At 44.3% G+C, this 51,436-nt stretch carries 50 protein-coding genes and 1 tRNA gene (1 of these 51 only partly in view); 38 read left to right on the plus strand and 13 right to left on the minus strand.

Annotation, left to right across the window (positions count from 1 at the left end):
• Together PR799_RS07105 and PR799_RS07110 are read right to left on the minus strand one after the other, a co-directional pair.
• Window positions 1–279, minus strand: partial view of an FAD/NAD(P)-binding protein gene (locus PR799_RS07105; protein ID WP_272521578.1) — the beginning only. It extends 1,182 nt beyond the left edge of the window; 279 of the gene's 1,461 nt are visible here — the first part of the coding sequence; it begins with the start codon at window positions 277–279; its stop codon lies off the left edge, out of view.
• Window positions 280–283: 4 nt separating this feature from the next.
• Complete coding sequence (locus PR799_RS07110; RefSeq protein ID WP_154628936.1) at window positions 284–1,417, minus strand: CMD domain-containing protein; 1,134 nt, start codon at window positions 1,415–1,417, stop codon at window positions 284–286.
• Window positions 1,418–1,648: 231 nt separating this feature from the next.
• Here PR799_RS07110 and PR799_RS07115 point away from each other — a divergent pair, with 231 nt between their 5' ends.
• Entirely contained in the window at window positions 1,649–2,491 is an 843-nt protein-coding gene (locus PR799_RS07115; RefSeq protein WP_154602930.1) for a MetQ/NlpA family ABC transporter substrate-binding protein, read from the plus strand.
• A gap of 158 nt (window positions 2,492–2,649) precedes the next feature.
• Window positions 2,650–3,387: a cyclase family protein gene (locus PR799_RS07120; protein ID WP_272521579.1), complete on the plus strand. Its 738-nt coding sequence runs from the start codon at window positions 2,650–2,652 to the stop codon at window positions 3,385–3,387.
• Window positions 3,388–3,436: 49 nt separating this feature from the next.
• Here PR799_RS07120 and PR799_RS07125 read toward each other — a convergent pair whose 3' ends face one another.
• Window positions 3,437–4,672 carry an SLC13 family permease gene (locus PR799_RS07125; RefSeq protein WP_272521581.1) on the minus strand — a complete coding sequence of 412 codons (1,236 nt, stop codon included), beginning with the start codon at window positions 4,670–4,672 and terminating at the stop codon, window positions 3,437–3,439.
• Between the two features lie 195 nt (window positions 4,673–4,867).
• Here PR799_RS07125 and PR799_RS07130 point away from each other — a divergent pair, with 195 nt between their 5' ends.
• The gene (locus tag PR799_RS07130; protein WP_272521583.1) at window positions 4,868–5,284 is read left to right on the plus strand and encodes a GNAT family N-acetyltransferase; all 417 of its coding nucleotides are present in this window, start codon (window positions 4,868–4,870) and stop codon (window positions 5,282–5,284) included.
• A 26-nt stretch (window positions 5,285–5,310) separates the two neighbouring features.
• Here the strand turns inward: PR799_RS07130 and PR799_RS07135 are convergent, their stop codons facing one another.
• Window positions 5,311–5,682, minus strand: a complete 372-nt coding sequence (locus PR799_RS07135; RefSeq protein ID WP_272521584.1) for a hypothetical protein — start codon at window positions 5,680–5,682, stop codon at window positions 5,311–5,313.
• Window positions 5,683–5,785: 103 nt separating this feature from the next.
• Window positions 5,786–5,857 (minus strand) — tRNA-Arg (locus PR799_RS07140).
• A 392-nt stretch (window positions 5,858–6,249) separates the two neighbouring features.
• Here PR799_RS07140 and mlaA point away from each other — a divergent pair.
• The gene (mlaA, locus tag PR799_RS07145) at window positions 6,250–6,999 is read left to right on the plus strand and encodes a phospholipid-binding lipoprotein MlaA (protein ID WP_154629018.1); all 750 of its coding nucleotides are present in this window, start codon (window positions 6,250–6,252) and stop codon (window positions 6,997–6,999) included.
• A gap of 512 nt (window positions 7,000–7,511) precedes the next feature.
• On the opposite strand, the gene fadL is transcribed toward mlaA, so the two are convergent.
• Window positions 7,512–8,816 carry a long-chain fatty acid transporter FadL gene (gene fadL / locus PR799_RS07150; RefSeq protein WP_272521585.1) on the minus strand — a complete coding sequence of 435 codons (1,305 nt, stop codon included), beginning with the start codon at window positions 8,814–8,816 and terminating at the stop codon, window positions 7,512–7,514.
• A gap of 352 nt (window positions 8,817–9,168) precedes the next feature.
• On the opposite strand from fadL, the gene PR799_RS07155 reads away from it, so the two are divergent.
• From PR799_RS07155 to sixA, 4 genes are all read left to right on the plus strand, one after another.
• On the plus strand, window positions 9,169–9,465 hold the full coding sequence (locus PR799_RS07155; RefSeq protein ID WP_006660227.1) for a YfcZ/YiiS family protein: 297 nt from the start codon (window positions 9,169–9,171) through the stop codon (window positions 9,463–9,465).
• Between the two features lie 264 nt (window positions 9,466–9,729).
• Window positions 9,730–11,049, plus strand: a complete 1,320-nt coding sequence (gene fadI, locus PR799_RS07160) for an acetyl-CoA C-acyltransferase FadI (protein WP_272521586.1) — start codon at window positions 9,730–9,732, stop codon at window positions 11,047–11,049.
• Window positions 11,049–13,262 carry a fatty acid oxidation complex subunit alpha FadJ gene (gene fadJ / locus PR799_RS07165; RefSeq protein WP_272521587.1) on the plus strand — a complete coding sequence of 738 codons (2,214 nt, stop codon included), beginning with the start codon at window positions 11,049–11,051 and terminating at the stop codon, window positions 13,260–13,262. The genes fadI and fadJ overlap by 1 nt, the downstream gene beginning before the upstream one ends.
• Window positions 13,263–13,492: 230 nt before the next feature.
• Window positions 13,493–13,978 (plus strand): phosphohistidine phosphatase SixA, encoded by a 486-nt coding sequence (sixA, locus tag PR799_RS07170; protein ID WP_154628927.1) that lies wholly within the window; start codon window positions 13,493–13,495, stop codon window positions 13,976–13,978.
• Between the two features lie 42 nt (window positions 13,979–14,020).
• Here sixA and smrB read toward each other — a convergent pair whose 3' ends face one another.
• Entirely contained in the window at window positions 14,021–14,566 is a 546-nt protein-coding gene (smrB, locus tag PR799_RS07175) for an endonuclease SmrB (protein ID WP_036949350.1), read from the minus strand.
• 294 nt (window positions 14,567–14,860) lie between these two features.
• On the opposite strand from smrB, the gene hutI reads away from it, so the two are divergent.
• From hutI to PR799_RS07230, 11 genes are all read left to right on the plus strand, one after another.
• A complete protein-coding gene (hutI, locus tag PR799_RS07180; protein ID WP_272521589.1) occupies window positions 14,861–16,096 on the plus strand; it encodes an imidazolonepropionase in 1,236 nt (411 codons plus the stop codon).
• Window positions 16,097–16,268: 172 nt separating this feature from the next.
• Window positions 16,269–17,000 (plus strand): histidine utilization repressor, encoded by a 732-nt coding sequence (gene hutC / locus PR799_RS07185; RefSeq protein WP_272521591.1) that lies wholly within the window; start codon window positions 16,269–16,271, stop codon window positions 16,998–17,000.
• Between the two features lie 327 nt (window positions 17,001–17,327).
• A complete protein-coding gene (gene hutU / locus PR799_RS07190) occupies window positions 17,328–19,007 on the plus strand; it encodes a urocanate hydratase (protein WP_272521592.1) in 1,680 nt (559 codons plus the stop codon).
• A gap of 12 nt (window positions 19,008–19,019) precedes the next feature.
• A complete protein-coding gene (hutH, locus tag PR799_RS07195; protein WP_154628923.1) occupies window positions 19,020–20,552 on the plus strand; it encodes a histidine ammonia-lyase in 1,533 nt (510 codons plus the stop codon).
• Between the two features lie 100 nt (window positions 20,553–20,652).
• Window positions 20,653–22,041, plus strand: coding sequence for an amino acid permease (locus PR799_RS07200; protein ID WP_154628922.1), 1,389 nt, complete (start codon window positions 20,653–20,655; stop codon window positions 22,039–22,041).
• Between the two features lie 193 nt (window positions 22,042–22,234).
• Complete coding sequence (gene prmB, locus PR799_RS07205; RefSeq protein WP_154628921.1) at window positions 22,235–23,167, plus strand: 50S ribosomal protein L3 N(5)-glutamine methyltransferase; 933 nt, start codon at window positions 22,235–22,237, stop codon at window positions 23,165–23,167.
• 116 nt (window positions 23,168–23,283) lie between these two features.
• On the plus strand, window positions 23,284–24,372 hold the full coding sequence (gene aroC, locus PR799_RS07210; protein WP_108478568.1) for a chorismate synthase: 1,089 nt from the start codon (window positions 23,284–23,286) through the stop codon (window positions 24,370–24,372).
• A 176-nt stretch (window positions 24,373–24,548) separates the two neighbouring features.
• Window positions 24,549–25,352: a TSUP family transporter gene (locus PR799_RS07215; protein WP_272521593.1), complete on the plus strand. Its 804-nt coding sequence runs from the start codon at window positions 24,549–24,551 to the stop codon at window positions 25,350–25,352.
• 17 nt (window positions 25,353–25,369) lie between these two features.
• Window positions 25,370–25,918, plus strand: a complete 549-nt coding sequence (locus PR799_RS07220) for an elongation factor P hydroxylase (protein ID WP_154602907.1) — start codon at window positions 25,370–25,372, stop codon at window positions 25,916–25,918.
• A 30-nt stretch (window positions 25,919–25,948) separates the two neighbouring features.
• Window positions 25,949–26,221 carry a YfcL family protein gene (locus tag PR799_RS07225; RefSeq protein ID WP_154628919.1) on the plus strand — a complete coding sequence of 91 codons (273 nt, stop codon included), beginning with the start codon at window positions 25,949–25,951 and terminating at the stop codon, window positions 26,219–26,221.
• 22 nt (window positions 26,222–26,243) lie between these two features.
• Entirely contained in the window at window positions 26,244–26,777 is a 534-nt protein-coding gene (locus PR799_RS07230) for a GNAT family N-acetyltransferase (RefSeq protein ID WP_154628918.1), read from the plus strand.
• A gap of 65 nt (window positions 26,778–26,842) precedes the next feature.
• On the opposite strand, the gene mnmC is transcribed toward PR799_RS07230, so the two are convergent.
• The gene (mnmC, locus tag PR799_RS07235) at window positions 26,843–28,873 is read right to left on the minus strand and encodes a bifunctional tRNA (5-methylaminomethyl-2-thiouridine)(34)-methyltransferase MnmD/FAD-dependent 5-carboxymethylaminomethyl-2-thiouridine(34) oxidoreductase MnmC (protein WP_272521594.1); all 2,031 of its coding nucleotides are present in this window, start codon (window positions 28,871–28,873) and stop codon (window positions 26,843–26,845) included.
• 201 nt (window positions 28,874–29,074) lie between these two features.
• Between mnmC and fabB the strand changes: the two genes are divergently transcribed.
• The 3 genes from fabB (at window position 29,075) to PR799_RS07250 (ending at window position 31,201) form a co-directional block, all read left to right on the plus strand.
• Window positions 29,075–30,286, plus strand: coding sequence for a beta-ketoacyl-ACP synthase I (gene fabB / locus PR799_RS07240; RefSeq protein ID WP_154602903.1), 1,212 nt, complete (start codon window positions 29,075–29,077; stop codon window positions 30,284–30,286).
• Window positions 30,287–30,447: 161 nt separating this feature from the next.
• Window positions 30,448–30,624, plus strand: coding sequence for a hypothetical protein (locus PR799_RS07245; protein WP_154628916.1), 177 nt, complete (start codon window positions 30,448–30,450; stop codon window positions 30,622–30,624).
• Window positions 30,625–30,874: 250 nt separating this feature from the next.
• Window positions 30,875–31,201, plus strand: a complete 327-nt coding sequence (locus PR799_RS07250) for a hypothetical protein (protein ID WP_154628915.1) — start codon at window positions 30,875–30,877, stop codon at window positions 31,199–31,201.
• Between the two features lie 66 nt (window positions 31,202–31,267).
• Here PR799_RS07250 and PR799_RS07255 read toward each other — a convergent pair whose 3' ends face one another.
• From PR799_RS07255 to PR799_RS07265, 3 genes are read right to left on the minus strand one after another with little or no spacing between them, the layout of a single operon-like run.
• The gene (locus PR799_RS07255; RefSeq protein ID WP_154628914.1) at window positions 31,268–32,776 is read right to left on the minus strand and encodes a tripartite tricarboxylate transporter permease; all 1,509 of its coding nucleotides are present in this window, start codon (window positions 32,774–32,776) and stop codon (window positions 31,268–31,270) included.
• A gap of 10 nt (window positions 32,777–32,786) precedes the next feature.
• Complete coding sequence (locus tag PR799_RS07260; protein ID WP_272521596.1) at window positions 32,787–33,218, minus strand: tripartite tricarboxylate transporter TctB family protein; 432 nt, start codon at window positions 33,216–33,218, stop codon at window positions 32,787–32,789.
• Window positions 33,219–33,228: 10 nt separating this feature from the next.
• Window positions 33,229–34,203, minus strand: coding sequence for a Bug family tripartite tricarboxylate transporter substrate binding protein (locus PR799_RS07265; RefSeq protein WP_272521597.1), 975 nt, complete (start codon window positions 34,201–34,203; stop codon window positions 33,229–33,231).
• Between the two features lie 342 nt (window positions 34,204–34,545).
• Between PR799_RS07265 and tctD the strand changes: the two genes are divergently transcribed.
• The 5 genes from tctD (at window position 34,546) to PR799_RS07290 (ending at window position 38,458) form a co-directional block, all read left to right on the plus strand.
• Entirely contained in the window at window positions 34,546–35,214 is a 669-nt protein-coding gene (tctD, locus tag PR799_RS07270) for a transcriptional regulator TctD (protein ID WP_154628911.1), read from the plus strand.
• Window positions 35,211–36,647 (plus strand): sensor histidine kinase, encoded by a 1,437-nt coding sequence (locus PR799_RS07275; RefSeq protein WP_272521598.1) that lies wholly within the window; start codon window positions 35,211–35,213, stop codon window positions 36,645–36,647. The genes tctD and PR799_RS07275 overlap by 4 nt, the downstream gene beginning before the upstream one ends.
• Window positions 36,648–36,786: 139 nt before the next feature.
• Window positions 36,787–37,128 (plus strand): helix-turn-helix transcriptional regulator, encoded by a 342-nt coding sequence (locus tag PR799_RS07280; protein ID WP_272521599.1) that lies wholly within the window; start codon window positions 36,787–36,789, stop codon window positions 37,126–37,128.
• Complete coding sequence (locus PR799_RS07285) at window positions 37,118–37,306, plus strand: hypothetical protein (RefSeq protein WP_272521600.1); 189 nt, start codon at window positions 37,118–37,120, stop codon at window positions 37,304–37,306. The genes PR799_RS07280 and PR799_RS07285 overlap by 11 nt, the downstream gene beginning before the upstream one ends.
• A 9-nt stretch (window positions 37,307–37,315) precedes the next feature.
• Window positions 37,316–38,458 (plus strand): type II toxin-antitoxin system HipA family toxin, encoded by a 1,143-nt coding sequence (locus PR799_RS07290; protein WP_272521601.1) that lies wholly within the window; start codon window positions 37,316–37,318, stop codon window positions 38,456–38,458.
• 158 nt (window positions 38,459–38,616) lie between these two features.
• On the opposite strand, the gene PR799_RS07295 is transcribed toward PR799_RS07290, so the two are convergent.
• Window positions 38,617–39,537 (minus strand): DMT family transporter, encoded by a 921-nt coding sequence (locus PR799_RS07295; RefSeq protein WP_272521602.1) that lies wholly within the window; start codon window positions 39,535–39,537, stop codon window positions 38,617–38,619.
• A gap of 98 nt (window positions 39,538–39,635) precedes the next feature.
• On the opposite strand from PR799_RS07295, the gene PR799_RS07300 reads away from it, so the two are divergent.
• Entirely contained in the window at window positions 39,636–40,433 is a 798-nt protein-coding gene (locus PR799_RS07300; protein WP_154628905.1) for an AraC family transcriptional regulator, read from the plus strand.
• 11 nt (window positions 40,434–40,444) lie between these two features.
• Here the strand turns inward: PR799_RS07300 and PR799_RS07305 are convergent, their stop codons facing one another.
• Window positions 40,445–41,305 (minus strand): hypothetical protein, encoded by an 861-nt coding sequence (locus tag PR799_RS07305; RefSeq protein WP_272521603.1) that lies wholly within the window; start codon window positions 41,303–41,305, stop codon window positions 40,445–40,447.
• 266 nt (window positions 41,306–41,571) lie between these two features.
• Between PR799_RS07305 and pdxB the strand changes: the two genes are divergently transcribed.
• From pdxB to PR799_RS07355, 10 genes are all read left to right on the plus strand, one after another.
• Window positions 41,572–42,696 (plus strand): 4-phosphoerythronate dehydrogenase PdxB, encoded by a 1,125-nt coding sequence (gene pdxB / locus PR799_RS07310; protein ID WP_272521604.1) that lies wholly within the window; start codon window positions 41,572–41,574, stop codon window positions 42,694–42,696.
• 72 nt (window positions 42,697–42,768) lie between these two features.
• A complete protein-coding gene (locus tag PR799_RS07315; protein WP_154628903.1) occupies window positions 42,769–43,779 on the plus strand; it encodes an aspartate-semialdehyde dehydrogenase in 1,011 nt (336 codons plus the stop codon).
• On the plus strand, window positions 43,779–44,594 hold the full coding sequence (gene truA / locus PR799_RS07320; protein ID WP_154628902.1) for a tRNA pseudouridine(38-40) synthase TruA: 816 nt from the start codon (window positions 43,779–43,781) through the stop codon (window positions 44,592–44,594). The genes PR799_RS07315 and truA overlap by 1 nt, the downstream gene beginning before the upstream one ends.
• 35 nt (window positions 44,595–44,629) lie before the next feature.
• Entirely contained in the window at window positions 44,630–45,337 is a 708-nt protein-coding gene (locus PR799_RS07325) for a DedA family protein (protein ID WP_154628901.1), read from the plus strand.
• 160 nt (window positions 45,338–45,497) lie between these two features.
• Complete coding sequence (accD, locus tag PR799_RS07330; protein ID WP_154628900.1) at window positions 45,498–46,466, plus strand: acetyl-CoA carboxylase, carboxyltransferase subunit beta; 969 nt, start codon at window positions 45,498–45,500, stop codon at window positions 46,464–46,466.
• Window positions 46,456–47,745 (plus strand): bifunctional tetrahydrofolate synthase/dihydrofolate synthase, encoded by a 1,290-nt coding sequence (gene folC, locus PR799_RS07335; protein WP_272521606.1) that lies wholly within the window; start codon window positions 46,456–46,458, stop codon window positions 47,743–47,745. Before accD ends, folC begins: the two co-directional genes overlap by 11 nt.
• A gap of 5 nt (window positions 47,746–47,750) precedes the next feature.
• Window positions 47,751–48,488 (plus strand): cell division protein DedD, encoded by a 738-nt coding sequence (dedD, locus tag PR799_RS07340; RefSeq protein ID WP_272521607.1) that lies wholly within the window; start codon window positions 47,751–47,753, stop codon window positions 48,486–48,488.
• 177 nt (window positions 48,489–48,665) lie between these two features.
• Window positions 48,666–49,169 (plus strand): colicin V production protein, encoded by a 504-nt coding sequence (gene cvpA / locus PR799_RS07345; RefSeq protein WP_154628898.1) that lies wholly within the window; start codon window positions 48,666–48,668, stop codon window positions 49,167–49,169.
• A gap of 14 nt (window positions 49,170–49,183) precedes the next feature.
• Window positions 49,184–50,701 (plus strand): amidophosphoribosyltransferase, encoded by a 1,518-nt coding sequence (gene purF, locus PR799_RS07350; RefSeq protein ID WP_154602886.1) that lies wholly within the window; start codon window positions 49,184–49,186, stop codon window positions 50,699–50,701.
• A gap of 323 nt (window positions 50,702–51,024) precedes the next feature.
• Window positions 51,025–51,436, plus strand: a 412-nt coding sequence (locus tag PR799_RS07355; protein ID WP_272521608.1) for a UbiX family flavin prenyltransferase, incomplete at its 3' end; no start/stop codon positions are given.

Below are 51,436 nucleotides of genomic sequence, written 5' to 3' on the forward strand. Positions count from 1 at the left end.
CTGTTTAGGTGACCGCAAGGTTTCCATCAAAGCTGGCGTTTGCCAAGGGCCTTCTTTGCCGGAAGGTGCTTGGTCAAAAACGATGGCGTTAATCCCCCGTAATTTCAAGGCAAAAGCCGCAGTAATTCCCGACATGCCCGCACCGATAATGGCAACATTAATCTGTTGTTTATCAAGATCTTCATCTGATAGCGACCATGAACCAATCGGTAAATTAAGATACTGCAAATCCTGATTTATTTGCGCCTCTAGAGCGGCTAATCCAATAACCTCATCCATGGTATTACTCCTTATTTTCAGGGAGTTCAAACGGTTCTCCCAATGTCAGCATTAAGCGATTAGCCCATGAGAAAAAAGCACTGGATTGAATTAAATCGAGTAATTCTAGCTCCGTTAACCCCAATGAACGTAATTGTTCGATTTGTTCAACAGAGGCTTGAATAGGCGTAGCTGAGAGCGAAGCGACAAGAGAAACGGCAGCTAAAAGCCTTGGTTCATAGCCTTCAGCAAGCACGCTTCCGGCGGGCGTTGCTAACAGTTTCTCGACATCAACGAGATGTTCTTTTGCATACTGGCTAGCTTTGCGCGCATGAACTGAGGCGCAATAAATGCAGCCATTCACTTTACTGACCGCAGCGGCGGCAAACTCTCTCTCCCAACGAGGTAATCCGCCAGAGGTATAAAAAATACCACGGTCTATCTGTGTACGTAGCGCTAAAATTTCGCTTTGATGAGCTAACAGAAGGAAATACTCAGAATTTAATTGTCCATGTTTTTTCAGAGTTTGAGTTTCATCGTCGCTTAACGAATTGACATCTCGTGCAGATAACCAAGATTCCCAACCTAATTGCTGTTGTGTAAAAGCGGTTGGTGATGATTGTCCTAATTGCGTTGTCGCTGTGTGACTCCAATTTCCTGCTGTAATTGGAAAGTGCTGAACTGCTTTATTATCTGAATTCGGATTCTGTCCAACTAATAATTCCAATCCAGCAACTAAGCGGGATTGATAAGTCACAAATGTAATTAACTGAGCCAATAAAATAATATCGGACTCGGACCATCCTTGTTGAATAAATTGTTGCGTTAAAGCGTAATCCGCTTGATTTGGATTGCTGGTTAATACTCGAAGATATTTCTCTGCAAGCGCAATCTCAGGTGTTATTTCGACGATGGATTGTGATGATAATAATTCAGCATAATATTTTGCGAGTAATATTGAACCAGTAATTTTTGCCACGGAAAGCGCAAAATAATATTTCACATTTAGAGGCAGTATTTGAGAGGGTACAGAAAAAATGGCCTCAAAAGCGGCTTGAGTATTCTCTGTTGCAACCGGTCTTTCTGCGCGGGTCTTCGCTAATTTTGAGTCTGGTGTCAGGTTAAGAATATTGTTAATTAAATCAAATTTTACTGTCATAAATAACTCACTTTATTTAAGTTTTTTTATCTCCTTCATTACATATCAATCACATCATTATTCGAACTACCATTTTGTTATATGGTTATAACCATTTTGGATTGGTTAATTTTTATATTCATTTCTATTTAAGTTATAACGAACGGATCTAAGACGTTAAATAAATCCTGTTTATACTCCGGTCGATTGGCAATATTAAAAATTGAATGTAATCACTATAGGGAATAGCAAATGTTCAAACAAAAAATAATAAATTTATCTTTAGTGGCAACCGCAATCATTGTATTGGCAGGATGTGGTGATAATAAAGAAAAAGACAGTTCAGATAAAAAGCAAATTACGATTGGCTTCGGTGTCGGGAATTATATTGATCAGGTCGATAAAGGCATTGTGCCTATTTTAGAGAAAAAAGGTTACCAAGTGACGTTACGTCAGTTTTCACAAAATAGGCAAATTAACCCTGCATTTGAGGAAGGGGCAATTGACGCATCAGTAAACCAAAGTCGCGCGTATATGGAAGCGTATAACCAAAAAAATAACATTAATATGGTCGCATTGGCCGATTCACCAAGCGCACCGCAGAGTCTACGTTCTAATAAGCATAAAACGCTGGATGACGTGCAAGATGGCATGATTGTGGCGCTGTCAAATGATCCTGTAAATGCGGAACGTGGTGCTCGAATTTTAGAGCAACTGGGTTGGATTAAAATCAAGCCGAATGTCAGTACGCTCAGCTTTAGCGTCAATGACATTGAACCTGCAAAATATAAGCTCGATATCCGTGAAACAGATGCTGCACAAGGTTTACGTCTATTGGATGATGTGGATTTTGTGGTGGTGAATGGTAACTATGTGGCGAGTGCAGGGCAGCGTATTGCGGATGGTTTAGTTGTTGAAAATTCACCACTTGAGCATCGCGTTGTGGTTTCTGTGCTACAAAAAGATCTCGATACTCAATGGGCTAAAGATTTAAAAGAGGCTTTTGAATCAAAAGAGTATGCGGATTATATTCGCTCTCAGCGTATTTATGATGGTTTTATTGAACCTGCTGCGTGGGCAAATTATTCTAAATAATATTCGAATCTTCGTTGCCAATTTGGTGAAAAAATTGGCAACAGATCGTTTAGAAAGATAGACAAACGCCATAGAGTTGGTTATTACCTATTCAGAATAAATAAAAATAGCAAAATAAAATTGTCTTGATAAAGACCAAAAACAGATAGGGGAAAATGATGGCGAACGAGATTTTAAATGCACTAAAGGTATTAAAATCCAAAAAATGGGTGGATTTAACACACAGCTTTGATAAAGATTCTCCTCATTTCTTTATGTTTGATTCTGCAGAATTTAAAACATTATTTGGCTACTCTGATGGTTTTTTTGCTCAGCAATTTACCTTTCCTGGGCAATACGGTACGCATATTGACGCGCCTTGCCATTTTGTGGAAGGAAAACGTTTTTTACATGAATTGGAACTGCAAGAATTGGTCTTACCGCTGATTGTTATCGACCAATCTGGGCGGGCTGCACAAGATCCTAATTTTGCTTTTTCTCGTGATGATGTTTTAGCCTTTGAGCGCGAGTATGGGCGAATCGAACCCGATAGCTTTGTGGCGCTACGTACAGACTGGCATAAACGTTGGCCTTCCCAGGAAGCGATGGATAATAAAGACGCTGAAGGTAATAACCAAATTCCGGGGTGGGGTATGGATGCGCTCAAGTTTTTATTTGAAGAGCGTGGCATTAAAGCCATTGGGCATGAGACATTTGATACTGATGCAGCAAAAGATTTTCGCCAAAATAATGCGCTATTAGGCGAATATTACGTATTAGAGCAAGATACTTACCAAATAGAGTTGATGGCGAATTTAGATCAATTACCAACTCGTGGCGCCGTGATTTTTAATATTGTCGCTAAACCTAATAATGCGAGTGGGTTTCCTGTTCGCTCATTTGCTATTCTTCCCTGAAAATCTTAAACGCCTTTCTCAGTTAAATAAGCTGAGAAAGGCGTCAGTTTTATAACGCAAACAGAATCCAAGCGGTGGCTAATAACATACAGAGCACCGCGACAATTCCCCCTGATTTAGCAAATTCTGAGAATGTAATTTTCACGCCATAAGCAGCGGCCTGTTCCACCACAATAATGCCCGCCAAACTACCAAATACAAATAAGTTACTGGAAAAGCCGGAGCCAAGCACCAATGCGGCGCCTAATGCATCAGCGTTACCGTCTGGCGTTAAAAAAGGCACCAGCAACATGACGGAGGGGTTATTTCCGACAATAGTACTAAGAACGCCAGTTACTAAAAACAGAATGAAAGGGTTATTGAGTTCAACACCATGGGCGCGTAAATCATTCAACATTTGCTGCGGTAATCCTGTTCCAGCAAATGCCGCGTTGACGACAAATAATCCCATGATTAATAGTAATAAATTCCCATCCACTAACTTAAGCATATCGCTAGACGCAATGGAACGGTTCAGTAATAGGAAACCCGCAGCCGTTAATGCGATTAACTCTTTTGGTATATCACTCACCACAAAAGCCACAATCACGGCGAGTGTGATCACACCAGCTTTAGCCGTTTCCCATATATCGAGTGGTGTTGGAGGAGAGACCGTTTTAGGGGTATTAGTCGGCTCTTTAGCTAAGTACCAGCGGTTGCGATATAACCACACTAATACCAGCCAAGTGAGCGGTAAAGATAATAATGCCGGTATTGCCGAGGATTGTAATAAGCCCACAAAGGAAATATCTAGCCCCTGTGCCGCAATCATATTTTGCGGACTACCAATTAGCGAGCCTGTTGCACCGTTGTTGGCGGCAAAACAGAATCCAAGCAGAAACGGGATGGGATTAAGTCCGCGAGATAGCGTGATGGAGACCAATAACGGCGTCATCGCGACGACAACCACGTCGTTGGTTAAAAGTGCGGAAAGTAATCCGCCAACGGCGATTAGTACGGCAAGCAGCGTAGGCGCACTGACTTTGAGCATCGCCACGCGATCTGCTGTCCAGCTATAAAAGCCCGAAACCACAAACGAAGCCGATACCACCATCAAACCAAATAGCATGCCGATAGTGCGGTAATCAATGGCATCCCAAGCATGAGGTGGCGTGATGCTGTCGATGGCCATCATTGCTAATGCACCGATGACGGCGGCACCCGTTCTATCAACTTTAAAGCCGGGCAGTTTGCCAAATGCCATGGCGATATAGACCAAGACAAAAATAATAATGGTAAGCGTCATATTATTCACATTTTTTCTGAAAGATTAGGGGGATTTTACGGTGAATAAAATTGCAGGCAAGATAAAAAACGTTTAGTTTTTAATTAAGTAAATAGCATCTAACTAAGATATTCGTAATTCGATGTTATTCGAGCAATAAGCGATAATTAATTTGCTGGCTGGAAGTTTCTGCATAATAAATAAAATGAGGTTGTTATGAAAATTACAGTTACACATGAGATTACCCCTGAAGATAAAGAAGAATTATTTACTGGGCTAAGAAGCTACAACCGATCTTTTTTACAAAATAGCTATTTTGGACAACTTGGTGTGTATAGCAAAGATGATAATGGGATCATGCAGGGTGGGCTTTTCGCATCGATTAAAGGTCGATGGTTATGTATTGATTATTTGTGGGTGGATGAGTCAATGCGTAAGAATGGATTAGGTAGCCAATTAATGCATGTCGCAGAAGAAGAGAGTAAGAAACTTGGTTGTCATAATGCATTGGTGGATACCTTTAGTTTCCAAGCTTTGCCATTTTATGAAAAACTGGGTTATGTGAAACAACTGTCACTCCCTAATTTCCCTGAATTAGGCATGCAGCGGCATTATCTTTCTAAAGAGATATAATAATCTTTATATCACCAGTTTATCTTTTAGTTTATGTGAGCAGATGGGCTTGTTGGCAAGGATTGGCTATCTATCCATTGAGATAATATTTGTTTTGCAGTTAATCTTAATGGTGTATTTGTTGTGACAGAGGAATTTAAATATTGCGTAGAATATTCTAACAAATATCCATTCTTAAAAATAAACCAGCGGTCTGTCATTTGAGTTGTGGCTTCTGGTTGTGGTTTATCATGATAAACAAATAGCTGATAACCATCCTGCTTCGTTTGCTCATCCGGCGTTCCTTCTATTTGCATCACTTGGTTTGCTGTCATCCCTGCCATAACCACGGAAGGCGACTTCTCCATCGTACAACCCATCAGAAGAATAGCAATCAATAAGGCAAAAAGTGTTCGCATTGTGGTCAGCCCATCAAATAGGAATATGAGCAAAATAATATAGAGGAAGAAGTAAAAGCGAAATAGGGCGAAGAAAGATTGGGACAGTTCTTGGTGCGGGATTTGTCCCCTGCAGGAATCGAACCTGCAACTAGCCCTTAGGAGGGGCTCGTTATATCCATTTAACTAAGGGGACATTGAGATGTTGATAAATAGCGCTTGGCATTTTACTGTCCACCCTCCATCGAATCAAGCTGTTACACTCAAATTCTCTGCTTTTATCTTTTTTATTCTTTTCTTTGTTGGGTTTTTAAGCATCTGACGGTTGAGTCTAAAATAATTTCAGATAAGTCTATCCCTATGTTAATGCACTAATTAATGACATTTACTGAAGTGACTCGAGCATTTGGGGTAATTCGAATGTATTTCTTATGATAAGTTGATAATTAAATAGGTTATAATTATATCTATATGGCAATTAAACCACTCAAAACGCTTAACAGATTTTTCTATTTGCTTTTATGATAAAGCGATTAGCAATAACGATAAAAACACCATGGCAAGGTGGACTAAAGGATGGAGAGAATGATGAAGTTTCGCATAAGTAGCGTTCTTCTCGCGGGAGTTTTAATGGCCGGATGCGCCAGCGTTGATCCAGAAACGCAGCAGCGTTCAGACCCGTTAGAAGGCTTTAACCGAGCAATGTTTAACTTTAACTATAATGTCTTAGACCCATATGTCTTAAGACCTGTAGCCGTTGCTTGGAATGATTACGTGCCAATGCCTGCTCGAAACGGACTCAGTAACTTTCTCGGCAACCTTGAAGAACCAGCCAGTATGTTAAACAGCTTTTTCCGTGGAGAAGTGGAGCAAGGCTTTAAGCACTTTAACCGCTTCTTCTTGAACTCGGTGTTTGGTATCGGTGGCTTAATTGATGTTGCTGGCATGGCAAACCCTCAGTTAGTCAAAGAAGAACCGAAGCGTTTCGGAAATACGTTAGGCTACTATGATGTGGGTTACGGTCCATATGTGGTTTTACCGGGTTATGGCAGCGCAACATTGCGTGAGCAAGGCGGTAACCTAGCAGATGATCTCTACCCAATGCTGAGTTATTTAACGTTCTGGATGTCAGCGGGTAAATGGGCACTGGAGGGTATAGAAACCCGGGCAAGATTACTTGATTCTGATGGATTGCTGAAAAGCTCTTCCGATCCTTACTTAATGTTCCGCGAAGCTTACTTCCAACGTAATGATTTCTTATCTAAAGGGGGAACGCTGCAACCAGCAGATAACCCAAATGCGGCGGTCATTGAAGGGGAGTTGGATTCGATTGACTAATTGGTTGATCGATTGATTCGGTGGGGTTTATCACTCTCTATGTTTTTTTGGACATCAGAGAGTGATAAATAAACTGCTAGTCATTGTCCTGTTTTCCTCGTTGGATGACTGTGTCAATCACGGCACTGACGACTAACACGCTAACAAAGCTGATAGTAAATAATGTTCCCATAATGCCCTCCTATGTTTTTTCCATGGTTTTCCTCAGATGGTAGCTTAGTGAGCAACTTTACTGCGTCTTCATGTCAAAAAGATGAAGGGCAGCATCGTAGTTAAAAATCGATTTAAAAATGGTTGGGTGGATACTTATGACTGGGATCAGTACATGAATAAGCCGCAGGAATGCTTTTAACAATAAAATAACATCGGGCTATAATTAATATATAAATCTGTACAAAAAAAAGTCAAGAAAAAATTTGGCTTGAGGATGATTTTTCTGCGAAGAGCATAAAAAGAAAGTGAAGCAGAGGAAGATATCAGGGGAGCGAACTCCCCCGATAAGATATAACTGATTAGAAGGTATAGTTAAAGTTAACGCCGTATAACCATGCAGAGCCTTCAGATTTGAAACGAACTTCGGTAGTAGGATCTTTTTCGTTCAATTTTTCATTGATATTAACCTTTTTACCGTACATATAGGCAATACCTAAGTCCACAGAGGCATCTTTGTTAAATGCATAAGTGGTACCTGCGGTTAGCCAGTAACGGTCTTGGTCAGGAATAGAAATTGAACGGTATTTAGATGGCACTGGGCTTTCATCGTAAGCAATACCGGTACGGAATGTCCAGTTATCATCGTAGAAGTAAGTGGTACCTAATGCTAAGCGCCACGCATCATCAAAGTTTTCTGGTTTATGGAATAGCTCTTTGCCATCACTTTTTCTATATGCAGTTAAATCTTTGAAAGTACTCCAACCTGTATAAGAAACACTGTAGTGCACTGCCCATTTCGGATCGACTTTATGGTAACCGGAGAATTCCCAAACATCAGGTAGGTTTAAATCTAAAGTTCCCTTAACAGTTTTACCACCCGTTGGGTTAAGCGCTTGAATTGGTGGTAATGGAAGGTTTGGGATCCCGTTAGAATATTTACCATCTTCAAATTTCACTTTCACTTTTGAACGGTAGGTAAAACTTAAACGGTTATCTTGGTTGATTTCATACAGAAGACCTGCGTTCCAACCATAACCCCAATCATCACCTTTTAATTTAGCGGCATCTGTGCTTGGTGTAATACCTAATGATGGTGGGAATTTTCCTGCACCAATGCCCATGTGACGCGTAATTTCAGCATCGGCATACACGGCATTCGCACCTAAACCAAAACTAAAGTTGTCATTGATGCGATAGGCACCACTTAAATTCAAGTTAACGGTTTTTAAATCTGTTTTACCGCCAACTAAGCCTGCCGCATAATCTTTATGGAAGTCAGTAGAGAGACCAAAGTTAGTGGTCATTGAGGTACCTACAGCCCATTTGTCATTAATTGGGAAGATAAAGTGAGCGTTAGGTACTACGGCATTAGGAGCGATGTTGTTGGCAGTAAATGCATCGCTATCACGCCCTTTGATATCTACGGTTGGGTCAATATAAACCGCACCAATTGACATGGTTGGTCGATCAAATAACATCATTGCAGCTGGGTTGCGGCTGCCTTCACTTGCGTTGTCGCCGACGGCTCCTGCGCCTGAAAATGCACGTCCTAAGGCTGAGGTTGAATATTCATTCAGCAAAAAACCAGCTGCGCTTGCATTGGAAGAGATAACAGCCACTGCGATTGCTAAAGCTGATCGAGCAAATAGGTTTTTCTGGTTCATGACCAAAACCCTCTTGTATGTTTTATTTAAATAAGCGACTTCTATCGCAAGAAGCGCTGAATTGTAGGGTCGCTTGCCGCAATGACAAATCAGACCAGTTCACTGAGTATAGGTCTGACCACTGGGTATGTTGCAAGGTTGTTTTGTTTTTGTGCGATTTTTCTTTTCGAAAATGCGATGTAATTAACAAAATGGCAACATTCGCATGAGCTTAACGAGTAATAAGTGCTCATATAAGGAGCTAGATCAAACTTATGTTGGATTATTAGCAACTAAATTTGATATCACTAGTGTTTGGCACTTTTTCAGCGTTATGATACTGACTTAACAGTTTGTTCATTGGGAGAATAAAATGACTGATGCGATTAAACGTTGTAGCGCGGATGAAACGGCTGCGTGCTGCTGTGTAGATGTGGGTACAGTTCTGGAAAATAAAGATTGCACCGCATCGTATCAGCAAGTTTTCGCCACTCAGCAAGACGCTGAAGCGATGCTGAAAACACTCACAGAAAAAGCCAAATCTGTTGAGTCAGAACCGTGCGAAATTACTCACTCAATCAACCCTGTTGCAGGTGGTGTAGAGTTATCCGCGAACTTTACATTTAGCTGTGAAGCAGAAAGTCTGATTTTTCAATTAGGCTTACGTTAATCAAACGTTTGAATTCCTTTTTAAAGCCCATTAACTCTATTATTTCGCAGATGCGTCATTTTTAGAAGTGAATGGGTTTTTTATTGCTAAAAACTTACCTAATTTCCCCTCTTTATTGCCAATTAATTGTAACTTGTGTGTGAGCTCGCATTTTTTATCGACGCTGATTGATAAATGTGAAGAATATGTTAACAATCGATACAGGTCAGACCTCTCAGTTTAATCACAACAATTCTACTTATTTTTCTTTTAGCAGGAGCGACCATGAATCAACTCTCCCACCATGGCGATAATAAACATGCCACAAAAGAAAGGATTGCCATTGTTAGTGGATTACGTTTGCCTTTTGCTAAACAATCCACAGCCTACCAGAACACGCCAGCGGTAGATTTAGGCAAAACCGTCGTTGCAGAACTACTGCATCGTAGTGATATTGACCCGTCGATTATTGAACAATTGGTTTTCGGGCAAGTGGTTCAAATGCCGGAAGCGCCTAATATTGCCAGAGAAATTGTGTTAGGTACTGGCATGAGTGTCTCGACGGATGCTTACAGTGTTTCTCGCGCCTGTGCTACCAGCTTTCAAGCGATTGTGAATGTGGCGCAAAGCATGATGGTGGGGGATATCTCCGTGGGTGTCGCGGGTGGAGCAGATTCATCCTCCGTGCTGCCTATCGGTGTATCGAAAAAGCTCGCTGCCACGCTATTGGCGTTAAGTAAGGCCAAATCCTTTGGGCAAAAATTATCGCTTATCAGTAAATTACGCCTGAAAGATTTAGCGCCCGTTGCGCCAGGTGTCGCGGAATACTCGACGGGATTACGTATGGGAGATACCGCCGAGCAGATGGCGAAAAGTTACCATATTAGTCGCGAGCAACAAGACGAATTAGCTCATCGCTCTCATTTGCTGGCAGCTAAAGCTTGGAAAAGTGGCGTGCTAGAGCAAGAAGTGATGACCGCGTATATGCCACCTTACAAGCAAGCATTTTCGCAAGATAACAACGTGCGTGAAAATTCCGTGCTCGCTTCCTATGCGAAACTCAGACCTGCGTTTGATAGAAAACACGGTAGCGTGACCGCAGCCAATAGCACACCATTAACTGATGGGGCGGCTGCTGTGTTGATGATGACTGAATCTCGAGCAAAAGCATTGGGTTATACCCCGTTAGGGTACATCAAAAGTTATGCTTTCTCGGCAATCGATGTGTGGGAAGATATGCTACTGGGACCTTCCTACGCCACACCGATTGCATTACAAAGAGCGGGGCTTTCTCTGCAAGATTTGACTTTGATTGATATGCACGAAGCGTTCGCTGCTCAAACACTCTCCAATATTCAAATGTTTGCCAGTCAAAAATTTGCTCAAGAAAAACTTGGCTTGTCGAAAGCGATTGGGGAAATTGATATGGATAAATTTAATGTGCTGGGTGGTTCTATTGCTTATGGTCATCCTTTTGCCGCGACAGGAGCGAGAATGGTGACCCAAACATTGAATGAGCTACGTAGACGCGGAGGCGGATTTGGGTTAACCACAGCGTGTGCGGCGGGTGGGCTTGGTGTAGCAATGATTTTGGAGGCGGAATAATGACGCAACATTCAGCAGTCATCACAGAACCTGCATTCACATTAAAGATAGTAAATGGCAATGTTGGTGTGATTTACATTGATGTTCCTAATGAAAAAGTGAACACCCTAAAGGCGGAGTTTGCACAGCAATTTCATGCCATTTTACAGCAAGCACAATCGACATCAGGTCTGAAAGGCTTGGTGATCACCTCGGGCAAAAAAGACAGTTTTATCGCAGGAGCAGATATTAGCATGATAGCTAACTGCACCAGTAAAGAGCAGGCGAGTGAGCTATCTAAGCAGGGGCACACTCTGTTCGATAAAATTGAAAATTACCCATTACCGATTATTGCGGCTATTCATGGCGCGTGCCTTGGTGGTGGCTTGGAGTTAGCGCTCGCTTGTCATGCGCGCATTTGTTCTGATGACGATAAAACCAAACTGGGTTTACCTGAAGTGCAGTTAGGGTTACTGCCAGGATCCGGCGGAACTCAGCGTTTACCGCGTTTAATTGGGATCCCAAATGCTTTAGATATGATGCTGACAGGACGCCAATTAAAAGGCAAACAAGCGTTAAAAATGCGATTAGTCGATGACGTGGTTCCGGTTTCGATTCTACTGGATACGGCGGTTGAACTGGCGCAGAAAGGGGGCGTAAAACGTAAAGCTCTCCCTTGGCAACAGCGTTTACTCAGTAGCAAGTTATTGCGTAATAAAGTGTTTTCCAGCGCAAAAGAGAAAACATTAAGTAAAACTCAAGGACACTATCCGGCACCAGAAAAAATTATTCAGGTGGTGAAAGCGGGTATGAATAGCGGGCTAAAAACGGGGTTCGCTGAAGAAGCCAAAGCGTTTGGTGAACTGGCGATGACGCCAGAATCTGCCGCATTACGTAGCCTATTTTTTGCCTCTACTGCATTGAAAAATGAAACTGGGGCGGACGCTAAACCGCAAATTATCAAACAAGTGGGTGTGCTTGGTGGTGGGTTGATGGGCGGTGGCATCGCTTATGTGAGTGCGGTATTGGGTAAATATCCAGTACGCATTAAAGATATTTCAGACAAAGGTATCGCTCAAGCTCTGCGTTATAGCTGGGATCTGCTTTCCCAGCGAGTGAGTAAAAGGCGCTTACAGCCTCGGGAGCGGGATGCAATTATGGCTCGGATCTCGGGAACATTGACCTATCAAGGACTAGAGTCAGCGGATATTGTGGTGGAAGCCGTGTTTGAAGATCTGGCTCTGAAACGTAAAATGGTGCAAGAAACCGCAAAAATGTCAGATGGAAAAGCGATTTTTGCCTCAAATACCTCTTCATTACCCATCCATCGAATTGCGGAAGGTAGCCCCCATCCTGAGAAAGTGATTGGGCTGCACTATTTTAGTCCCGTGGATAAAATGCCACTGGTGGAAGTGATCCCTCATCAGCAAACGGATGCCACCACCATTGCAACCACGATTGCCTTTGCTAAGCGCCAAGGTAAAACCGCCATCGTCGTTGGTGATGATGCGGGCTTCTATGTGAACCGTATTCTGGCACCTTATTTGTGTGAAGCGGCGCAATGCCTTGTGGAAGGCGCGGCGATTGACCATATTGATAAGGCGTTAGTGAAATTTGGTTTCCCAGTTGGACCTTTCCATCTACTTGATGAAGTGGGTATCGATGTTGGAACCAAAATTTTACCGATTCTCGTTGAACGCTTTGGCAACCGTTTTAAAGCCCCTGATGCGCTTGACAAAGTGGTCAACGATGACCGTAAAGGGAAGAAAAACGGCCGTGGTTTTTATGTTTACGGGCAGTCAAAAAGTAAGTTAGCTTTCTGGAAAAAATCCACAAAACGTCAAGTTGATCATGGTATTTATTCACTGATTAACATTCACCCCTCAACGTCAACGAGCCAAACAGATATCGCTCAACGCTGTGTTATGTTAATGCTCAATGAAGCTGCTCGCTGTTTAGATGAGAAGATTATTCGTAGTGCGCGAGATGGGGATATTGGTGCGGTATTTGGTATTGGTTTCCCGCCATTCTTCGGGGGGCCTTTCCGTTATATGGATAGCCTTGGTATCAGTAAAACTGTGGAAACGTTGCAACACTTAGCGGAAAAACAGGGTGATAAGTTTGCGCCGTGTGATTTATTGATTGAAATGGCACAGTCTAATCGCACGTTTTATCCGGTGAATGATCATGAAAAAAATGCATCATCGACGGAAGAAAATAACGATATTTATTAAGCGATAATCGCTGTTTAATCAACCTGATGCCACAGTTAAACGCTGTGGTTATCAGGTTTTTTTATGGCTGAATAACCAAAAATGTCAGTAAAAAACAATGTAAATCATTTTATTTGCAACGGGTTTGTTGCAGAATCTCTCCTCACCCAACTGATGGTTATCTTTAACAATAATTATCTTAACAAAAAGACCCGTATTCTCTTGTGGGACTACGGCACAGATGGTGGATTATGCAAGTTTATATTATGCGTCACGGTGATGCGGCGATTCAGGCGGCGAGTGATTCAGCAAGGCCATTAACCCAAAAGGGAAAAGATGATTCGGTACTGATGGCGAAATGGTTACAAGCCCGTCAACCTCAGATTGATACGGTATTAGTGAGCCCCTATTTACGCGCAGAGCAGACATTACAAGTGATGCGTGATGCGTTATCGCTGCCAGCACAAGCGCAAATCATGGAAGGGTTAACCCCTGGAGGAAATGCGGATTGGGTTGCCTCTCAAATTCGAGACTATGCATTTAGTGGTGCCAAAGCAGTTTTAGTGGTTTCGCACCTGCCACTGGTTGGCTATTTGGTCTCGGAGTTATGTCCCCACGAAGCACCGCCAATGTTTACAACATCGACGATTGCATGTGTTGAAGTGGATACTGAGCAGATGAAATGCCACTTAGAATGGATGCTCAGCCCATCGCAGATTTCGTTGACCCAATCTTAAGTTTGAGCATCCTAGGAGATGAAAACTAAACGAAGTGAGTGCTTAACGACGAGCACTCTCAGTCGTTTCAATTAATAATAGCAACGAAGCATTGCCACCCCACTCTTTAGGGGCTTGGTGAAAAGCAACAATATCAGGATGTTGAGCTAACCACAGTGGCGTTTGCTGCTTCAAAATATGCTTACCGTGCCCATGCATGATGCAGGCACAATGGACATTTTCCCGCTTACAGGCCGCAATTAACGCACCAATTTCTTGTTTCGCTTCCATTTGGGTCAACCCATGGAGATCCAGAAATAACTCCGGCACATAGTCTCCACGACGTAATTTTTTCAACTCATACGGGTTGGCATCCGGTCTTAAATAACGAGTAGGACCTTCATTATCGAGCTGTGGTTGAAATTCATCAGAAAAATAAAACGAAGCATCCACTTGTTCTTGCTGAACTTTTTTACTGGATGGTTGAGTGACTTTCGCGCGAATAGGGGCATGCACTATTTGGTCTTGGTGAATTTTCTTAGCACCTTGAATAGCGTCTTTAAAGAGATTGATGTCGCCATCTTCTAAGGCGAATTTATTTTTAGTCATTGTTTATAAATCAATTGTTAATAAATGATGCTTTCTTGGATGTGCAAAACAGAACCCACAAAACGGATCCCACAAAACGGATCCCACAAAACGGATCGTAGTGTAACTCATTTTTCCCATGAACGGTTATCATAGAATATTTTTAGCGCTGCGTAACAAATTTATAACTTTTACGTGAGTAGACATTGACAACAGACCGATAAGTAGTCTAATTGTATATACATATCTATACGTTTATATCTGTACCTTTCATATGTGAAGCCGAATCGGGTTTCTGCTGCCATGGGATGATTTATGTTATTTAAAGCACACGCAAATGATGTGATCTGGCGTAACGGGCGGATCGCCACAATGAATACTGAACTTGGAACGGCATACGGGTTACTGGAAAATTACGATTTAATCATTCGTGGTGAGCAGATCATTGCCATTCACCCAAGTGACCAAGTAGATGCCAACGGTTGCCACATCATTGATGTTGAAGGTCGCTTAATCACACCGGGACTGATTGATTGCCATACCCACTTAGTGTTTGGCGGTAACCGAGCCGCAGAGTGGGAACAGCGCATGAATGGCGTCTCCTATGAAACGATTAGTGCACAAGGTGGCGGGATCAATTCCACCGTTCGCTCCACGCGAGCCATGAGTGAAGCTGAGCTATTTGAGGTGTCGAAACCGCGTTTAGACGCGTTGATCCGTGAAGGTGTCACCACCATTGAAATGAAATCGGGCTATGGTTTAGATCTTGCCAACGAAGAGAAACAACTGTCAGTGGCAAAACGATTATTTGCAGCTTATCCGATAGATGTGTCCTCGACATTACTTTCCGCGCATACGGTTCCACCAGAATATAAAGGTAAAGCAGACGATTACATTGACCTTATTTGCGATGAAATTATGCCGCAGCTATGGAAGAAAGGGCTATTTGATGCGGTGGACGTGTTCTGTGAAAGTGTTGGCTTTTCTCTTAAACAAAGCGAGAAATTATTCTTAGCAGCGAAAAAATTAGGAATTCCAGTAAAAGGGCATGTGGAGCAACTCTCTAATTTAGGGGGAAGCGAGCTGGTGGCGGAGTTTAACGGGCTATCAGTCGACCATATTGAATACTTAGATCTCCAAGGTATTCAGGCCCTCAAACGCAGTGGAACCGTGGCGGTATTATTACCCGGTGCGTTCTATTTTTTACGTGAAACCAAATTACCGCCGATTGAATTATTACGCGAAAACCAAGTGCCCATGGCCATCTCTACAGACTTTAACCCAGGCACCAGCCCATTTGCTTCACTGCGTATGGTGATGAATATGGCGGCGGTATTATTTAGACTAACCCCTGAAGAAATTTGGGCAGGAGTGACTCGTCACGCGGCGAAAGCCCTAGGGCGAGAAAACAGTCTTGGGCAACTACGCGTAGGCTATCAAGCCAACTTTGTGGTCTGGAATGCTAAGGATCCGGTAGAAATGATTTATGAACAGGGCACTAATCCATTAAATCAGCGCGTTTATCAAGGAAAAGTCACCCACAAAAATTAATGGTTTATTTTAGTTAAAATAGAAAAAGCGTTTTTGTTTTTCAGGTTATAATACTATTTGCTCATAAAGTTCTGATTGCTGCCTAAGAATATCATCTCCACTATAGGCAGCAATTATTTTGATTAATTTTCAATGTTGACGACTCACACACATTACTTATTTGGAAATAAACGTGACAGCCGAAAAAAAACCGAAGCTGAAAACTCCTGTTCCATTGTATTTGCAAGTTAAGCAGTCAATTATTGAAAAAATACAATCAGGAGAGTGGCAAGCCAACGATCGTGTGCCTTCAGAAGCCGAGTTGGTAGTGCAGTTTGATTGTAGCCGAATGACGGCGAACCGAGCCTTGCGGGAACTTACCGCTGAAGGATTATTGGTGCGTCTTCAAGGCGTTGGCACCTTTGTTGCCGAGCCTAAAGGGCAATCAGCCTTGTTTGAAATCCACAGCATTGAAGATGAGATCCTCGCCAGAAATCATCAATACAGCTGCAAAATTAACAAGTTAGAACAAGTCAGTGCATCAGTGACACTGGCTAAAGAGTTAAATATTTCCCCAGAAACGCCGGTTTATCATTCCGTGATTGTCCATTTGGAGAATGATATTCCAGTACAAATTGAAGACCGTTTTGTGAATGCGCTGGCAGCACCGGATTATCTGGAACAAGACTTTCTGACCATCACTCCCCATGATTATTTATCCCGTGTTGCGCCTCTGACTCAGGGCGAGCATATTGTTGAAGCGGTAGAAGCGGATGACCGTAGTGCCCGGCTTTTGCAAGTGCATGTGGGCGCATCGTGCCTGCAAATTACCCGACGAACATGGTCACAAAGCCATATCGTGACCAGTACGAAGTTATTGTTTCCCGGTCATCGATATAAACTCAAAGGCAGTTTTTCCTCATAGCGTTTTTTAATTAACGATATTTCATTCCCACACTTATTCTCATCTGAGCGCAGGGTTGTTGGCTGTGCTCATTACCATTCCTGCCAACATTAAATGTAAAATAACTGTGAATTAAATGTGATCTGGTAGGCATATTTAGAATAAAAAAACATCAGTAAAATCAAAGGGTGATTTTTTATCACATTGTTTTTAATAGATAATATTTATCGCTAGAGTCTATTTTAGCCATCGCAATTGTTAAAAAATAAATTGATTGTACATGTATATACAACTATATCTATAAGGAGACGCAATAAGTCAAACACGCATCTAAGTGAGGGTATATTCGTGACAAAGTTAAATAACAAATATCGTAATATTGAAATTCGAGCACCTCGTGGAACGACCTTAACAGCTAAAAGTTGGCTGACAGAAGCGCCACTGCGCATGTTGATGAACAACCTCGACCCTGACGTAGCAGAAAATCCCCATGAACTTGTGGTTTATGGTGGCATTGGCCGCGCAGCCCGTAACTGGCAATGCTATGACCAAATTATTGAATCCCTGAAACAGCTAGATAACGACGAAACCCTACTGGTGCAATCAGGAAAACCTGTCGGTGTATTCAAAACCCACGAAAACGCGCCCCGCGTATTAATCGCTAACTCCAACCTTGTGCCACATTGGGCGAATTGGGAGCATTTCAACGAATTGGATGCTAAAGGCTTAGCTATGTACGGTCAAATGACGGCAGGAAGCTGGATTTACATCGGTAGCCAAGGGATTGTTCAAGGCACCTATGAAACTTTCGTTGAAGCAGGTCGCCAACATTACAATGGTGATCTCACTGGGCGTTGGGTATTAACCGCCGGTCTAGGTGGAATGGGGGGCGCACAGCCGTTAGCAGCAACGTTAGCAGGGGCTTGCTCATTAAATATTGAGTGCCAGCAAAGCCGTATCGATTTCCGCTTAAGAACTCGCTATGTGGATGAACAAGCCACCGATCTGGATGACGCATTAGCGCGCATCAAAAAGTACACCTCAGAAGGTAAAGCCGTTTCTATCGCGCTGTGCGCTAACGCGGCTGAAGTTTTACCTGAAATGGTTCGTCGCGGCATTAAGCCAGACATGGTCACCGACCAAACCAGTGCCCACGACCCGCTCAATGGTTATCTGCCAATTGGCATGAGTTGGGACGAATACCGCGAAAAGAGCGTGAAAGACCCACAAGGCACTGCGCTGGCGGCGAAAAAATCCATGGCAGAACATGTGAAAGCGATGCTGGCTTTCCAAGCCCAAGGCATTCCGACATTCGATTATGGTAACAACATTCGTCAAATGGCTCTGGAAATGGGTGTTGAACATGCGTTTGACTTCCCTGGGTTTGTTCCAGCCTATATTCGCCCACTATTTTGCCGCGGTGTTGGTCCATTCCGTTGGGTGGCGCTATCTGGGGATCCTGAAGATATCTATAAAACGGATGCCAAAGTGAAAGAATTACTGCCAGACGATAAGCATCTGCATCGTTGGCTAGACATGGCGCGTGAACGTATTAGTTTCCAAGGCTTACCGGCACGCATTTGCTGGGTTGGTTTGGGCGATCGCGCCAAATTAGGTTTAGCGTTCAATGAAATGGTCAGAAGTGGCGAAGTTTCTGCACCGATTGTGATTGGTCGTGACCATTTAGATTCAGGCTCGGTAGCGAGTCCAAACCGTGAAACTGAAGCGATGAAAGATGGCTCAGATGCGGTGTCTGATTGGCCGTTACTCAACGCACTATTAAATACGGCGAGCGGCGCAACATGGGTGTCATTGCATCATGGTGGCGGTGTCGGAATGGGCTTCTCCCAACATTCTGGTGTGGTGATTGTCTGTGATGGAACTGATGCGGCGGCGGAACGCATTGCTCGCGTATTGCATAATGATCCAGCGACAGGAGTGATGCGCCACGCGGATGCGGGCTATGACATTGCTATCGAATGCGCCAAAGAGAAAAACTTAAACTTACCTATGCTAAAAACACGTTAAGGAGTGCCATTGATGACTAAATTAACTATCCATCCAGGGAAAATGACACTCGACGAATTACGCGTTGTTTTCCAAAAGCCAGTGACTGTTGCGTTAGATAAACATGCCCACAGTGTTATCGAAAAAAGCGTTGCGACTGTCAATCAAATTATAGCGGAAGATAAAACCGCGTATGGGATCAATACTGGTTTTGGTTTACTTGCTAACACGCGTATTGCCAGCAAAGATTTACAATCTTTACAGCGCTCGATTGTGATGTCCCATGCGGCTGGCGTCGGTGAGCCACTGGACGATGACCTGGTTCGCTTGATTATGGTATTAAAAATCAACAGCCTTGCGCGCGGTTTTTCAGGTATTCGCTTGGAAGTGATTGAAGCACTGATTGCACTGGTTAACGCACAAGTCTATCCGTATATTCCTGCAAAAGGATCAGTGGGCGCATCTGGCGATTTAGCACCGCTAGCGCATATGAGCTTGATTTTGATTGGTGAAGGGCAAGCGCGCTTTGAAGGCCAATGGCTACCTGCGAAAAAAGCGTTAGAAAAAGCGGGCTTGAAACCATTAACGCTGGAAGCTAAAGAAGGCTTAGCACTATTGAACGGGACACAAACCTCGACGGCATTTGCGTTAAAAGGTTTGTTTGCGGCGGAAAATCTGCTGTTATCCGGCATTGTGTGTGGAGCGTTAAGTGTTGAAGCGACATTAGGTTCACGCAAGCCATTTGATGCACGTGTCCAAGAAGTTCGTGGTCAAAAAGGTCAAATCGATGTGGCGGCGTTATTCCGCGATGTCTTATCGCCAACGAGTGAATTGTCCCAATCTCACGTAAATTGCTCGAAAGTTCAAGATCCATACTCACTACGTTGTCAACCTCAAGTGATGGGAGCTTGCTTAACGCAAATTCGCCAAGCGGCGGAAGTGATTTTAATTGAATCCAATGCGGTATCCGATAACCCGCTGGTGTTTACCGATAACGGCGACATTATTTCTGGCGGTAACTTCCATGCGGAGCCAGTTGCCATGGCGTCGGACAATATCGCGCTGGCATTAGCCGAAATTGGGGCATTATCAGAGCGCCGTATTGCGATGTTGATGGACACGCACATGTCCCAATTGCCACCATTCTTAGTTAACAATGGTGGCGTAAACTCTGGCTTTATGATTGCACAGGTGACAGCAGCAGCATTAGCCAGTGAAAACAAAGCATTAGCGCATCCATCTAGCGTGGATAGCTTACCAACATCCGCCAACCAAGAAGACCACGTTTCCATGGCGCCAGCAGCAGGTCGCCGTTTATGGGAAATGGCGAAAAACGTGACGGGCATTTTAGCCATTGAATGGTTATCTGCGTGTCAGGGAATGGATTTTCGCGATGGCTTGAAATCGAGTGAAAAACTGGAAAAAGCCCGTAAAACTCTGCGTGATAAAGTGGCGTATTACGATAAAGACCGTTATTTCGCGCCGGATATCGAGGCGGCTATCTCGCTTATTGATCAACATAAACTTGCCACGTTGTTTGCAGCAAACTCGGTTTTTCATTCATAAAAACCAACAGTTCCTATAAGTAAGTGTTTTAGAAGCAGCCGACTATGTATCGGCTGCGAATTCTCTTCGAAACGACTGATAAAAATACGAAGGACACAACATGCAAAGCACATCACAACTTGCGCGTGGGCTTTCTGCGCGCCACATCCGATTTATGGCCCTCGGTTCAGCAATAGGAACGGGGTTATTCTATGGTTCAGCCAAAGCTATTGAGACTGCCGGCCCGGCCGTTTTACTGGCTTATATTATTGGGGGCGCCGCTGTTTTTATGGTGATGCGCGCGCTCGGTGAAATGGCGGTTCGCAGCCCATTGGCAGGGTCATTCTCCCAATATGCTAGCCATTATTTAGGTCCGCGAGCGGGTTTTTTCACCGGCTGGACATATGTTTTTGAAATGCTAATTGTCTGCTTGGCTGATGTCACGGCATTTGGGGTCTATATGAAATTATGGTTCCCTGATGTGGCTCAGTGGATTTGGGTGCTCAGTATTATCTGCTTTATCGGTGCCATTAACCTGTGTCACGTCAAAACATTCGGCGAAATGGAATTTTGGTTGTCGATAGTTAAAGTGGGAGCGATTGTCGCGATGATCGTCGGTGGTGCAGCCATTATGATGTTTGGCTTCGGTCAAGCCTCTGAACATGCGGTTGGGGTATCAAACTTATTTGACCATGGCGGGTTTATGCCAAATGGGATAGGTGGCGTCATCGCCTCATTTGCAGTAGTGATGTTTGCCTTTGGTGGAATTGAAGTCATCGGGATCACGGCGAGCGAAGCAAAAAATCCGGAAGTGACTATTCCAAAAGCCATTAATGCGGTGCCTGTACGTATCTTACTGTTCTACGTATTAACGCTATTTGTACTGATGTGCATCTACCCGTGGAACCAAATTGGCCAAAATGGCAGCCCGTTTGTGCAGATTTTTGATAGTTTAGGCATTTCAGCTGCGGCGAATATCTTGAACGTGGTGGTGATCACCGCCGCCATTTCTGCCATTAACAGTGACATTTTTGGTGCGGGTCGCATGATGTATGGCATGGCTCATGAAGGGCAGGCGCCTAAATCATTCACTAAGTTAACCAAAAATGGGGTGCCATGGATGACCGTCTTAGTCATGGTGCTGGTGCTGTTTATTGGTGTGGTACTGAACTATGTGATCCCCGAAGATGTGTTCTTAGTGATCGCCTCGATTGCTACATTTGCCACGATTTGGGTCTGGTTAATGATTTTACTGGCGCAATTTGCGATGCGCCGTAAGATGACGCCAGAACAAGTTCAGCAATTGAAATTCCCAGTGCCGATGTGGCCAGTTGCGCCAATCCTAGCGATTGCCTTTATGGTGTTTATTTTTGGTGTGTTAGGCTATTTTGAAAGTACCCGAATTGCGCTGTATGTGGGTATCGGTTGGTTGTTGTTACTCACCATTGCTTATGCGGTATGGGTAAAAAAACCGGAAGAAACCGAGAAAGAAGTCGAAGAATTAGCGTAACGTTTTTAATAGCATGATAGACGCTGCGCCCTTGATGAAAATCCGGGGCGCGGTTATTTTTAGCGCCAAAATGCGCAAACAAGTGCTTATCTGCGTATTTTCTTACATTAATCTGCTGATTTGTCTTTCACTTCGTGGCAAACTTTAGCCATTCAAATTTTCCCTTTTAATCCACAGGCAGGAGAATCCCTTCTTGGAAAAGATCTTCGTTGATGAAGCCGTCGCAGAACTTCATACCATTCAAGACATTTTACGTTGGACCATGAGCCGCTTTAATGCTGCCAATATCTATTATGGTCACGGCACCGATAACCCATGGGATGAAGCTTTACAGTTAGTTTTGCCAAGCCTGTATTTACCGCTGGATTTACCGGATGAGCTACTAACTTCGCGCCTGACTCCAACGGAGCGTCACCGCATTATTGAGCGCGTATTACGCCGTATCAATGACCGCATTCCAGTTGCCTATCTGACCAACAGTTCGTGGTTCTGTGGACATGAATTCTATGTGGATGAGCGCGTGTTGATCCCACGCTCGCCAATTGGTGAGCTGATTAACAACCATTTTGTGGGCTTACTGTCTGATGAACCACAAACTATCCTTGACCTGTGTACGGGAAGTGGCTGCATTGCGATTGCCTGCGCCCATGAATTCCCTGAAGCGGAAGTCGATGCAGTTGATATCTCTACGGATGTCTTGGCTGTGGCTGAGCAAAACATTGCGAATCACGGTTTAGAGCACCGCGTGATCCCAATTCGTTCTGACCTATTCCGTGATATGCCGGACGTTAAATATGACCTGATCGTTACCAATCCACCGTATGTGGATGCAGAAGATATGGACGATTTGCCGCAAGAGTTCCGTGTCGAGCCTGAGCTGGCGTTGGCAGCCGGTAGCGATGGTCTGAAACTGGTTCGCCGCATTCTCGCTAATGCTCCACGCTTCTTAACCGAAGAGGGGATTTTAGTGTGCGAAGTGGGTAACAGTATGGTGCATCTGATTGAGCAATATCCAGATATTCCATTTATCTGGTTAGATTTCGAATTTGGTGGTGATGGTGTGTTTATGTTAACCCGCGAACAGTTGGTTGAACATCACGAGCACTTTGCTCTTTATATTGATTAATATATTAATTAATAAAGAGTTGCGTTACTCGGCATAATCAAATAAAACATAATAATTACGCATAACATCATATTTCTTAACAAGTATAAGAATCGCAAGCAAATAGGAAACAGGGAATGGCTGGAAATTCAATTGGGCAACTGTTTCGTGTGACCACCTTTGGAGAGTCACACGGGCTAGCATTAGGCTGCATCGTTGACGGTGTTCCGCCGGGACTCGCACTGACAGAAGCAGATTTACAAATCGACTTAGATCGCCGTCGTCCGGGCACATCGCGCTATACTACGGCGCGCCGTGAACCCGACCAAGTAAAAATTCTATCGGGAGTTTTCAACGGCGTGACGACAGGCACCAGTATCGGTCTATTAATTGAAAATACCGATCAGCGTTCCCAAGACTATGGTGCGATTAAAGACGTGTTCCGTCCAGGGCACGCCGATTACACGTATGAACAGAAATATGGCCTGCGCGATTATCGCGGTGGCGGGCGTTCATCCGCCCGTGAAACAGCGATGCGTGTTGCTGCGGGTGCGATTGCCAAGAAATACCTGCAAGAGAAATTCGGGATTCAAATTCGCGCATGTTTGACCCAAATGGGCAGCGTAGAGTGTGAAATTAAAGATTGGTCGATTGTCGAAGAAAACCCATTCTTCTGCCCTGATCCGAGCAAATTGGATGCCCTTGATGAGCTGCTACGTGGCTTGAAAAAAGAGGGTGATTCGATCGGTGCGAAAGTCACCGTTGTCGCTGAAAATGTCCCAGCAGGTTTAGGTGAGCCAGTCTTTGACCGCCTAGATGCGGATATCGCCCATGCACTGATGAGCATTAATGCGGTAAAAGGCGTAGAAATTGGCGATGGTTTTGGTGTCGTAAGCTTAAAAGGCAGTGAAAACCGTGATGAAATCACTCGCCACGGTTTTACGTCTAACCACGCCGGTGGAATTTTAGGGGGCATTAGCAGCAGCCAGCCAATTATTGCCCATATCGCCATGAAACCGACTTCCAGTATTACGGTGTCAGGGAAAACCTTGAATCGTGATGGTGAAGAAGTTGAGATGATCACCAAAGGTCGCCATGACCCTTGTGTGGGCATTCGCGCGGTGCCTATCGCGGAAGCGATGATGGCAATTGTGCTGATGGATCACTTCTTGCGTCACCGTGGGCAGTGTGCGGATGTTGTACCCGCCGTGGCACCATTCGAATAAGGCATTGACGTTTTTCAGTGGATATTCTTGCTTGGCAAGGGTATCCACTTTGATTTAAAGGTTAGGATGAAACCTCGATTATAATCCATCCGGGCTGTGATATTGTTTAGCTTTCAATAAGATAATCAATAGATAACAAATCTGCATCGTGATAGTTCACTTATCTGGAATGTAAAATGGATTGGCTTACCGCCGTTGCGCCTGAAGTCTACGCTCTGCTGTTTTTTGTCGCTTTACTTGCCGGTTTTATTGACTCTATCGCAGGGGGCGGTGGTTTACTGACTATTCCTGCGCTGCTTTCTGTGGGGATCACCCCCGTGGAAACCTTGGCGACCAATAAATTACAAGCTATCGGCGGTTCATTCTCCGCCACACTCTATTTTGCACGGCGCAAAGCCATTAATTTGCGAGAGCAAATTTTCCCTGTGATCATGACCATAATAGGGGCAATGCTCGGGGCGATTTTAATCCAATCCATTGATACTGCTTTTTTAAAGCAGTTGCTGCCAGTGATGGTCATCTGCGTCGGGCTCTATTTCTTACTCACGCCATCTTTGGGTGTGCAAGATAGGCCTCAGCGCGTCAGTATGCCAATTTTTGGGGTTGCTGCGGGGATGAGTATCGGCTTTTACGATGGGGCATTTGGGCCTGGAACTGGCTCATTTTTAGCGCTCGCTTATGTCCTGTTATTAGGGTATAACCTCGCCAAAGCCACCGCACATGCAAAATTGTTAAATTTCGCCTCCAATTTTGGATCTTTGATCTTTTTTATTATCGGAGGTCATGTTCTTTGGGTACTCGGTTTTGTTATGCTTGCCGGTCAAATGGTTGGAGCGAGACTTGGCGCTCGCTTAGTGTTAACCAAAGGACAAAAACTTATCAGGCCGATGATCGTCGTGATTTCACTCTTAATGAGTATTAAGCTGTTAAATGACAGCCACGGTGACGATATTAAAGCTTGGTTTCTCACATTATTTTAAGATGATTTAAGCGTTCCATGACCCAACATCATTATCAGCAACTTATTGATATTTTCGAACAGTGTTTCGGCGAAGAGTACAATACCAAATTGGTAAAAGGGGACGACGAGCCTATCTACTTACCTGCCGATGACACCACGCCATACAGCCAAATTGTGTTTGCACACGGCTTTTTTACCAGTGCACTCCATGAAATTTCTCACTGGTGCATTGCTGGGGAAAAACGTCGCCAGCAAGTGGATTACGGTTATTGGTACTGCCCAGATGGTCGTGATGAGAAAACCCAGTGTGACTTTGAAGTGGTTGAAATTAAACCACAAGCGCTAGATTGGTTTTTCTGTGTGGCAACGGGCATCCCGTTTAATGTGAGTTGCGACAATTTAGAAGGGGATTTCGAACCCGACCGTATCGCTTTTATGCGCAAAGTGCATGCCCAAGTGATGGAGTACCTCGAAAAAGGTATCCCAGAGAGACCGCTGCGCTTTATTAATGCGTTACAATCGTTTTACAATACACCTCCACTTTGCGCGGAACTGTTCCCTTATCCGGAAGATATTTTCGCCTAATAGAATCTCTCACTACAGTAAGGATTAAGCATGCTTGCGGATTTTGAAACACGCATACTGACAAGAATTGATGATATGGTTGAACACGCCAGCGATGATGAGCTGTTTGCTGGTGGCTATCTGCGTGGTCACTTAACCCTTGCTGTGGCAGAACTGGAAGAAGAGAATGAAACCAGTGCTGATGCACTGTATCAGCGCGTTGAGCTGAGTATCCAAAATGCTATTAAAGCCGGCGAACTGACCCCACCAGATCAAATTTTGGTGCTGGGTATGTGGAAAACACTGTTAGATACCGTGCGTTAGTTTTACGGATTGTATTGATTATATGTCTTCCATTAATGATATGTATTCCATTCGATTAGCAACCCAAGAAGATGCCCAATTCTTACCTGAGGTAGAAGCGTCAGCGGGGCAGACTTTTGCCGGACATCCTAAGTTTGATTGGATTGCCCAAGGTGAGGTTCAACCGCTAGAAAACCACGTTGAGTGTATTGCGAATGGCTTAGAGTGGCTCGCGGTGGATCATCATGACCAGCCAGTTGGCTTTATTATGGCGGAGCATTTGAGCGATAGCCTGCATATTGTGGAGCTTTCAGTTCAGCAGTCAGCGCAGGGGCAGGGCTTAGGTAAGCAGCTTATTCAGCAGGTTATCGAGTTTGCTCAGTCGCAACAGATTGGTCAGGTTACACTGACCACGTTTCGTGATATTCCGTGGAATGCACCGTATTATCAGCGCCTTGGTTTTTCGATAATGGAAGAGACGCAATTGACGAGCGAATTACAAGATATCTTGCAACACGAAGTGGATGCAGGGTTTCAAAAAATTGATCGCTGCGCCATGCTATTGAACGTGAATTAAGTTCAATATTGATTCGTACTGAGGGCTTCCAAATGGAAGCCCTTTTTCGTTTATGCTTCTTTTGTTTACGCCTCTTTCGTGGTGATTGGTCGTCCCGCCAGCAGTTTTCTTACCCAAAAACGATTTGGATGTAATGCGGCAAGTACGTCATCGTCGGCAGGCATGGGTTCATCAAAAATTTGCGCCGCGAGGATTTCTGCGCACAGTGGGGCAGTGGAAAGTCCTCGTGCTCCTAATGCGCCAAATACAAATAGATTTGGATACGCTGGCGATGGCGAGAGGGATTTTTCGCGATGCAGTTGGTCAGGTAAATCCGCATATTGCTGCATCAGGGCATCAAAGTCAGGGGCATTACCAAGTAGCGGCATATGGTCGCGGATCACGCAGCGGATCCCTTGGCGAGATTGTTGGTCAGAGATATCCACCTGCGCTGTCCAATCCACATCCGGTAAGCTGGTGAGCAACTTTTGCAGATTTTCTTGCTGCTCTTCCTCGGAGTATTCAAGACTCAAATTATCGCGTTGATAACTTGCCCCCAAGCAGTGGTGCTGGTTTGTGGCATCTTCTGGCGTCATATAACCTTCGAAGCACAGCACGGTTTTTAATTGCTGTAATGTGGGATTAGTCGGAATATGGCTCACTTGCCCGCGCACAGGCGTGATAGGCAAGTTTTTCGTTTGCTCAAACTGATTCAGTAAGTGCCCATTGGCAATCACCACGGTTTGATGATGGGCTTTTTTGTGGTTATCGAATGTCAGTTCCCAGCTGTTTTCTGAACGTTGTAAGTCAGTGACTGACAGACCAAAGTGGAAATTAACGCCTTCTTCAGCGAGTTTTTGCGCTAAGCTTTCGCATAATTGTGCAGGGCATAGCCAGCCGCCAGTGGGGTAATAAATACCTCGATGATTGACATCCACACCACTAATTTCACTGAGTTGTTGCCTATCTTTGCCAGCAGCAAACTCTTCCGGCCATTCAGTTTGCAACATGTTGTCGATTTTTTTGATGGATTTAGGGTTATACGCCATTTGGCTTACCCCACACCATTGCCCATTAAATTCGATACCTTGCGTGCTCAGTTGCTGATAAAAGCGAGTGGCGAACGGGAAGCCACTAACAAAAAAGCGCTCTAGGGCATTATCGTTCCCTGTTAATAGGGGGTAGACCGCGCCTTGGCGGTTTCCAGACGCATTTTGGGCGACTTGCTGGTCTTGACAGTAAATAGTGACATTCGCACCGCGTTTTCTGAGTGAACGGGCTAAGGTGAGGCTGGCAATACCCCCGCCAATAATTGCGATATCATCGGTATGAGATGCGGGTTGACGCGCAAACCAAGGTGCCATCGGGCGAGTCAGATTATTTTCTAGTACCCCCGTTAGCATTTGACGCTTCTGACCAAATCCTTTGGTCTTCATGATAGTAAAGCCCGCTTGCTGTAATCCGCGTTTGACAAATCCGGCTACCGTAAAGGTGGCAAATGTCCCCCCTTGACGAGCAAATTTTGCCATTGCAGCGAACAACTGTTCGCTCCACATCTGCGGATTTTTGGAAGGTGCAAAACCATCTAAAAACCACGCATCTATCTTATTGTTTAAATTGTCATTAAGTATGGATATTTGCGTATTTACATCGCCAATCCATAAATCGAGGGTGATTGTACCATTTTCTAAAATAATTCGATGGTTGCCGGGTAGAGCGGGGGGCCACTGTTCACATAATTGCCCCGAGAGCTCGGCTAACTCAGGCCAACAACGGTGTGCGGCGATTAAATCAGCTTTTGATAAAGGGTATTTTTCAAAGCTAATAAAATGTAATCGTTGTAATTTTGCATTGGGGTTTTCGGTTTTGAATTGATTGAAGGCTTGCCATAAAGCGAGAAAATTCAATCCAGTACCAAATCCTGTCTCGGCAATCACACAAGTTTCATCTTGGTGTGTTAGAAATCGCTGTGGAAAATGGTTTCCCTGCAAAAACACATGGCGACTCTCTTCTAACCCATTCTGGTTAGAAAAATAGATGTCTTCAAACTGTTCTGAAATCGGTGTGCCTTCCTCATTCCAACTGAGGTGAGCGGTTTGTACAGCTGTCTTTTTCACGTTTAAGCCCGTTATTGCAAAATCATATTCAAATTCTAACGCTGATATCAGTGTAAGGCTACCGTCACATAAAAGCCTTATTTGTGTCATGATAAAAAAAATACAAATATTTACCCTGATCGGACTTGTTCAGCGTACAAGTGTAAGCTAAAGTGACACCTGTAATCCCGTAATCATATAATTATAGACATGAGGTAACGAATGAAGCGTGCAGTCATAACTGGCCTAGGTATTGTTTCCAGCATTGGTAATAACCAGGAAGAAGTACTGGCTTCTCTGAAGGAAGGTCGTTCCGGGATCACTTTCTCAGAAGAATTTAAAGAGGCAGGGCTGCGTAGCCATGTCTGGGGTGATGTAAAGCTGGATACTGAAGGTCTGATTGACCGTAAAGTCCGCCGTTTCATGAGTGATTGCTCTGTCTATGCTTACCTGTCAATGGAACAGGCGATTAAAGATTCAGGTTTAGCGGAAGACCAAGTGTCTAACCTGCGTACGGGTGTTGTTGTTGGCTCTGGTGGTGGTTCCCCACGTAACCAAGTAGCGGGTTCTGACGGTATGCGTGCGAAAGGTCTGCGTGGTGTGGGTCCATACATGGTGACTCGTGCAATGGCTTCCGGTATTTCTGCTTGCTTAGCAACCCCGTTCAAAATCAAAGGCGTTAACTACTCCATCAGCTCTGCATGTTCAACTTCTGCACACTGTATCGGTCACGCAGTTGAACTGATCCAATTGGGCAAACAAGATGTTGTGTTTGCTGGTGGCGGTGAAGAACTGAGCTGGGAAATGACCTGTGAGTTCGATGCAATGGGCGCGTTGTCAACTAAGTACAACGAAACCCCATCAAAAGCATCAAGAACCTATGACCAAGACCGTGATGGTTTCGTTATCGCGGGCGGCGGCGGTATCGTCGTGGTTGAAGAGTTAGAGCACGCATTAGCACGTGGCGCACACATTTACGCAGAAGTCGTTGGCTACGGCGCAACGTCTGACGGTGCTGATATGGTGGCTCCATCGGGCGAAGGCGCAGTGCGTTGTATGCAAATGGCAATGCAGGGTGTTGATAAAATTGATTACATCAACACACACGGCACTTCAACGCCAGTCGGTGATACTAAAGAGTTAGAAGCTATCCAAGAAGTGTTTGGTCATGATTGCCCTGCACTTTCTGCAACCAAAGCGATGACGGGTCACTCTTTAGGTGCAGCAGGCGTTCAAGAAGCGATTTATAGCTTGTTGATGTTAGAGCATGGCTTTATCGCACCAAGCATCAACGTTGAGAATTTAGATGAGAAAGCGAAAGGCTTGAACATCATCACCCAACCAACTGAGCAAGCACTGAACACAGTGATGTCTAACAGCTTCGGTTTCGGTGGTACCAACGCAACGTTAGTGATGAGCAAATACAAAGCGTAAGTCTTATTCACTAAGATGTACCGAATAGAAAGCGAGGGCTAAGGCTCTCGCTTTTTTATGGCTTAATGATTGTCGCCACCATAATCATCATTTTATTAAATTATCGTCATGAGAATAGTGCCATGATATTTGCTCCATTAATGTATCAATAAGGAGCTAATATGGATTTCACACGGTGTAAGATTTGGAAAAATGATTTGAAAATTTTGGGTAATGCATTGCTTAAAAGTATTAAGGGGCTGTTCCCTGCCAAAATTAAGCGTGCATTTAATACTAAAATCATGTATCCACTTTTTGGAAAGCAAGAAGAAAAATCGGTGTATCCGCGCCACGGCTAAAATATGCTTATATTGGCAAAACGCAATAATAAAAACGTTGTTTTGCTGAGTTACTGAAGTATCCCTTTTATTAATCAAAAAGTTTGCCCCGAAATCTTTATGGGGCAAATTTTATTGACCACACAAACTGCTCAGCCCCCTGAATATTGATGTTCTCACGACGATTATCAGAGTTATCCGCAAGTATCTTACCTCTAAGCTGCGTATAAATGCGTTAGACAAAATTTAATTAAAAAGAAAGGTAGATAAGATGGCGTATTGGACGGCGAAGAGTGTTCCTGAATTAGCGGGATTAGAGAGAAAAGAGCAAGGGCGCTTGTTTCGTCAATGCCTGAAAGAAGGTAAAAAACGCATGGGTGCGAAATATTGGAAGCTCACCGGACTGGCGGTTTTACTTTCCGCCGTATTAGCCTTTATGTTGTTTTTCTTTGGTTTCTTTTCTGGTGGCTTTCTAGGTGGGGCGCTGTTAGGCGGTATGATCGGCGCATTGTTTGTCTTTATTGTACAAACACCAACCATTGATGTGGGCCGTGAATGGCTACGCGAGCAGGGCTATCCGAAATTAGAAAATCAGTGAGCTAGTAAACAAAAAAAGCCCCATTTTCATGGGGCTAAGTCTGACAGTCATAACGTACAGTAGGAATTAGGCTTGCGCGGTTTGCTGGCGGCGTTTGCGAATAAGCTTCACAATCGGTGGTAACACCAGCACCAGCACCGCTAGAATTAATAAGCTCTTAGAAATAGTACTGCTCCACAGAATATTGAAATCCCCATTACTGATAGACAACGAGCGGCGCAGGTTTTGCTCTAGCATCTCACCCAAAACAAACCCGAGGATCAGCGGAGATAGTGGGAAATTCATCTTCCGCAAGATATAGCCGAATACCCCAAGCCCCATCATCAGTAATAAGTCAAAAGTGGTGCTATGTACCGCGTAAACCCCCACCGCAGAGACACAAGCAATCGCAGGGACTAAGAACCACAATGGCACGGTGAGCATTCGCGTGAATAAGCCGATCAGCGGAATATTCATCACTAACAACACAACGTTAGCGATAAGCAGTGCGGCAATTAATCCCCAAACGATGTGTGGTTGTTCAGTAAACATTCCCGGACCCGGAGTGATGTTATACAGGGTCAGTGCCCCCATCATAACCGCTGTCGTACCCGAACCCGGAACACCGAGAGTTAACATCGGAATAAATGACCCACAGGCAGAGGCGTTATTAGCGGCTTCAGGTGCCGCGACACCGCGAACATCCCCTTCACCAAATGTCCCTTTATCACCCGCAATTTTTTTCTCTGTCATATAGGTGATGGCGCTGGCGATAGTTGCCCCCGCACCCGGTAAAATTCCGACAAAGAAGCCAATAAATGAGGAGCGTAATGTTGGACCCGCACAGGCTTTAGCTTCTTTCTTGCTAAATAACATTCGACCCGTTTTGCGGATCAATCCTTGTCCGGTCGCGGTGCCTTCTAGCATCAGTAATATTTCACTGACAGAGAACAGTCCAATAACCACGACGATAAACTGGACGCCATCGGATAAGTTAACGCTGTCAAAGGTAAAGCGGTATTCCCCAGAGTTGGCATCGACACCGACGGTCGCAAGCGCCAAACCAATCAATGCTGCAAGCAGCGATTTGACAGGATTTTGGCTCATCATACTACCTAAACATGCGATAGCAAAAACCATCAACGCGAAATATTCAGCAGGCCCGAAGGCGAGCGACCATTGTGCCAGAAGTGGTGCAAATAAAATGATCCCAACAATCGCAATGGTGGAACCGATAAAGGAACTGACGGCAGAAATCGAGAGAGCGATACCGCCTTGGCCTTGCTTCGCCATCGGATAACCATCTAACGTGGTCATAATCGCCGCGGCGTCACCGGGAACGTTCAATAGGATGGCAGAAATTCGCCCGCCATACTCGCAGCCTAGATAGACGGTAGCCAGTAAAATAAGCGCGGATTCAGCCGGTAGCTTGAGCGCAAACGCTAAGGGTAATAATATCGCTACGCCGTTGATAGGGCCTAAACCTGGTAACATGCCGACAATCGTGCCGATGAAACAGCCAATCAGCCCGATCATAATATTTTGCGGGATCAGCGCTACCTCAAAGCCTTGAGATAAATACATCCACGTTTCCATACTTTTCTCCTTAGCTAAAAAGTTCGCCGATGGGCAATGTCACATCGAGCAATTTGTCGAAGGCGTAAAACAGCGAAAGACCAAGAATCGGACCGGAAATCAGAGCGGCTATCGGGGTTGCACCGAATAGCAGGGCAACGCTGATGGTCAGTAAGGTGGTCGCTAATGGGAAACCTAACCACTCCAACGCCCATGCATAAATAACTAATGCAATGATTAACAAGACTAAACGGCGCAAAACATACGGTTTTGGCCATTCAATTGCTTCTTGGCGACCCAATAGAAGTGCAAGGGCGCATAGGGTCATTAATGACAGTATGGCTATCGGGAAGGGGCGGGGGCCCAGTGGTTCATAAGTAAACTCACTTTGGATGCCCCAGCCGATATACAGCCCGATCCCACACAGTATTAGCCAGACTATGGCAAATATGCGTTGGCTCATGGTGACTCCGTTATTTCGCTAATCCGAAGGAACGCGCTTGCTCACGGTAATTCTCAACTTCTTTTTTCACGTAAGCGTCCAATTCTGGGCCCGATAGGTTGTATTCAAACAAGCCACGTAATTCACGTTGCTTTTTAAACTCGTCGGTTTGTTGTAATTTTTGGAAGGCTTCAACCCATTGGTTGTAATCCGCATCGGACACTTTTGGTCCCATATAGAATCCACGAATAATTGGCCAAACAATGTCGTAGCCTTGCTCTTTAGCGGTTGGAATATTGGCTAAGGCATCGGGTAAGCGTTTATCGGCGTACACCGCTAGGATGCGGATTTTTCCGTCGCTGATATACGGGGTCATTTCACTAATATCGCCGGAGATCACTTGGACGTGGTTGCCTAACAAAGCTGTCAGTGTTTCACCGCCGCCTTCGAAAGCCACATAGCGCATTTTACGTGGGTCTAAATCGATAGCTTTGGCCAGTAACGCCGTTTTCATCCAATCTTGGCTACCGATGGATCCACCCGCACCAAAGACAATGCTGTTTGGATCTTTTTTGAAGGCGTCCATCAGTTCGCCTAAAGTTTTATAAGGGGAGTCGGCACGCACGGCAATCATGCCATAGTCGCTGCCAACACTTGCTAGCCAGCGCACATCATTTTCGTTGTAACGACCAAATTTACCTTGAGCAAGGTTGAGTAAGGAGCCACCAGAGAATGCAACGATGGTGCCCGGCTCCGCTGGGCGTTGAGCCACGATGGCGTTGTAAGCAACGGCACCAATTCCTCCAGGCATATAAGTCACACGCATCGGTTTTTCTATTTCTTTGGTTTCCAGCATGGAGACTTGAACGAGTTTACACGTTAAATCAAAGCCACCGCCAGGTTTGGCAGGGGCAATACATTCTGTTCTTTCGGGTAACGCCATTGCTTGGTTAACGCCAACTAAAAAAATTGCTGCTGCTAATGCATTGATTGTGAACTTCTTCATGCTTCATTCCTCACTAGACAATAATTAAGTTACTTGGTTGTTGTTGGTTATGTCGTTGTCGATGAATAGCTTTGGACAATGTTGGTTCGCTATGCATCATTGTATTGAGAACCTTTCATTTACCTTTCATTAACAAATAAAATTATTTTTATGTGATACATATCAGATTGTTTTATATTTATTCTTCTTGATTATGTTAATTTGATGTTAATTTTTTTTTGTGGCAGCAGGTTAACGAAGGATAGTTGTGATAGCTTCGGTAAAAATCACGTTTAACACTTTTCATTCAATCGAGAGAGTGCCAACTTATACGCATAAATAATCATAATGAGTGGGCGACTAATGAGAATGTTATTGGTTGAAGATCATGACGAGTTGTCTTTGTGGTTACAGAAAGCCTTAACGGCATCGGGATTTGCTGTGGACATCGCCAGTGATGGTTACATCGCCGATCAGCTATTACAAACCGAAAATTATTCGTTGGTGGTCTTGGATGTTTCATTACCACGAATGAGTGGCTTAGATGTATTAGCCCAGATGCGCAAACGTCATCAAGAAACACCTGTTCTGCTATTAACGGCGAACTCAGATGTGGCCGACCGCGTGAAAGGGCTGAATGCAGGGGCGGATGATTATCTGACTAAACCCTTTGATATCGCTGAATTAGAGGCTCGAGTGCGCGCGCTCTTACGCCGTAGTCAAGGGAATGTGAATAGCGACCAATGTTTTGGTGACCTCTGTTTTCATGATGACGGTTATTTTTCACTGAAGGCGGAACCGCTAGGTTTAACGCCGCGAGAATACGCGGTATTGAATACGCTTTTTCATCGCAGAGGGCGACCTGTTTCAAAAACACAATTATTTGAGCAGGTATTCTCGCTGTCGGATGAAGCCAATTTACAAAGTATTGAACTGTATGTGCATCGGGTTCGCAAAAAACTCACAGGTTCAGATATCAATATCAATACTTTACGCGGATTGGGATACCGATTAGAGCAGTGTAGTGTATGAAATTAGTCTCTCATCCACGCTCTCTCTTTCATCAGTTGCTGCTTTTTTTCGGTATCCCCCTCATTTTGTTGGGAAGTTTCTCCGTTTATACCCACTATTATAGTGCTAAAAATGCGGCAAACCTCGCTTATGACCGGACATTACTGGCGTCGGCGAGAACCGTGGCTGAACGCTTACAGGTGGTGAATGAACATCTTTCAGTGAACGTTCCTTATGTGGTGCTCGATAGCTTTGAGCTGAATAATAATGACCGTCTGTTTTACCAAGTCATCGCCCCTCACGGGGAAACCATTTCTGGTTATGATGATCTACCGCCAATCCCTCCTTATTGGATGCGCTCTCAACATTACACTGCTTTAGTCTACTTTTATGATGCGGAATACATGGGGCTGCCCATTCGTGTGGCGACCTTTTTCCAGCCGATTAACGAAGGTGGTATCCAGGGCATGGTGGAGATCCGCGTCGCAGAAACGGTGTATGCGCGGCAAGATTTCGCAAATCAATTGCTGATCTCTGCGCTGATGAGCCAAGGTACCGTCGTGGTCGTGACGCTGATATTGGCGTATTTACTGTTGCGTAAGCTATTAACACCACTGAAAAAACTCTCTAATTTAATGCTCGGTCGCGCTGCGAATGATCTCACACCAATCCCGAATGTGTTGCCATGGTCGGAACTTTCGCCGCTTGTAGATGCCTTGAACCGCTATGTGGAGCGGTTAAAACGGATGTTAAAGCGTCAAGAACGTTTCAGTGCGGATGCTTCCCATCAACTAAAAACCCCGCTAGCGGTATTAAAAACGCAAGTTTCAGTGGCACTTAATAGCGATGATGAGCAACAGAAACAACAAAGTTTGCAGGCGATTAATAAAACCTTAGATAACACTATCGTATTAACTGACCGCTTATTGCAGCTTGCGCGTTTAAAAGAGCACGAAAAAGAGGCGATCAGGCTTTATCGTGCGGTCAATTTGGTGGAAATTGTTCAGCAAGTCTGTTTTACCCGTTTGGGACAATCCGAAAGTAAACAGATTGATTTAGGCTATGAAGGATTAGATCATTGCTGGGTCAAAGGGGATGCTATTTTGCTGGCGGAAATGTGTGCGAACCTGATTGATAATGCGATTAAATATACCCCTGAACAGGGGATTGTTACGGTGCGAATCGTGGCAGATGAAAGTCGCAATTCCATGATTAAACTGGAAGTTGAAGACTCAGGGCCGGGTATCGAAAACAAATATATTCACCGTTCATTAAAAGCCTTTAGGCGCTTGAATAATGCCAAAGGACTGGAAGGGTCAGGGCTGGGCTTGGCTCTTGTAAAAGATATCGCCAGCTACCACGGCTCAGAATTGCAGCTGTTAAAGAGTGAACATCTCGGTGGATTGTTGGTACGGATCACGTTGAAAGCGAGCCGGGCACCGAAGAGAACATAGTGGGTATCCACATCATGTTTAGCTAATTAAATATTCAAACAGACAATTGGGTAAAATCAAAATATCGAATAGATTGAATTTTATCCATTTGCACCTAAAATAAAGCATTATAGACTTTATGACTTATTTTAGGTGCATTATGAAGCGTTCACAACAGACATTACTTTCTCATGAACAATCTCTTCAGCTCTCTACGTTAGGTAATTCCTTGGCGCAAAGCCGAATTGCCCGCAGAATGACGCAGGCAGAAGTTGCCGTCAGAGCAAATCTGAGCCGTAATACCGTGAGTCGAATTGAAAATGGTGATCCGGGCATCGCCATTGGTCAGATTTTGCGTTATCTAGACATTGTTCGTGCAGGAGCAACACTCGCCGATGCATTGAATAAAAAAGATAATGCAGTAAGCGCATTGGAAGCAATGAATCAACCTCGAAGAGCGAGTCCATTAAGTGACAAGGAACTTGAAGAGTATGATTTCTAATAAAAACCTAATGGTACATGCATTCTTACCCTGTACTATCGAATCCGTTCCTGCGGGAAAACTACACATACAAGAAGAAGGCTCAGAGCTATTAAGCTCAAGCTTTGTTTATGGTTTGAAATATTTGCAACGTAACGGTGCAATAGAAATTGACCCTATTGGGCTTGGGATGCTTTAAGGACAATTAGTGGCGGGGCAAAAATTATTTGCTCATGAGTCAACATTATTTGGTGGGATCCGAGATGCAGCACCTGATGCATGGGGGCGGAGAGTTATTGAAGCTAAAAAACGCGCACCAGCAAACTCTCTACCGGAATCAGTTTATCTTCTTGAAGCTGGCAGTAATAGAACAGGAGCGCTGGATATTACTCTTGAAGGTAGTTCAGCAAGAGAGCTTAGAACGTCACCAGATATTAAGTCATTGGGATATCTTTTTGATGCAGCTGAACGTATTGAAAATGGTGCACCTTTACCCGCTAATTTGTATGGGATATTTGATGCAGGCTCGAGTATGGGAGGGATGCGCCCAAAAGCGACGGTTATCGTGGAAGATGGAACACATTGGCTTGCAAAATTTGCTTCTAATACCGATCGTGGTTTTTGTTATCCAGCTATCGAGCATGCCACATTAAGATTAGCTCATTCTGCCGGATTAAATGTACCTGAGACGCGTCTTGAAGAAGTTGGTTCAGGTAATTTTGCTATGCTGATTAAGCGTTTTGATCGTGTTGGTGCGGGACACACGACAGGAAGAAGGCATTTTATATCAGGGCTCACTTTAATGAATATTCATGAAATGTCATCCATTGAAAGTAGTTATGCAGCGTTAGCCGATGCAATGCGACACTATTTAGATGCGAACCATCTTAGAGAGGATCTAAAAGAACTCTATCGAAGAATGATATTCAATATTTTCGTTAATAATGATGACGACCACTTACGAAATCACGGCTTTGTCTTGACTGAATACCCGGAGCAAATTCCAACGGTAGAAAGAAAAACACTTAATAATCCAGTTATCTTACAGTGGCGTCTTAGTCCATTATACGATGTGGTTCCTCGGCCTTCACATTCACAATATAGACGATTACATCTTGGTGTTGGTGAGTTTGGTAAGGAAGCGACATTGAATAATGCACTTTCTTGGTGTGAACGTTTTGGTTTAAACCGAAACCAAGCAATTGATGAAATTAATAAAATCTGGCTGGTTGTTAGAGAGTGGCGTAACTATTTTGAGGATTACGGTATCACTGGCGCCGATATAGATGCTGTTGAACTTGCCTTTTTGCATGCCCGCTATTTAGGGGGCAAAGAGCTAGGAATTACTTAATTTGCATCTAAAAACAGTCATTATCAAATTTATGCATTTTTTTAGGTGCAAATTGGTCTGTGTGATTAGCTAGAAAGACATGAAATAAACAAAGCCCCATAACCTTGAAGTAGATTATGGGGCTTTTAATCAATCGAGCTATTAGCTATTAATATGGCTTACTGGCAAGTATCTTCTTCTAACGCTTTTTTCTTGCGAGAAAATAGCTGAGTGAGCGGGGTGCGTAGCTGTTGGGCTAACATCACACCGAGTAACACGATACCGCCTCCAATTAAGTGGTAACTCTTTAGCTCTTCCCCAAGGGTGAATACCGCGATAATGGCAGTAAATACCGGGGCAAGGTTCATAAAGATAGAGGTGGTATTGGCGCCTAAACGCAGTACACCTTGGATCCACATTGCTGGAGCCAGAATCGATGCGGCAATCCCAGCGAATAAAACTAACCCGATATTATTGCTGTTAAGGCTTACATCATCAGCCATCAAGAAGTTTGGAATTAATAATAAAACCCCAAAGAATACCTGAACATACAGGGAGTCCCAGCTAGAAAGTTGAATCGACCAGCGCTTAGTTAATACCCCGTATAGGGCATAAGCGGCGGAAGCGATGATCATCAGCAATTCGCCTTGACCCAATCCATTATCCAGTAATGAGCTTGGGTTTCCTTGGCTGACTAACCAAGCTAATCCAAATAGAGACAGAACGGAACCAACAACAATCCCAACGGTTGGGATCACCCTCAGAACAAAAATACTAATCACCACAGTTAATAGCGGAATAAATGAGTTCATAACACCCATAAATGTCGCGCTTACCGTATGTGCGGCATAGTAAGCCAAACTTTGATACAGCATCATCCCCAAAGCACCTAAGATGGCCAGTTGCCACCAATGTTGCTTAACCACTTTGGCATGGCGCAGTACCGAGCGCAGAACAAATGGGGTCATGACTAAAAATGCCAGAGCCCAGCGATAAAACGAAATAGCAGCAGGGTCAATTGCCGTTGCAGCGGCTTTGTTGACGATGGCATTTATGGACCATAATAAAACCGCGGCCAGCGGAAACAGGAAATATTTCATTAACAACGTTCTCCCTAATCAGTCACAGGAGTATACATCTGTCCGAAATATTATATATACTGATATTCAGACAATCGATAACGCTTTTCAGACAGCCTATGAATAATTTAAAAAGTGATGTTCTGCAGATTAACGAATGCAATATTATTGAGCCTGAATTTATTGCCTTGCGCCATGAACAAATTAACCAGCAAACCGAATACAAATCCCATTCCCATACCTTTGGTCAATTACTGTATGTGGTTTGCGGGATTATGGAAATGGAAGTGGAAGGTAAGCATTATATGGCACCGCCAGAGTTTTGCATCTGGATCCCTGCCAATACTCAACATGCGAGTTTTAATAAGCAGAGTGTTAAATTTCGTATTATTGATTTCGCCCAAGCCTATACGCCGCGACTGGCCAGTAAGGCTTGTGTTGTGCGTTTAAGCCCCATTTTCCACACGATTATGACGGATATGTATCAACGGGGCATTATTCAGCCCGAAACCGAGCAGGATATTCGTTTGGGGGAGGTATTGATTGACCAATTTGCCATTTCACCGTGCCAAGATACCTATTTACCCACCAGCAAAGATAAATTGTTAGCGCCGATTTTAGCGGAGCTACAGCAAGATCCTGCGGATAATACAACACTTGCCCAGTGGGCAAAACGGGCCTATACCTCTGAGCGAACGCTATCTCGCCGTTGCCAACAAGAGCTGGGTATGTCATTCAGCGAGTGGCGCCAGCGCCTGCGTTACTTACATGCAGTGGCTGGATTGGACAAAGGTAAAAGTGTCCATGAAGTCGCCTTGGATGTGGGGTATAGTTCGGCGTCTGCATTTATTGCGATGTTCCAGCAAATTTCAGGGGTCACTCCAGACCGGTTTCGGATGAAAGAGCTGACCCCATAGTAGAGGGAAAATCAATATACATAATCGTATTTGATATTAGCGTGGTAGTTGTACACGCTATCTTTCCCTCCGTGTTCATCTTTAATTAATGTGGTGATATTTTTTTTTGCGTCGGTGCATCTTCCGAACGTATTCCAGCTTTTACAGGTCGTCACGGTTGTTTCGGTGGTAAAAAATTCTTCAATAGTTTTTTCGGTTAACGGTCTGCCATCATCATAGGTAAACTCTTTGACGGTTGAGTCAGACTGCATGCGAACTAAGCGATTTTTCGCATCATAGAGGAAGGCTGTTTTCACACTATCATTTTCGAGCGTACTGACTCGGTTGGATTCAGATAATCGTCCTTTATCATCAGTTAAAAAAGTGGTGACAGCTCTCGTTAACATGCGCTCTTTATCGAGGGTTGTCGTATAAGAAGAATCTTTGGCTTCGGTTATTTTTCCATTCTGATCAGTGAAAAACTTCCCGTTCATTTTTTGCTGCAAGATAGTTTTTTCAACATTATCTTGATTAATAACAGACAGTTTAAATGCGGATTTGTAGTCCCATCCGTTACCATTTTTTTTCATGCTCATATCAATGGATTTGACGGATACGCTGTCGTGGATACTGAATTTGACAACTTCATGACCAGTTAATTCGATTAGGGCCCCGCAATCATCAAACTTGGTCTGAACCGTGTTGTTGATGTAGTCGTCTGGGCTGGTGGTGCGCGCATTCATCTCTTTTAATGCGTCGTTAAATGGGCGCTCTTGAGCAAAGACGAAATTATTAAAATTGTTGATGGCGATGGTGTCCGCTGAGCAGTTTTGTTCGCCAGCATAGGCATAAAACGAGCACATTAGGGGTAGCGGCAGTAATACTTTTTTCACAATCAATATGCCTTTCAAAATAAATGCCTTCCTGAAAAATGAATAACTTTTAATGTAGTTTTGCTGATTAAACATGAAATCCTTGGGATTAGGTAGTCAGACTCATCTGTAAGTTTGTTTAATAAAAAGAAAAATTAAATGCCGCCAACTATCCTATCAATTTCAACCAAAAGCATTGTCATGTAAATGATTCAGCCTATCGACGATTTGGAGTATAGTGTGGCAGCCAAATCGGGCATGACACACATTCTATTGGGACGAATTCCGTGAAAATTTTGGTTGATGAAAACATGCCATATGCTCAAACACTATTTAGTGAGCTAGGCGAAGTTAAAGCAGTACCAGGGCGCCCAGTGCCAGAACAGGAACTGGTTGATGCAGATGCATTAATGGTGCGCTCAATTACCAAAGTGAATAAATCATTACTGAGCAATACGCCAGTAAAATTCGTCGGTACGGCAACGGCAGGGTTTGACCATGTTGATACCCAGTGGCTTGCCGAGGCCACTATTGGATTTTCTTCAGCGCCGGGGTGCAATGCCATTGCTGTCGTTGAATATGTTTTTTCTGCATTACTGATGTTGGCAGAGCGCGATAATTTTGATTTACGCGATAAAACCGTAGGGATAGTGGGTGTCGGGAATGTGGGAGGGCGCTTGTATAAACGTCTGCAAGCGTGGGGCGTTAATACCGTATTATGTGACCCTCCTCGAGCAGATAAAGGCGACCAAGAAGTTTTTGTTCCGTTCGATTCGCTACTGGAGCAGGCTGATATTTTAACCTTCCATACGCCGCTCAATATGGAAGGCGAATATTCGACTTTCCACTTAATGGATGAACCTCGATTAGCAAATCTACGCGATGGTACCATTTTGGTGAATGCGAGCCGTGGTGAAGTGGTGGATAACCAAGCGCTATTACAGTTGCTTGAACAAGGTAAACCGCTGAGTGTGGTATTGGATGTATGGGAGCCTGAGCCTGATCTGGATACAGAATTGCTGGCGTATGTGGATATCGGTACGCCGCATATTGCAGGCTATACTTTAGAGGGCAAAGCACGAGGAACAACCCAAGTCTTTGAAGCTTATTGCGAATTCCTAGGTAAATCTGCGAATGTGTCTCTGACATCGCTGTTACCGAAACCGGATATCGACTGCATTAATTTCAATGGTAAATTAACGCAAAGCCAGCTCAAAAGATTAGTGCATCTCGTGTATGATGTGCGACGTGATGATGCGTCACTGCGTGCAGTGGCTGGCATTCCCGGTGAGTTCGATAAATTACGTAAACACTACCAAGAACGCCGTGAATGGTCATCGTTAACAGTTCAATGCGATAACCAAGAGACAGCCCAGTTACTGAGCAAATTAGGCTTTAACGCAAAAATTTAATAACAGATTCTTTTAGGTGAAATAAGTGGCTAATTACAGCTTATTTCACTTTGATTTTTTAGAGGAAAAACCATGACAGAAGGTTGGAATATTGCATTACTCGGGGCAACAGGCGCAGTGGGCGAAGGCATTCTTTCCCTGCTTCAAGAAAGAGAGTTTCCCGTTGGTGAGCTTTATTTACTAGCCAGTGAGCGCAGTGCAGGGGAGAGCATTCGCTTCAACGGTAAAAGCTATCAAGTGCAAGATGTCGCGGACTTCGATTGGTCGCAGGCGCAAATTGCCTTTTTCGCGGCAGGCGAAGAAGCTGCGGCACAGTATGCGGAATTAGCGGCGCAAGAAGGCTGCATTGTGATTGATAACAGTGGTATTTTTGCGTTAGACCCTGATGTGCCGTTAGTGGTACCGGGCGTTAACCCGCAAGTATTAGCGGATTACCGTAACCGCAATATTATTTCAGTAGCAGACAGTTATGTTAGCCAACTATTAACTTCCATCAAACCTCTGGTGGATGCGGCTGGCTTAGGGCGCATTACACTGACTAATATGCTGTCGATGTCAGCGTACGGTAAAGCAGCCGTTGATGAATTAGCAGGCCAAAGCGCGCGTTTATTGAATGGCATCCCTGCTGAAGAAGGTCGTTTTACTAAGCAATTAGCCTTTAACATGCTGCCATTATTAGCAGATGGCGAAGGCAGTGTTGTGCAAGAACGCCGTTTAGTTGAGCAAGTTCGTAAAGTGCTGCAAGACGACGGTTTGCCAGTCTCCGTAAGCTTTATTCAGTCACCCGTATTTTATGGTAATGCGCAAGTGGTGCACTTAGAGACACTGCGCCCAGTTAGCGCAGAAGAAGCGAGCGAAGAATTTGAACGTTTTGATGATATTCAGGTCTCAGAAGAGGGTGATTACCCAACTCAAGTGACTGACGCATCAGGTAATGACTTCTTAAGCATTGGCTGTATTCGTAACGATTATGGTATCCCGGAAATTTTACAATTCTGGTCAGTGGCGGATAACGTTCGTTTTGGTGGCGCGTTAATGGCGGTTGAGACAGCAGAAAAACTGGCTCAGGAGCTGTATTACTAATGTCGGAGTCCCCAAAGTTGCATCGCATTGCCCTCGGAATTGAGTATAACGGTAGCCGTTATTATGGTTGGCAACGCCAGCAAGAAGTGAAAAGCGTACAGGGCTGCCTTGAGGCTGCTTTGTCTAAAATTGCCGCAGAGCCAATCACCGTCAATTGTGCAGGGCGTACAGATGCTGGTGTTCATGCGACTGGGCAGGTGGTGCATTTTGAGACTTCAGCTAACCGTAAAGAGGCTGCATGGACGATGGGGGCGAATACCCATCTTCCTGACGATATTGCGGTTCGCTGGTGTAAACCTGTAGATGATGAGTTTCATGCGCGTTTTAGTGCAACTGCACGTCGATATCGCTATGTGATTTTTAATCACCGTTATCGACCTGCCATTTTATCGAATGGTGTCACGCACTTTCATTTTCCGCTTGATGAAAAGCGTATGCACCAAGCGGCGCAAGCATTGCTCGGTGAGCGTGATTTTACCTCGTTCAGAGCGGTGCAGTGCCAGTCAAAAACCCCTTGGCGTAATGTGATGCATGTAAATGTCACGCGTCACGGAAACTATGTGGTTGTGGATATAAAAGCCAATGCGTTTGTACATCATATGGTGAGAAACATTGTTGGCAGTTTGTTGGAGATAGGCTGTGGTAATCAAGATATTGATTGGATGGCACATCTTCTAGAGTTAAAAGATAGAACGAAAGCGGCGGCGACAGCCAAAGCGGAAGGGCTGTATTTAGTGAGCGTGGATTATCCTGAAAAATTTAACCTGCCACAGAATGTGATGGGGCCTCTATTTCTCGCGGATGAGCTACTGTAAAGGTCGTTAATATAAATCTCCACATGAGGAACCCCATGGAGTTTATCAGTTTTATCATTGATTTTATTTTACATATTGATGTGCATCTTGCGGAATTGGTCGCCGAATATGGTGTTTGGGTTTATGGAATTTTATTCCTGATCCTATTTTGTGAGACGGGGTTGGTGGTCACGCCTTTCCTTCCCGGGGATTCATTATTATTTGTCGCGGGCGCGTTAGCAGCATTGCCAAGTAATGATTTAAACGTACACGTCATGGTGTTGTTGATGATTATTGCAGCAATTATTGGGGATGCAGTGAACTACACCATTGGACGTATCTTTGGTGAGAAACTGTTTAAAAACCCAGATTCAAAAATTTTCCGTCGTAGCTATTTGGATAAAACTCATCAGTTTTATGAAAAACATGGCGGAAAAGCGATTATTTTGGCGCGTTTTGTGCCTATCGTGAGAACCTTTGCACCTTTCGTTGCGGGTATGGGTAAAATGTCTTACCGTCATTTTGCCTTTTATAATGTGACAGGTGCGCTATTATGGGTGCTACTCTTTACCTATGCAGGGTATTTATTTGGTGATTTACCGATAGTACAAAAGAATTTGAAATTACTGATAGTCGCGATTATCTTTATTTCGATTCTGCCGGGTGTCATTGAAATTATTCGCCACCGTCGAGCTGCTGCAAAAGAAAAAAATGCAGTGGCAAAAGAAAATAGTGCGGCGACGCAAAAAAACGATAACCAATAATCGGTTTGAAAAAAGTTTTTATCTACAGTGAGATATCATTGTGGTTTAATGGCAAAAAATAACATACTGATAGATGCTTCTTATATAACCACCCCTGAAACTCAGTAGCTGGTATTATTTGAGGTGTCGTCAGAGTGCAATCAGACGAAAAGGTCCATTAATGAGCTGGATTGAGAAAATTTTAAAAAAAGGTACTTCAACCCCATCCCATAAAGCAAACATTCCTGAAGGTGTTTGGACTAAATGTGATAGCTGTGGGCAAGTCCTCTACGGTGCTGAACTTGAGCGTAACCTACAAGTGTGTCCAAAATGTGACCACCATATGCGTATTCATGCTCGCCAACGCCTTGAATCTTTCCTTGATGAAAACTCAACAACGGAATTAGGTAGCGAATTAGAGCCAAAAGATGTGCTCAAATTCCGCGATTCTAAAAAATATAAAGACAGAATTAGCTCAGCCCAGAAAGAAACGGGTGAAAAAGATGCTATCGTCGTGATGAAAGGTACGCTCAAAGAGATGCCTGTTGTTGCGGCTGCATTTGAATTCTCCTTCATGGGTGGTTCAATGGCATCGGTTGTGGGCGCACGTTTTGTCCGTGCTGTGGAACAAGCATTGGAAGATAACTGTCCATTAGTTTGCTTCTCATCCAGTGGTGGTGCGCGTATGCAAGAAGCGTTGCTGTCTCTGATGCAAATGGCGAAAACCAGTGCTGCACTGGCGAAAATGCAAGAACGTGGCTTACCGTACATTTCTGTACTGACCGACCCAACCATGGGTGGTGTTTCTGCAAGTTTAGCGATGTTGGGTGATATCAACGTTGCCGAGCCTAAAGCACTGATTGGTTTCGCGGGTCCTCGTGTTATCGAACAGACCGTTCGTGAAAAATTACCTCAAGGTTTCCAACGCAGTGAATTCCTGCTGGAAAAAGGGGCAATTGACATGATCGTGCGTCGTCAAGATATGCGTGATCGTTTGGCTGATGTCCTCGCGATGTTAACCAATCAACCAAGTCTAAACACCGCGCCAGCGCTGGTTGTTGAAGTAGTTGACGTGGAAATTGACCTTGCTGATGCTGTCGAGGGTGCAGATAAAGCAAAAGGCGCTAAACATAAAAAAGATGATGAGTAATCTAATCATTCCTACCGCCAAGTCTCCATTGGAGGCTTGGCTTTCTTATCTCACTGACCTGCATAGTCAAAATATTGATATGGGGTTGGAACGAGTAGGGCAAGCTGCCCGCCAAATGCATCTCACTCAACCCGCTCCTCGCGTCATCACTGTTACTGGAACCAACGGAAAAGGCACAACCTGCCATACGCTTGAGTCCATTTTGATGGCGGCGGGTTTGAAGGTGGGTGTCTACAGTTCGCCACATTTAGTGCGCTACACGGAACGCGTCCGGATCCAAGGCAAAGAACTTACTGAAAGTGAGTTTTGCCAAGCATTTGCGACTATCGAAGCGCAGCGTGGAAATATTTCGTTAACCTACTTTGAATATGGCACTTTAGCTGCACTACAATTATTTAAGCAAGCTGAGTTAGATATTGTGATCCTTGAAGTAGGGTTGGGCGGTCGCCTTGATGCAACTAACGTCGTGGATGCGGATATCGCGGCAATCACCAGTATTGCGCTTGACCATACTGATTGGCTAGGTTCTGACCGTGAGCATATTGGCCATGAGAAAGCGGGTATTTTCCGTCAAGGCCATTATGGCGTGGTGGGTGAGCCTGATATGCCGGACTCTATAGGCGCTTATGCCGACAAAATTGGCACCATGCTGTTTCGTCGTGGCAAGGATTGGCATTACCAAGAACAAGGGCAACATTGGTCTTGGGAAAGTTCTCAGAGGTCATGGGCTAATTTACCATTACCGAATGTGCCGTTGGCCAATGCAGCAACCGCGATGGGTGTGATCAGCTGCTTGATGGAGATTGATGCGGACTTAGCGCAGAAAATCACTGACCAAGCTATCCACCAAGGTTTAAGTACCGCTCAGTTACCGGGACGTTTCGAGATCATTGGTGAACATCCGTTAATGATCTTGGATGTAGCCCATAACCCTCATGCTGCAGGCTATTTAGTCTCCAAACTCGCGCAATTACCAGTGGTAGAAGGTCGACGAATTCGTGCGGTAGTGGGAATGCTGGGGGATAAAGATATTCAAGGGACATTAACTTGTTTATCCCAGCAGGTAACTGACTGGTATCTTGCACCACTGAGAGAGTTTCGTGGTGCAGATGTGACTGAGCTTAGTCAGCACGTTGACGGCGCCCATGAGTTTGATTCCGTGGAAGCAGCTTGGCAACAAGCGTGTGCGGATGTGCGACCACAAGATGTGATTGTGGTGTGTGGATCATTCCATACCGTGGCTCATGTCATGATGCTATTAGAGAAAACAGAAGGATAAAGCCAGTGGCTAGTAAATTCCAGAATCGTCTTGCTGGCGCCATTGTTTTAGTCGCTGCAGGGGTCATCGTATTGCCTGCATTGCTGGATGGCGATAAAAAATACAATGAAAATGAATTTGCAGCCATTCCGATTATTCCCAAACCGGGTGATGAAGAAGATATTGAGTCAATTGCGCCAATTACACACAGTGCATCGACCGCTTCTTCGGAAGGAACTTCTGAAGCGATGTTATCGGAAGCTATTACTGAGCAAAAGCAAAGTGAGCAGCCTTCTGTAACCGCAAACAGTGCAAATCAAAGCAGTGCAAATCAAAGTAATAATAGTCAAAACGTGGTGAATCAAAATGGAAGCGCCATTCCTGCCAATGTCACGCCAGAAAAACCACGGGTAGAGCCGAAACCGGAACCTAAGCCAGAGCCAAAACCTGAGCCTAAGCCTAAGGTGGAACCAAAGCCGGAACCGAAACCAGAACCTGCGCCTAAGCCAAAACAAGAACCTCAAGGTAAAGCCTATGTAGTGCAAGTGATTGCCCTCAATAATGCCAGCAAGGTTGAAGAAATTGTGGCGAAGCTAAGATTGTCTGGGTATCAGGTTTATACGGTGCCAGCGCAACCGGTGAATAACAAATTAACCCGTATTTATGTGGGACCTGAAGCGTCAAGGCAGAAGCTTGAATCTGCTTTACCTGAATTGAACGCAATTACCGGCACAAAAGGGATAATCCAAGCTTTTAAGCCTTAAATTGACATTCAGTTATCCCTAAAAAATAAGGGTATTTAGTAACTTACTGCGGCGATTATGATTTTTTCTTTTCGCCGCTGATTTTTTTAAATTCAATGAAAAATGGTTACGCAAACGTTTTCGTTTTCTGTTAGAATGCATTCGCCGCTGACGTGAATGCGAATTTTGGAATGAAATATGGTCTGGATTGATTACACAATTATCGCCATTATTGGCTTCTCGGCACTGGTAAGCCTGATCCGTGGATTTGTACGTGAGGCATTATCGTTAATCACTTGGGGTTGTGCGTTCTTCGTTGCAAGTACGTTCTATCCTTACTTAGCGAGTTACTTTACGAACTTTGAGGATGTTTTGGTTCGTAATGGTATTGCGATTGCAGCACTGTTTATCACGACATTGATTGTCGGTGCAGTGGTGAACTATGTGATTAGTTCATTAGTACAAAAAACCGGATTATCGGGTACAGATCGTGTACTGGGGATCTGCTTCGGTGCGTTGCGTGGGGTATTAATTGTATCGGCGCTATTGTTCTTTCTCGATACATTTACACCGCTTCCTCAAAGTGAGGATTGGCATCGTTCACAGCTTATTCCGCAGTTCAGTCATATTATTAGGTGGTTCTTTGACTACCTGCAAAATGCGTCAAGTTTCCTACCGGAGAATATCTCTCCGTCTGGCTGATGAGGAAAGACTAAATGTGCGGTATTGTCGGTATCGCCGGTGTTTCACCGGTAAACCAATCAATTTATGATGCGTTAACGGTGCTACAGCATCGTGGGCAAGATGCAGCGGGTATTGCGACTATTGATGGTAAAAACAATATCCGTTTGCGTAAAGCAAATGGTTTAGTAAAAGATGTCTTTGAAACGCGCCACATGCTGCGCCTTCAAGGCTCAATGGGTATTGGACATGTGCGTTACCCAACCGCGGGTAGCTCCAGCGCATCCGAAGCCCAGCCTTTTTACGTTAACTCTCCTTTTGGTATCACCCTTGCACATAATGGTAACCTGACAAATGCTCACGAACTCGCTCGGAGTTTATTTGAAACAGCACGTCGCCATGTGAATACCACGTCAGACTCCGAAATTCTTCTAAACGTATTAGCATACGAATTAGATAAGTTTGATCATTTTCCTCTCGAACCTGACAACATTTTTAGTGCCGTAGCATCAATGCACAAAAAAATCCGTGGCGCCTACGCTTGTGTGGCACTGATTATTGGCCACGGGATGGTGGCATTCCGTGACCCTCACGGCATTCGCCCATTAGTCCTTGGTCGCCGTATTCTTGCGACTGGCGAACATGAGTATATGGTCGCGTCTGAAAGCGTAGCACTTGATACTTTAGGTTTCGAATTCCTGCGTGATGTTGCGCCAGGCGAAGCGGTATATGTCACTGAAGATGGCAAATTATTTACTCGCCAATGTGCAGAAAACCCGCAGCTGACACCATGTATTTTTGAATATGTTTATTTTGCTCGCCAAGATTCGTTTATCGATAAAATCTCTGTGTATAACGCAAGATTGCGTATGGGGCAAAAATTAGGCGCGAAAATTGCGCGCGAATGGGAAGACCTGCATATTGATGTGGTGATCCCAATCCCTGAAACCTCATGCGATATCGCGTTAGAAATCGCCCATATCCTAGATAAACCGTACCGTCAAGGTTTTGTGAAAAACCGCTATGTTGGACGTACCTTTATCATGCCTGGGCAACAAGAACGTCGTAAATCTGTGCGCCGTAAACTGAATGCAAACCGTGCAGAGTTTCGCGATAAAAACGTTCTGCTGGTGGATGACTCTATTGTGCGCGGTACCACATCAGAACAGATCGTTGAACTTGCTCGTGAAGCGGGTGCAAAGAATGTCTATTTTGCTTCAGCTGCACCAGAAGTTCGCTTTCCTAACGTATACGGCATCGATATGCCAAATGCGAATGAGTTGATTGCACACGGTCGGGAAGTGGATGAAATCCGTAAACTGATTGGCGCAGATGGACTAATTTTCCAAGATCTTAGCGACCTCATTGACGCGGTTCGTGAAGAAAACCCGGAAATCAACGAATTTGAATGTTCCGTATTTGATGGCATCTACGTGACCAAAGATATTGACCAGACCTATTTAGATTATCTGGAAAATCTGCGTAAAGATGATGAGTTGAAGTTGAAAGATCAGAGTGATGTTGAGGATTTAGAGATATACAACGAAGGCTAAATTTTCGGAAATTTTCGTCATAGTTAGGGCTACAGCGTTGTTGGCTTCATTCAGCTACCCAAGTCACATACTCTTGTATGCTCCTTGGGATAGCTTTATTTGCCGCCTAGCTGTAACCCTAACTATATAGAAAATTAATGATATTTTGGTCGGCTCGCCTAGCTATAGCATGAATTATTTAGAGGATTCTAGCGAAAATAGTTCCTTAGAGTTAACTTTCATGCTGCTAGGTAACTTTTAATCAAAGCCATATCCATTCCTAGCTCAACACCCTCCGCGTATTTGGTATATAATGCAGGAAATTACGTGAATTGGGGTTGAACATGAAAAAACTTATCATTGGGTTAACGGGCGCGAGTGGAGCTTTCTACGGTATTCGATTGCTGGAAGTGCTCAAGCCTGTGAAGGATGTGGAAACCCACCTAGTGATGAGTGTAGCAGCACGCCAGACATTAGCACTGGAGACAGAATGCAGTGTTAAAGATGTGCAACAGCTAGCAGACCATGTTTATGATAGCCGCGATATTGCCGCTGCCATCTCCTCAGGCTCTTTTCGTACTGCGGGTATGGTTATCATGCCGTGTACCATGAAAACCCTTTCAGGCATCGTTCACAGTTATACTGATACGTTAGTCACCCGTGCCGCAGATGTCGTTTTAAAAGAAGGGAAAAAACTGGTATTAGGGGTACGTGAAACACCACTGCACTTGGGGCATTTACGGTTGCTTGTTCAAG

Source organism: Providencia sp. PROV202 (assembly GCF_028479565.1).
Classification (GTDB): domain Bacteria; phylum Pseudomonadota; class Gammaproteobacteria; order Enterobacterales; family Enterobacteriaceae; genus Providencia; species Providencia zhijiangensis.

Coding starts and splice junctions, on each gene's coding strand:
- PR799_RS07110 (WP_154628936.1), bottom strand. CDS start 1,417: ATGACAGTAAAATTTGATTTAATTAACAATATTCTTAACCTGACACCA.
- PR799_RS07115 (WP_154602930.1), top strand. CDS start 1,649: ATGTTCAAACAAAAAATAATAAATTTATCTTTAGTGGCAACCGCAATC.
- PR799_RS07120 (WP_272521579.1), top strand. CDS start 2,650: ATGGCGAACGAGATTTTAAATGCACTAAAGGTATTAAAATCCAAAAAA.
- PR799_RS07125 (WP_272521581.1), bottom strand. CDS start 4,672: ATGACGCTTACCATTATTATTTTTGTCTTGGTCTATATCGCCATGGCA.
- PR799_RS07130 (WP_272521583.1), top strand. CDS start 4,868: ATGAAAATTACAGTTACACATGAGATTACCCCTGAAGATAAAGAAGAA.
- PR799_RS07135 (WP_272521584.1), bottom strand. CDS start 5,682: ATGCGAACACTTTTTGCCTTATTGATTGCTATTCTTCTGATGGGTTGT.
- mlaA (WP_154629018.1), top strand. CDS start 6,250: ATGAAGTTTCGCATAAGTAGCGTTCTTCTCGCGGGAGTTTTAATGGCC.
- fadL (WP_272521585.1), bottom strand. CDS start 8,816: ATGAACCAGAAAAACCTATTTGCTCGATCAGCTTTAGCAATCGCAGTG.
- PR799_RS07155 (WP_006660227.1), top strand. CDS start 9,169: ATGACTGATGCGATTAAACGTTGTAGCGCGGATGAAACGGCTGCGTGC.
- fadI (WP_272521586.1), top strand. CDS start 9,730: ATGAATCAACTCTCCCACCATGGCGATAATAAACATGCCACAAAAGAA.
- fadJ (WP_272521587.1), top strand. CDS start 11,049: ATGACGCAACATTCAGCAGTCATCACAGAACCTGCATTCACATTAAAG.
- sixA (WP_154628927.1), top strand. CDS start 13,493: ATGCAAGTTTATATTATGCGTCACGGTGATGCGGCGATTCAGGCGGCG.
- smrB (WP_036949350.1), bottom strand. CDS start 14,566: ATGACTAAAAATAAATTCGCCTTAGAAGATGGCGACATCAATCTCTTT.
- hutI (WP_272521589.1), top strand. CDS start 14,861: ATGTTATTTAAAGCACACGCAAATGATGTGATCTGGCGTAACGGGCGG.
- hutH (WP_154628923.1), top strand. CDS start 19,020: ATGACTAAATTAACTATCCATCCAGGGAAAATGACACTCGACGAATTA.
- PR799_RS07200 (WP_154628922.1), top strand. CDS start 20,653: ATGCAAAGCACATCACAACTTGCGCGTGGGCTTTCTGCGCGCCACATC.
- aroC (WP_108478568.1), top strand. CDS start 23,284: ATGGCTGGAAATTCAATTGGGCAACTGTTTCGTGTGACCACCTTTGGA.
- PR799_RS07215 (WP_272521593.1), top strand. CDS start 24,549: ATGGATTGGCTTACCGCCGTTGCGCCTGAAGTCTACGCTCTGCTGTTT.
- PR799_RS07220 (WP_154602907.1), top strand. CDS start 25,370: ATGACCCAACATCATTATCAGCAACTTATTGATATTTTCGAACAGTGT.
- PR799_RS07225 (WP_154628919.1), top strand. CDS start 25,949: ATGCTTGCGGATTTTGAAACACGCATACTGACAAGAATTGATGATATG.
- PR799_RS07230 (WP_154628918.1), top strand. CDS start 26,244: ATGTCTTCCATTAATGATATGTATTCCATTCGATTAGCAACCCAAGAA.
- fabB (WP_154602903.1), top strand. CDS start 29,075: ATGAAGCGTGCAGTCATAACTGGCCTAGGTATTGTTTCCAGCATTGGT.
- PR799_RS07245 (WP_154628916.1), top strand. CDS start 30,448: ATGGATTTCACACGGTGTAAGATTTGGAAAAATGATTTGAAAATTTTG.
- PR799_RS07250 (WP_154628915.1), top strand. CDS start 30,875: ATGGCGTATTGGACGGCGAAGAGTGTTCCTGAATTAGCGGGATTAGAG.
- PR799_RS07255 (WP_154628914.1), bottom strand. CDS start 32,776: ATGGAAACGTGGATGTATTTATCTCAAGGCTTTGAGGTAGCGCTGATC.
- PR799_RS07260 (WP_272521596.1), bottom strand. CDS start 33,218: ATGAGCCAACGCATATTTGCCATAGTCTGGCTAATACTGTGTGGGATC.
- PR799_RS07265 (WP_272521597.1), bottom strand. CDS start 34,203: ATGAAGAAGTTCACAATCAATGCATTAGCAGCAGCAATTTTTTTAGTT.
- tctD (WP_154628911.1), top strand. CDS start 34,546: ATGAGAATGTTATTGGTTGAAGATCATGACGAGTTGTCTTTGTGGTTA.
- PR799_RS07275 (WP_272521598.1), top strand. CDS start 35,211: ATGAAATTAGTCTCTCATCCACGCTCTCTCTTTCATCAGTTGCTGCTT.
- PR799_RS07280 (WP_272521599.1), top strand. CDS start 36,787: ATGAAGCGTTCACAACAGACATTACTTTCTCATGAACAATCTCTTCAG.
- PR799_RS07285 (WP_272521600.1), top strand. CDS start 37,118: ATGATTTCTAATAAAAACCTAATGGTACATGCATTCTTACCCTGTACT.
- PR799_RS07295 (WP_272521602.1), bottom strand. CDS start 39,537: ATGAAATATTTCCTGTTTCCGCTGGCCGCGGTTTTATTATGGTCCATA.
- PR799_RS07300 (WP_154628905.1), top strand. CDS start 39,636: ATGAATAATTTAAAAAGTGATGTTCTGCAGATTAACGAATGCAATATT.
- PR799_RS07315 (WP_154628903.1), top strand. CDS start 42,769: ATGACAGAAGGTTGGAATATTGCATTACTCGGGGCAACAGGCGCAGTG.
- truA (WP_154628902.1), top strand. CDS start 43,779: ATGTCGGAGTCCCCAAAGTTGCATCGCATTGCCCTCGGAATTGAGTAT.
- PR799_RS07325 (WP_154628901.1), top strand. CDS start 44,630: ATGGAGTTTATCAGTTTTATCATTGATTTTATTTTACATATTGATGTG.
- accD (WP_154628900.1), top strand. CDS start 45,498: ATGAGCTGGATTGAGAAAATTTTAAAAAAAGGTACTTCAACCCCATCC.
- folC (WP_272521606.1), top strand. CDS start 46,456: ATGATGAGTAATCTAATCATTCCTACCGCCAAGTCTCCATTGGAGGCT.
- cvpA (WP_154628898.1), top strand. CDS start 48,666: ATGGTCTGGATTGATTACACAATTATCGCCATTATTGGCTTCTCGGCA.
- purF (WP_154602886.1), top strand. CDS start 49,184: ATGTGCGGTATTGTCGGTATCGCCGGTGTTTCACCGGTAAACCAATCA.